Annotated in this window: 46 protein-coding genes and 1 riboswitch (2 of these 47 cut by a window edge); of the genes, 19 read left to right on the top strand and 27 right to left on the bottom strand. The window is 63.4% G+C overall.

Features of this window, described 5'->3' with window-relative positions; all coding sequences use genetic code 11:
* The 3 genes from H7688_RS18200 to H7688_RS18210 form a co-directional block, all read right to left on the bottom strand.
* On the bottom strand, positions 1–35 hold the start of the coding sequence (locus tag H7688_RS18200) for a type II toxin-antitoxin system RelE/ParE family toxin (RefSeq protein ID WP_183362638.1). Its footprint begins 274 nt before the window's first position; only the first 35 of its 309 coding nucleotides appear in the window; its start codon is at positions 33–35; its stop codon lies beyond the left edge, outside the window.
* Entirely contained in the window at positions 32–250 is a 219-nt protein-coding gene (locus H7688_RS18205) for an addiction module protein (RefSeq protein WP_183362639.1), read from the bottom strand. The genes H7688_RS18200 and H7688_RS18205 overlap by 4 nt, the downstream gene beginning before the upstream one ends.
* A gap of 221 nt (positions 251–471) precedes the next feature.
* Positions 472–903: a hypothetical protein gene (locus tag H7688_RS18210; protein ID WP_246329877.1), complete on the bottom strand. Its 432-nt coding sequence runs from the start codon at positions 901–903 to the stop codon at positions 472–474.
* Between the two features lie 335 nt (positions 904–1238).
* Between H7688_RS18210 and H7688_RS18215 the strand changes: the two genes are divergently transcribed.
* From H7688_RS18215 to H7688_RS18235, 5 genes are all read left to right on the top strand, one after another.
* Positions 1239–1682 (top strand): SRPBCC family protein, encoded by a 444-nt coding sequence (locus tag H7688_RS18215; RefSeq protein WP_183362640.1) that lies wholly within the window; start codon positions 1239–1241, stop codon positions 1680–1682.
* A 231-nt stretch (positions 1683–1913) separates the two neighbouring features.
* Positions 1914–4892: a spermine/spermidine synthase domain-containing protein gene (locus tag H7688_RS18220; RefSeq protein WP_183362641.1), complete on the top strand. Its 2979-nt coding sequence runs from the start codon at positions 1914–1916 to the stop codon at positions 4890–4892.
* Positions 4893–4974: 82 nt separating this feature from the next.
* Positions 4975–6168, top strand: a complete 1194-nt coding sequence (locus tag H7688_RS18225) for an MFS transporter (RefSeq protein WP_183362642.1) — start codon at positions 4975–4977, stop codon at positions 6166–6168.
* Positions 6169–6482: 314 nt separating this feature from the next.
* Positions 6483–9062, top strand: a complete 2580-nt coding sequence (locus tag H7688_RS18230) for a hybrid sensor histidine kinase/response regulator (RefSeq protein WP_183362643.1) — start codon at positions 6483–6485, stop codon at positions 9060–9062.
* Positions 9063–9219: 157 nt separating this feature from the next.
* Positions 9220–9858, top strand: coding sequence for an NADPH-dependent F420 reductase (locus H7688_RS18235; protein WP_183362644.1), 639 nt, complete (start codon positions 9220–9222; stop codon positions 9856–9858).
* Positions 9859–9967: 109 nt separating this feature from the next.
* On the opposite strand, the gene H7688_RS18240 is transcribed toward H7688_RS18235, so the two are convergent.
* Complete coding sequence (locus tag H7688_RS18240) at positions 9968–10444, bottom strand: FKBP-type peptidyl-prolyl cis-trans isomerase (RefSeq protein WP_183362645.1); 477 nt, start codon at positions 10442–10444, stop codon at positions 9968–9970.
* 404 nt (positions 10445–10848) lie between these two features.
* Here H7688_RS18240 and H7688_RS18245 point away from each other — a divergent pair, with 404 nt between their 5' ends.
* The 3 genes from H7688_RS18245 to H7688_RS18255 all read left to right on the top strand — a co-directional run bounded on the left by H7688_RS18245 (position 10849) and on the right by H7688_RS18255 (position 13483).
* A complete protein-coding gene (locus tag H7688_RS18245) occupies positions 10849–11274 on the top strand; it encodes a hypothetical protein (protein ID WP_183362646.1) in 426 nt (141 codons plus the stop codon).
* Positions 11275–11641: 367 nt separating this feature from the next.
* Positions 11642–13063 (top strand): ATP-binding protein, encoded by a 1422-nt coding sequence (locus H7688_RS18250; protein ID WP_183362647.1) that lies wholly within the window; start codon positions 11642–11644, stop codon positions 13061–13063.
* Positions 13064–13144: 81 nt separating this feature from the next.
* Complete coding sequence (locus tag H7688_RS18255; RefSeq protein WP_183362648.1) at positions 13145–13483, top strand: HIT domain-containing protein; 339 nt, start codon at positions 13145–13147, stop codon at positions 13481–13483.
* A gap of 176 nt (positions 13484–13659) precedes the next feature.
* On the opposite strand, the gene H7688_RS18260 is transcribed toward H7688_RS18255, so the two are convergent.
* From H7688_RS18260 to H7688_RS18290, 7 genes are all read right to left on the bottom strand, one after another.
* Positions 13660–14184, bottom strand: a complete 525-nt coding sequence (locus tag H7688_RS18260; RefSeq protein WP_183362649.1) for a DUF4082 domain-containing protein — start codon at positions 14182–14184, stop codon at positions 13660–13662.
* Between the two features lie 253 nt (positions 14185–14437).
* A complete protein-coding gene (locus tag H7688_RS18265; RefSeq protein WP_183362650.1) occupies positions 14438–17218 on the bottom strand; it encodes a GPMC system transcriptional regulator in 2781 nt (926 codons plus the stop codon).
* A 360-nt stretch (positions 17219–17578) separates the two neighbouring features.
* Positions 17579–18388, bottom strand: coding sequence for a hypothetical protein (locus H7688_RS18270; protein WP_183362651.1), 810 nt, complete (start codon positions 18386–18388; stop codon positions 17579–17581).
* Between the two features lie 71 nt (positions 18389–18459).
* A complete protein-coding gene (locus tag H7688_RS18275; protein ID WP_183362652.1) occupies positions 18460–19950 on the bottom strand; it encodes a hypothetical protein in 1491 nt (496 codons plus the stop codon).
* 37 nt (positions 19951–19987) lie between these two features.
* Positions 19988–24829 carry an Ig-like domain repeat protein gene (locus tag H7688_RS18280; protein WP_183362653.1) on the bottom strand — a complete coding sequence of 1614 codons (4842 nt, stop codon included), beginning with the start codon at positions 24827–24829 and terminating at the stop codon, positions 19988–19990.
* A 483-nt stretch (positions 24830–25312) separates the two neighbouring features.
* Positions 25313–27154 (bottom strand): TIGR04442 family protein, encoded by a 1842-nt coding sequence (locus H7688_RS18285; protein WP_183362654.1) that lies wholly within the window; start codon positions 27152–27154, stop codon positions 25313–25315.
* A 58-nt stretch (positions 27155–27212) separates the two neighbouring features.
* Complete coding sequence (locus H7688_RS18290; RefSeq protein WP_183362655.1) at positions 27213–27971, bottom strand: GPMC system MBL fold metallohydrolase; 759 nt, start codon at positions 27969–27971, stop codon at positions 27213–27215.
* Positions 27972–28193: 222 nt separating this feature from the next.
* Here H7688_RS18290 and H7688_RS18295 point away from each other — a divergent pair, with 222 nt between their 5' ends.
* Positions 28194–29228 (top strand): GPMC system family 4 glycosyltransferase, encoded by a 1035-nt coding sequence (locus tag H7688_RS18295; RefSeq protein ID WP_183362656.1) that lies wholly within the window; start codon positions 28194–28196, stop codon positions 29226–29228.
* Between the two features lie 395 nt (positions 29229–29623).
* Positions 29624–30091, top strand: coding sequence for a CHRD domain-containing protein (locus H7688_RS18300; protein ID WP_183362657.1), 468 nt, complete (start codon positions 29624–29626; stop codon positions 30089–30091).
* 343 nt (positions 30092–30434) lie between these two features.
* Here H7688_RS18300 and H7688_RS18305 read toward each other — a convergent pair whose 3' ends face one another.
* From H7688_RS18305 to recC, 5 genes are all read right to left on the bottom strand, one after another.
* Positions 30435–31769 carry a DNA recombination protein RmuC gene (locus tag H7688_RS18305; RefSeq protein ID WP_183362658.1) on the bottom strand — a complete coding sequence of 445 codons (1335 nt, stop codon included), beginning with the start codon at positions 31767–31769 and terminating at the stop codon, positions 30435–30437.
* Entirely contained in the window at positions 31766–32542 is a 777-nt protein-coding gene (locus tag H7688_RS18310; protein WP_246329878.1) for an alpha/beta fold hydrolase, read from the bottom strand. Before H7688_RS18310 ends, H7688_RS18305 begins: the two co-directional genes overlap by 4 nt.
* A gap of 244 nt (positions 32543–32786) precedes the next feature.
* Positions 32787–34640, bottom strand: coding sequence for an exodeoxyribonuclease V subunit alpha (gene recD / locus H7688_RS18315; RefSeq protein WP_183362660.1), 1854 nt, complete (start codon positions 34638–34640; stop codon positions 32787–32789).
* A gap of 390 nt (positions 34641–35030) precedes the next feature.
* A complete protein-coding gene (recB, locus tag H7688_RS18320; protein WP_183362661.1) occupies positions 35031–38309 on the bottom strand; it encodes an exodeoxyribonuclease V subunit beta in 3279 nt (1092 codons plus the stop codon).
* Positions 38306–41533, bottom strand: a complete 3228-nt coding sequence (recC, locus tag H7688_RS18325) for an exodeoxyribonuclease V subunit gamma (protein ID WP_183362662.1) — start codon at positions 41531–41533, stop codon at positions 38306–38308. Before recC ends, recB begins: the two co-directional genes overlap by 4 nt.
* Before the next feature lie 250 nt (positions 41534–41783).
* On the opposite strand from recC, the gene H7688_RS18330 reads away from it, so the two are divergent.
* The 3 genes from H7688_RS18330 (at position 41784) to H7688_RS18340 (ending at position 45295) form a co-directional block, all read left to right on the top strand.
* The gene (locus H7688_RS18330) at positions 41784–42824 is read left to right on the top strand and encodes a polysaccharide deacetylase family protein (RefSeq protein ID WP_246329879.1); all 1041 of its coding nucleotides are present in this window, start codon (positions 41784–41786) and stop codon (positions 42822–42824) included.
* Positions 42825–42861: 37 nt separating this feature from the next.
* Positions 42862–43902, top strand: a complete 1041-nt coding sequence (locus H7688_RS18335) for an endonuclease/exonuclease/phosphatase family protein (RefSeq protein ID WP_183362663.1) — start codon at positions 42862–42864, stop codon at positions 43900–43902.
* Positions 43903–44074: 172 nt separating this feature from the next.
* The gene (locus H7688_RS18340; RefSeq protein ID WP_183362664.1) at positions 44075–45295 is read left to right on the top strand and encodes an acetate kinase; all 1221 of its coding nucleotides are present in this window, start codon (positions 44075–44077) and stop codon (positions 45293–45295) included.
* A gap of 163 nt (positions 45296–45458) precedes the next feature.
* Here H7688_RS18340 and metX read toward each other — a convergent pair whose 3' ends face one another.
* The 4 genes from metX to H7688_RS18360 form a co-directional block, all read right to left on the bottom strand.
* Positions 45459–46562, bottom strand: a complete 1104-nt coding sequence (metX, locus tag H7688_RS18345; RefSeq protein ID WP_183362665.1) for a homoserine O-acetyltransferase MetX — start codon at positions 46560–46562, stop codon at positions 45459–45461.
* Between the two features lie 98 nt (positions 46563–46660).
* A riboswitch (SAM riboswitch) is annotated at positions 46661–46761 on the bottom strand.
* 76 nt (positions 46762–46837) lie between these two features.
* Complete coding sequence (locus H7688_RS18350) at positions 46838–47008, bottom strand: hypothetical protein (protein WP_183362666.1); 171 nt, start codon at positions 47006–47008, stop codon at positions 46838–46840.
* On the bottom strand, positions 47005–47868 hold the full coding sequence (locus tag H7688_RS18355; RefSeq protein WP_183362667.1) for an NAD(P)-dependent oxidoreductase: 864 nt from the start codon (positions 47866–47868) through the stop codon (positions 47005–47007). The genes H7688_RS18350 and H7688_RS18355 overlap by 4 nt, the downstream gene beginning before the upstream one ends.
* A gap of 85 nt (positions 47869–47953) precedes the next feature.
* A complete protein-coding gene (locus H7688_RS18360; RefSeq protein WP_246329880.1) occupies positions 47954–48844 on the bottom strand; it encodes a TIGR02757 family protein in 891 nt (296 codons plus the stop codon).
* A 62-nt stretch (positions 48845–48906) separates the two neighbouring features.
* On the opposite strand from H7688_RS18360, the gene H7688_RS18365 reads away from it, so the two are divergent.
* Positions 48907–49278 carry a pyridoxamine 5'-phosphate oxidase family protein gene (locus H7688_RS18365; RefSeq protein WP_183362668.1) on the top strand — a complete coding sequence of 124 codons (372 nt, stop codon included), beginning with the start codon at positions 48907–48909 and terminating at the stop codon, positions 49276–49278.
* On the opposite strand, the gene dtd is transcribed toward H7688_RS18365, so the two are convergent.
* The 5 genes from dtd to dapF form a co-directional block, all read right to left on the bottom strand.
* Complete coding sequence (gene dtd, locus H7688_RS18370; protein ID WP_183362669.1) at positions 49271–49726, bottom strand: D-aminoacyl-tRNA deacylase; 456 nt, start codon at positions 49724–49726, stop codon at positions 49271–49273. The genes H7688_RS18365 and dtd overlap by 8 nt on opposite strands.
* The gene (locus H7688_RS18375; protein WP_183362670.1) at positions 49723–50241 is read right to left on the bottom strand and encodes an O-acetyl-ADP-ribose deacetylase; all 519 of its coding nucleotides are present in this window, start codon (positions 50239–50241) and stop codon (positions 49723–49725) included. The genes dtd and H7688_RS18375 overlap by 4 nt, the downstream gene beginning before the upstream one ends.
* Positions 50242–50272: 31 nt before the next feature.
* The gene (locus tag H7688_RS18380; protein ID WP_183362671.1) at positions 50273–51124 is read right to left on the bottom strand and encodes a deoxyribonuclease IV; all 852 of its coding nucleotides are present in this window, start codon (positions 51122–51124) and stop codon (positions 50273–50275) included.
* Positions 51112–51555: an HIT family protein gene (locus H7688_RS18385; RefSeq protein ID WP_183362672.1), complete on the bottom strand. Its 444-nt coding sequence runs from the start codon at positions 51553–51555 to the stop codon at positions 51112–51114. The genes H7688_RS18380 and H7688_RS18385 overlap by 13 nt, the downstream gene beginning before the upstream one ends.
* Before the next feature lie 105 nt (positions 51556–51660).
* A complete protein-coding gene (dapF, locus tag H7688_RS18390) occupies positions 51661–52497 on the bottom strand; it encodes a diaminopimelate epimerase (protein ID WP_183362673.1) in 837 nt (278 codons plus the stop codon).
* 133 nt (positions 52498–52630) lie between these two features.
* On the opposite strand from dapF, the gene H7688_RS18395 reads away from it, so the two are divergent.
* The 3 genes from H7688_RS18395 (at position 52631) to larE (ending at position 54445) form a co-directional block, all read left to right on the top strand.
* Positions 52631–52840 (top strand): hypothetical protein, encoded by a 210-nt coding sequence (locus tag H7688_RS18395; protein ID WP_183362674.1) that lies wholly within the window; start codon positions 52631–52633, stop codon positions 52838–52840.
* Between the two features lie 107 nt (positions 52841–52947).
* Positions 52948–53406 carry an RrF2 family transcriptional regulator gene (locus tag H7688_RS18400; RefSeq protein WP_183362675.1) on the top strand — a complete coding sequence of 153 codons (459 nt, stop codon included), beginning with the start codon at positions 52948–52950 and terminating at the stop codon, positions 53404–53406.
* A gap of 232 nt (positions 53407–53638) precedes the next feature.
* A complete protein-coding gene (larE, locus tag H7688_RS18405; protein WP_183362676.1) occupies positions 53639–54445 on the top strand; it encodes an ATP-dependent sacrificial sulfur transferase LarE in 807 nt (268 codons plus the stop codon).
* 2 nt (positions 54446–54447) lie between these two features.
* Here larE and H7688_RS18410 read toward each other — a convergent pair whose 3' ends face one another.
* Both H7688_RS18410 and H7688_RS18415 read right to left on the bottom strand, forming a co-directional pair.
* Positions 54448–54885 (bottom strand): Hsp20/alpha crystallin family protein, encoded by a 438-nt coding sequence (locus H7688_RS18410; protein ID WP_183362677.1) that lies wholly within the window; start codon positions 54883–54885, stop codon positions 54448–54450.
* A 96-nt stretch (positions 54886–54981) separates the two neighbouring features.
* Entirely contained in the window at positions 54982–55155 is a 174-nt protein-coding gene (locus H7688_RS18415; protein ID WP_183362678.1) for a hypothetical protein, read from the bottom strand.
* 185 nt (positions 55156–55340) lie between these two features.
* Here H7688_RS18415 and H7688_RS18420 point away from each other — a divergent pair, with 185 nt between their 5' ends.
* A complete protein-coding gene (locus tag H7688_RS18420) occupies positions 55341–55514 on the top strand; it encodes a DUF4177 domain-containing protein (RefSeq protein WP_183362679.1) in 174 nt (57 codons plus the stop codon).
* Positions 55515–57671, top strand: the 5' portion of a protein-coding gene (polA, locus tag H7688_RS18425; protein WP_183362680.1) for a DNA polymerase I. 522 nt of this gene lie beyond the right edge of the window; 2157 of the gene's 2679 nt are visible here — the first part of the coding sequence; it begins with the start codon at positions 55515–55517; its stop codon lies off the right edge, out of view.

A 57671-nucleotide genomic window follows, 5' to 3' on the forward strand; every position in this document is an offset into this window, starting at 1 on the left:
TCAGCCTCGATCCAGATCACGAGCTCGCGCGTCATTTCCGATTAAGGATGGTGTCGCGCACGTCCTTCCAACTGCGGCCGCTGGAAGGATCCAGTTGGAGGGAGTCGAGCCGTCTGTCCAGCTCCTGCTTTTGCGCATCGGAAAGCTGGAGAGTGCCCGGCTCGTCGGCCATGCTTTCCCAGATGACTTCCAAAAGGTGCAATCGGTCCTCGATGCTCAGGTTTAAAATGTCTTCCTTGGCGATTCCCATAACATTGCCTCCCGACTCCAAGATATGGTAGCAAAAGCCGGCCCGCTTTCCAACCTCGATCAGGAATCAGGTCAGGATGAGAATAAATGTTGCGCTGAGATCTGCAGCGGTGGTCAAGTGCAGCGGTCTAGGGGGAGGAGATGGGGAGGCTCCCGAAGGAGCCTCCTTTCTTGCCGGTGGGGAGAGACTGGCGTCCGGTGCGAACCGGGACGGGGAGGAAGTCAGCTGCCGCTTTGGCCTTCGCCGTCTGCTGCGTGAGCCGCGTGCGCGGCGGCTGCGGCGGATTTGATCCGGGGATGGCCCCTGCGCTCCTTGGCGAGGTCGAAGCCGGAGACGATGAGGATGTTGGGGTCGTACACTGCGGCAAGTTCCAGGATGGCCGCAATCTCGTCGAGGAAAATGACGAGCTGCGCCTGGAGGGCGTCGCGCTGCGCTATGTCGACTTTACTCCCCAACTGCGCCTGGTGGTAGAAGGTGTCGTGCCTTGCCGAGGTGGCGAGGTAGTTCGTGATCAGGCCCGGGTTGCTGGCCCAGACCCTTTCGGCGATCTTGCTCTTGTCCCCAAGGTTGGCAGCAATCCGCTGGTTGGAGCGATGGAAGTTGGACGGCGCCATGATTCGGTAGTTCCGTAGTACCCTCTGGCCATACGACACGCTGCACCTCCTTTCCTTCCGAGCTCGAAAGGGTGAACCTGGGTTCACTGGTAAAATTAAGGCAAGTTAATTCTTGCGTTTCCTTGAGAATACCGGGGAACGCGGGCAATGCAAGTACCTGGCGCGGTTTTTCCCGTTAGTAGTACCGGTGGGCTCTAGGTCCCGAATCGGGTGACCAAGGTGCTCGGAACGAGCGGGCGAAGTCGCGAGCTCGCATCTCCGTTCTACTACAGGCCTCTTCTTTCATTGCCTATCACGGCACTTGCCAATGCTGATATAATGAGTTGTGGAGCACCTCTGGTATCGCTATGTTACCTAGAACAGGAGGGAAAATCATGTCCACGAATACCGTGAAATTGCACCGGGTGTTGCGGGCCAAGCCCGAGAAGGTGTACCGGGCCTTTCTGGATGCCGATGCCATGGCCAAATGGCTTCCGCCGCACGGGTTCACCGGGAAGGTGCATCACCTGGACGCCCGGGTCGGTGGCAGCTATCGTATGTCGTTCACCAACTTCAGCAGCGGACAGGGCCACACCTTCGGCGGCAGCTACCTTGAACTGGTCCCCAACGAACTTATTCGACACACCGACCGCTTCGACGACCCCAACCTTCCGGGGGAGATGGTGGTGACCATTACCTTCCGCAAGGTCTCCTGCGGCACCGAGCTGAACATCGTCCAGGAGGGGATACCCGAGGCGATCCCGCTGGAAGGGTGCTACCTCGGCTGGCAGGAGTCGCTCACGCTCCTGGCACAACTGGTCGAGGCGGACATCCCCTAGCAGGCACGAGGAGGAGAAGCCTAAGGGGCTGGCCTACAAGTGTGAGAGGCCTTCTCCCTGAAGAAAGCCTGCCACTACCCCGGCAGCTTTTTTGTACCCGAGTTCGCCCGAGCCGGGCCTGGCCCTCGGTTTCCCTTGACTTCTTTAGTTGTAAATACCTCATAAATCCAGTAAGCTCCCGCCAATTCAGTAACATTCCGCAACGTAGATTGTAGGTGATCCGGAGGTTGGATGTCGTCCACTAACAGGAATCTGTACTTCTCCCTTTTTGTCCTCTCTGGGTTCTCCGGTTTAATCTACGAGTCGATCTGGACGCATTACCTGAAACTATTTCTTGGCCACGCCGCCTATGCGCAGACACTCGTCCTGGCTATTTTCATGGGAGGGATGACCATAGGTTCCTGGCTTTGCAGCAAGTACTCGGTACGCTGGAAGAACCTCTTGGCCGCCTATGCAGTTGCCGAATGCCTCATCGGTGTGTGCGCCCTGATCTTTCATGTTGCCTTCACCAGGACCATCGAGTTCTCCTATACCAATATCCTCCCGACTCTCGGCAACCCTCTGACGATCAGCATGTACAAGTGGGGCATCTCGGCCCTGATGATTTTGCCCCAATCAATACTGCTCGGGATGACCTTCCCGCTGATGAGTTCAGGATTGCTTCGGCTCTACCCAACCAGCCCGGGGAAGTCTTTGGGGATGCTGTACTTCTCTAACAGCATCGGGGCTGCGTTCGGTGTCCTGGCCAGTGGTTTCCTCCTGATCCGTCTCACGGGGCTCCCCGGGACTGTCGGTATCGCGGGGGTTTTCAACCTCGCCATCGGCTTGAGCGTGTGGAGCCTCAACAGAAACGCGAGTCTGCCCCAGCCTGAGGTGCTCGACCAGGAGATCGACAGCCACCCCTCGGCACCCCCTCTTCGGTACCGGGTCTTTCTGGCCGTTTCCCTGTTGACCGGTACCGCCTCTTTCATTTACGAGATCGGCTGGATCCGGATGCTTTCCCTGGTTCTGGGAACGTCGACCCACGCCTTCGAACTGATGTTGAGCGCCTTCATCGTAGGGCTCGCCTTGGGGGGGCTGTGGATCCAGCGCCGGATCGACCGCATTGCGAACCCGGTGCGTTACCTCGCCCTGGTGCAGCTCGTCATGGGGATGCTCGCCCTGTCGACCCTTTGGTTCTACGGCGGTACCTTCAAAATTGTGCAGTGGGTGGTGCAAACCCTGCCCAAAACCGACACCGGCTACATGCTCTACAATCTTTCCAACATCGGCATCGCCATGGCTATCATGCTGCCTACCACCTTCTGCGCCGGCATGACCCTGCCTCTGATCACCTATGCCTGCCTTACGGAAAAGGCGGGAGAAAAGAGCATCGGCGCGGTCTACGCCGCCAATACCCTGGGGGCTATCGTGGGGGTATTCGCGGCTGTTCACCTGGGAATGCCGCTTCTGGGCCTGAAAGGGCTCATGGTCTCCGGTGCCAGCATCGATCTCTTCCTGGGCGTGGCGCTGGTGCTGTTTGTGACTCGAGAAACCAGGAGTTTCAAGCCGCTTTATGCCGCAGCGGCGCTGGGGGCAACCGGCATCCTGGCGACCCTCCTTTTCGTAAAGATGGATCTCTACAAGATGGGGTCAGGGGTGTACCGGCTTGGTAACCTGGATACGCCGGACAGGTACCGGGTGCTCTTCCACAAGGATGGCAAGACCGCCACTGTAAGCAGTTTCATGAGTGCCGACGGCATGCTCTCCATTCGCACGAACGGAAAGCCGGATGCCGCCGTGAGGATGATTCCCGGGCAGGCGCCGGTCAGCGACGAATACACCATGGTCCTGCTCGGTGCCCTGCCGATGACCTTTCACCCGAACGCCAAAACCGCGGCAGCCATCGGTCTCGGCTCGGGGATGACCTCACATACGTTGCTTTGCAACCCGGCCCTGGAGCATGTCGATACCATCGAAATTGAAAGGGCGATGATAGAGGGAGCCAGTTACTTCAGGCCGAGGGTTGAACTGGTTTTTTCCGACCCGCGCAGCCAGATCCACAATGACGACGCGAAGACCTTCTTCTCCAAATTCAACAAGAGTTACGACCTGGTGGTATCCGAGCCCTCCAACCCTTGGGTGAGCGGAGTGGCCGGACTGTTTTCCGAGGAGTTTTACCGCCTGGTCTCCCAGCACCTCAATGAGCAGGGTGTATTCGTGCAGTGGGTCCAGTTGTACGAGATCAATACCGACCTGGTCGCCTCCATTCTCAAAGCGGCTTCTGCAGTTTTCTCCGATTATGCCGTGTATGCAGCCAATGACATCGACATGATGATCATCGCGAGAAAGAGTGGCTCCCTGCCCGAACCGGACTATTCTGTCCTGCAGACGCCGCGTCTGGCGGCCGACTTGCAACGGCTCAACGTGCGCAGCATGCAGGATCTGGAAATAAGAAAAGTCGGTACCAAGAAGTTTCTCGACAAGTTCCTTAGGTCCTACCCCATTCGGGCCAATTCCGACTACTATCCGGTGCTCGACCAGAGTGCGGCGCGCACCCGGTTCCTGGGGGCCAGTGCGGAGGCTATCACCAGTTTCTCGAACTTCCCGGTGCCGGCGCTGGAGATGCTCCACGGACAAAGGGCGGCGAGGAGCCGTACCGAAATTGCTCCCGTACCGAACTTCGAGAAATCGCGGCAGGCGTTCATAGCCACCGCGTTACGGGACTACCTCGTCTCCGGCAATTTGGTCGCGTCACTACCTGAGGATCTGCGCGGCAAGGTGCAGGCTTTGAAGGCAGGCTGTACAGGCAATGCGATTCTGGCTGAGGATGAACGGCTCGGCATAACCTTCAATCTTGGTATAGCCATGAGCCCCTACTTGACCCCTGCAGAGCTGGAGCCCCTCTGGCTGGCAACGATGTCGGGAAAGTGTGCCTCCCAGACGACACCAATGGCGAATCAGTGGCTCGGGGTGTTGCAGGCAGTCGGCAACCGCAATGCGGGCGAGATGCTTGCCGGCGCCCGTGCGCTGCTCGCGGGCAGCGGAGGTCTCACACCTGCCGCCCGGCATTTTCTCCTCGTCACCGCCATGCTCGGGGCAGAGGCGCGCGGGGAGCACGTCGAAGCCAACCGGCTCTGGCTTCAGTACGGACAGCAGGTTGGTGCTAATCTGGAAGATGACCTGCTGCTGAGGCTTCTCGTGGCGGAGAGTTCGGCAAGGCAACCCTGACAGGGATAGAGGGGCTGCTGGGGAAGAGCTGGACGATTTCGCCCTTGACGGAAGGGGCGTAAAGCGTGACGCTGGTAACATCATGGACACACCTACCCTGAAGCGTATCCCCCGGGGCATCTGGGCCCTTGGCCTGGTCAGCATGTTCATGGACATCTCCTCGGAGATGATCCACAGCCTGCTCCCCCTGTTCCTGGTCGGCCCCTTGGGCGCCAGCACGTTCCTGGTCGGCGTGCTCGAAGGTCTGGCCGAATCCACCGCCCTCGTGGTCAAGGTTTTCTCCGGCACCCTCAGCGATTACCTTGAGAAGCGCAAGATCCTGGCCGTCTTCGGCTATGCGCTGAGCGCGCTGACCAAGCCGCTCTTTGCCGTCGCCCCGAGCGTGGGCCTGGTTTTCACCGCCCGCATGCTGGACCGGGTGGGAAAAGGGGTGCGGGGCGCTCCTCGCGATGCACTGGTGGCCGATCTCGCTCCACCCGAGATTCGCGGTGCCGCCTTTGGGCTGCGCCAGGCCCTCGACACGGTCGGAGCACTCCTGGGGCCGCTCTTGGCGGTCGGCCTGATGCTCCTTTGGGCAGACAACTTCCGCGCCGTGTTCTGGGTCGCGCTCATTCCGGGGTTGCTCGCCGTTTTGCTGCTGCTCTTCGGCGTGGAAGAATCGCCGCAGAAGGAAGGCGCCCGCCGCACGAACCCCATTCGAAGAGAAAACCTGGCCCGCCTGACCGGTGCCTACTGGTGGGTGGTCGGCATCGGTGCCGTCTTCACCCTGGCGCGTTTCAGCGAGGCATTCCTGGTGCTGCGCGCCAAAGAGGGAGGGGTTCCGATTGCCTTCGTCCCTTTGGTCATGGTCGGCATGAACCTGGTCTACTCGGGGGCCGCCTATCCCTTCGGCAAACTCTCCGACCGCATCAGCCACCTGACGCTGCTGTCGCTCGGCTTGCTGGTCCTGATCGCAGCCGATCTCGTCTTGGCGGCAGGCGGCCACTGGAGTTCTATCGCGGTGGGGGTCTCGTTGTGGGGGCTTCACATGGGGATGACCCAGGGGTTGCTGGCTGCCATGGTTGCCCACGCCGCCCCTGAAGACCTGCGCGGCACGGCCTTCGGCTTTTTCAACCTGGTGAGCGGAATCGCCATGTTGATTGCCAGTGCCGTCGCTGGAATGCTCTGGGACCGCTTCGGTGCACCTTTCACCTTCTACGCCGGGGCGGGCTTCGCTGCGCTGACCCTTACTGCTCTGCTCCTCAAGAAGTCACTGGGAACACGAGTGGGGGGATAACACCCAGCTACAGTTCGAAAGAAACCAGGGGAGCGCCCTTTCGGTTAATAACGATGAAGAGGGCCAGTCATGATGACTGGCCCTCTTCATTTTGCGGGAGGTTCCTTGGCCGCCAACCTTCCTGTCGATGACAGGTGCCCCTCGGGGGATTAGCGATAGACAAAGAAGAAACACTGTGTCAGATTAAACCGCACCTGCGCTGTGGCCGCACTCCCACTGGGGTCTGCCGCCAGCGGACTACACTTTCGCTTCAGGCGTGCCGATAGGTATCGGTAACGGTTCAAAACCTACGGTCTGCGGCAAGAGGAACGCCAATGGGTGGCTTTTCCCTGACAACGGCAATGGTGATCGCCTGCCTGATGTCCCTGATGATCTTCGGGTTTCTGGTCGCGCTTTCGCGCGGTCAGCGTTCGGGACAGTTCTCGACCTCGTACCGCCTTTTGGGGATCGCCTACCTCTTTAACGGGCTCAGACTGATCTGCCAACTCCTCTCAGTGGCGTCCCTGCCCGGGCTTACCATCGCGGGGGATTTCTGCTACCTGGCATTTATCACCACGTTCTGGTTCGGGATGCGCTTATACGTGCGCCCCGAGCCCGCTAACCGGCGCCTCGTCCTGGTCCCGGCCCTCCTCTTCGCCTGGATCCTCTTCTCGCGTCTCACCGGCGTCCCCATCCCCTGGCTGTTCGTCCCGCAACACGCGGTGGGAACGGGCATCTTCCTGCTCTCCGGCTACCATGTCTGGCGCCTGCACCGGGAGAGGACCAACTACGATCTGCTGGTGCTCGCCCTCATGATGTGGACCCAGGGGATCAGCACGGCAACCTACCCCTTCACCCGGCACACCTGGTACGCCCCCTACGGCTTCGCGCTCTTCGCGCTGTTGGCCTCTGCCATCGGCATGGGGCTCATGGTCGCGGCGCTGCGCGAGGAACAGCGGGAGCTCGAGACGGAGATAGCCGCGCGCAGGGAGGCCGAGAAGACCCGCGAGGAGTCCCTGGCCTTCATCGAAACCCTGCTCGCCGAGTCACCGACCGGCATCGTCGTCTTCGAAGGCACCACCGGGGAGTGCGTGCACGCCAACTCAAGAATTGCCGAAATGATCGGAGGCCCGGTCGAATCGGTCCGCGGACAGAACTTCAGGTCGATCGAGTCGTGGCAGCGAGGGGCGGTAACGGCCGTCGCGGAACAGACCCTCAGGGACGGAATCACCCGGTCCGCGGAGCTCAACCAGGAAACCAGCTTCGGGAAAAGCGTCTTCCTGGAGTGCTACCTCTCCCGCTTCACGGTCGACGGGATTTCCTACCTCCTGGTGGTGGCCTCCGACATATCGGAGCGTAAGCGTTCGGAGGCGCTGCTGCGCGAGAGCGAGGACCGGCTCCGCAGCATCCTGAAGACCGCCATCGACGGCTTCTGGATACTGGACCCGCAGGGGAGGGTCCTCGAAGTGAACGACTCTTACTGCCGCATGAGCGGCTACGCCAAGGAGGAACTGCTGGGAGAGCAGATCGGCCTGGTGGAGGATGTCGAACTCGCCGAGGAGACGACGGCACATATCCGGCGCCTGAAGGACCTGGGGAAGGAACGCTTCGAGACGCGGCACCGTCGCAAGGACGGGAGCAGCTTCGAGGTCGAGGTCAGCGTCCAGTACCTCCCCTCCGGGATGTTCGTGGCTTTCATCCGGGACCTTTCCCAGCGCAAGACCGACGAGGCGGAACGCCGCCGCCTGGAGGAGCAACTGCAACAGTCCCTCAAGATGGAGTCGGTGGGGCGCCTGGCGGGGGGAGTGGCGCACGACTTCAACAACATGCTCTCGGTGATCATCGGGCACGCCAACCTGGCGCTGATGCGGCTCGAGAAGGGGGACGGCCAAAAACTTCGCTCGGACCTCGATCAGATCGGCAAGGCAGCGGAACGCTCGGCAGGGCTCACCCGTCAGCTTCTCGCCTTTGCCCGCAAGCAGACCATCGCACCAAAATCGCTCGACATGAACCTGGCGGTCAAGGGGATGCTCGGGATGCTGCGGCGTATCATCGGCGAAAATATCGAGCTTAGCTGGAACCCCGCTGCGGGGCTCTGGCCGGTGAAGATGGATCCCAGCCAGCTGGACCAGGTGCTCGCCAACCTCTGTGTGAACGCGCGGGATGCCATACGTGACGTCGGCAGGATCGTGATAGAAGTGGCGAACCGCAGCTTCGACGGCAACTACCGGGCGACGCACCTCGAGGTACTGGGGACCGACTACGTCCTCCTGACCGTGCGCGACGACGGTTGCGGCATGGACCCGGAGACGCTCCCGCACATCTTCGAACCGTTCTTCACCACCAAGGCCCTGGGGGAGGGGACCGGGCTCGGCCTGGCCACCGTGTACGGGATCGTGAAGCAAAACGACGGCTTTATCGACGTGGCGAGCGAGCCGGGAGTGGGGACCACCTTCAGTATCTACCTCCCGCGGCACCTGGAGGCCGGAGAGTCCCTGGCGCTTCCGGAGCGGGAGCGGGTTGCCGAGGGGGGAGACGAGACCATCCTCCTCGTGGAGGACGAGCCGGCCATCCTGGACATGGCTACCCAGATCCTGGCCGGTCAGGGGTACCGTGTCCTGACGGCGCAGGCACCGGGCGAGGCGATCGCACTCATGCTGGAGCACCGGGGGGTGGTCGACCTGCTGGTGACCGACGTGGTGATGCCGGAGATGAACGGGCGCGACCTTGCCCAGAGCCTGAAGAAATTGAACCCCGAGCTGCGCTGTCTCTTCATTTCCGGGTACACGGCCGACATCATCGCGCCGCACGGGCTGCTGGAGCCCGGTGTCTGCTTCCTGGAAAAGCCGTTCAACCTGGGCGACCTGGCCGCGAAGGTCCGCGAGGTCCTCGACGGCGTCGTTATCTCAAGTTGATGTGGTGTTCGAAGGGGGCACAGCTCAACCATCGACTCTAGACTGGCAGCTTGGTTTCCGCTTCCCGATCACGGCTTCCTTTTCTCGTCGTAGGAGTTGTATTACGATAAGGGGAGACGCAGCTACCGTAACCGGAGCAGTCGTGGAGGAGAAGCAGATGAAGGTAACGAGAATCGGCATCGTCGGATCTGGTCATATCGGAGGCAATCTCGGCATCTTGCTCGGCAAGGCGGGGTACGAGATCTTCTTCAGCTCGAGACACCCGGAGGCGCTGCAGGGCCTGGTCCAGGAGGCCGGACCTGCCGCTCGTGTGGGGACGGCGGAGGAGGCCATCGCCTTTGGCGACGTGGTGATCCTCTCCATTCCGCTCAAGAGCTACCGGGAATTGGACAGGGAGGTAAAACAGGCCCTGAAAGGGAAGGTCGTCATCGACACCTCGAACCCTTACCCGGAGCGGGACGGGGTGATGGCAGTCGAAGCGCGGCAGGATGCCGGCGGCATGGGGACCGTGGTCTCGCGCCTACTGCCGGAAGCGCGGATCGTGAGGGCGTTCAACTCGGTCTACTTCGAGGATCTTAAAAAGGGGATCAACCAGAAGGGCGAGCGTATCGGCATACCGATCGCGGGGGACGACGGGGAAGCCGTGGACGTCGCCGTGGAACTGGCCCGGAGAGCGGGGCTCGATCCTGTCGTGGTGGGAGGGCTCAGGCAGTCGAAACTCTTCGACGTCGGCACCTCCGTCTACGCCACCAGTGCCTCGGCGCGTGAGATAAAAGAGCGCCTCGGGATCGAGTGAGAACGGAAACAGCCAGCGAGAGAAACAAAGCGAGGGCCGGTCAGCAATGACCGGCCCTCGCGCATTTCAGGTGCCTGCTTTCGTTGTCAATAGTCCATCGACAAGTGCCTCAGTGCGTGTGTCTCTCCCTCACCTGGGCGAGTTCCTCCCCGGTGGCGTCCCGGACGGCGACGACGGTGCACTCGAAGACCAGCGCCATTCCCGCCAGGGGATGATTGGCGTCGAGGACCGCCTTGCCGTCGGCGATGTCCGTTACCGTCGCATAGGCGGGCGGTGCGTCGCTGTCGTCGGGCACCGTTCCTTCCAGCTGCATGCCGACCTCCAGGGGCTGCGGGAGCTGCTCAACGGGAACCATGTCGACCAGTTCAGGGTCGTATTCGCCGAAGGCATCCGCGGGCTGCAGCTTTACCGTCACCGAGCAACCGACGCTCTGCCCCTCGAGGGCCGCCTCCACCGGAGCGAAGATGCCGCCGTAGCCGCCATGCAGGTACTGAAGTTGCTCGTCGTCCGCCTTGAGCAGGTTGCCGTCGCTGTCGGCGACGGTGTAGCTGAGAGTGACGACTTTATCGTTGGTGATTGTGCTCATGGTCCGTCCTTGAAAGAGTGATAGGCGGCCGGTCGTTACTTCTCTCCGGCGCGCAAGAAGGGACATCATAGCATAAAAAGGCGCAAACACTAGGAGTCAGGTTTTTACCTGCCACCGGCGTCTCCCGGAGATACCGTAGGGGTGCGCCCTCTCTGCAGATCTGTGAGTACTGCTTCTCGTAGTCTGACGTATCGGTCAGGCATTTTTAATTTACTTTCTAAATGATATCTCCTATAGTCCCACTGTCTCTGCCACTGGAAGGTAATCTCATAGTTAGATTTGATACGTTTACTAGCTGTGACGAAGGACTCTAGCTACACGATGCTGAAGATCCTGATGTTCGATTACTAGCACAACCGTCGAGAAGATGCTGCTGAATACTATTTTAATGGAGGGATGTATCTATGAAACGTGTGTTGTATCTTCTTGTCGCTTGCGCACTAGCCTTACAGGGCTGCTCGATCTACAAGGCAGCCACTGCGCCGGCACCGATTGCCCTGGAAAACGTGAAAAACGGTTCCAGCAGGATCGCCATCGTGGGAACTCTCGGGGTTCCGAAAATGACGGAGACCAAAGACAACGCCAAGACCGATGTTTATGAGTTCGTGAACGGCAGTCACGAAGGGACCAAGGCGAGGATCGTCATCTACATTGCGGGCGATCTCTTCACGATCGGCCTGACTGAGCTGGTGTTCTGGCCGATGGAGCTTGGCCTCGGACAGGGCACCCCCGGGCGTGCGGTCGTGACCTATGGCATGGACGATATCGCGAAGTCGGTCCTGCTTACCAAGGCGGACGGCTCGCCCTGGGAAGCCACGCAGACCCCTTAAGCGACCTCGGTTCCCTTTCGGCAAGCGAGCAACCTCACCTGCACTTCAGCCGTGGCGTGCGCGGATCCCGGTCAACCGTTCGTTATCGGGAGAGGCGCCACCACGGCTTTTCGGTCACAGTTTTCTCCTGCTGGTAGCGCCACCTCTGCGTGAATCAAGCCGGGCGTCTTGGGACTGATTTCCGCTCCCTTCCTTTGTAGCAGCAAGGGCTACTGGAACAACCGAAAGTCTGCTACGTATCAATGCCGGCTTCTGATGGATCACAGAGACATTACCCTGGAACCTTGGTATCCTAAGAGCGGAACGGACCCTCTCAGCTCCAATAGAGGTGTCGTCTGAACAGTAGGAGATCGGTTCCGGGGGTGGGATGGGTGCAGCGGAGATCAAACTGAAGGGGGGATGGAAGCTTCTTGTCGCCGTGGGGACAGTTGCGCTTGCCGCCCTGGTGCAGGCCCAATGGCTGGATGTCGTCGGCCACCGCTTCCCGTTCCTGCTGTTCTTTCCGGCCGTAACCGTGACCGCGCTGTATGCCGGTACCTCGGCAGGGCTTCTCGCGATCGTCCTTTCTGCGTTTTTCGCCTCCTACCGCCTGGCCCCCTATGGCCACCTCTTCTTGATCCAGGATGCCTCGGACCGGCTCGGCCTGCTCATTTTCGTCGTCAGTGGCGTAGCCATCTGTCTTGTCGTGAAAGCCCTCCATCGCCTGCAGGCACGCGCCTCCGAAGCCGAACTCCAGGCGAAGATTGCCGAGGCACGCAGGGCGGATGCCGCGCGCTTGCTGGAAAGCGAGGCACGCTACCGGATCCTGTTCGAGAACAACATGGACGCGGTCTTTCTAACGATACCGGACGGCAGGGTCATAGCGGCAAATCCGGCGGCTTGCACCATGTTCGGCTGGACCGAAGAAGAGCTCTGCCGCATCGGACGGGCGGGGGTCATGGATCTGAAGGATCCCCGCCTGCCGGAGGCGCTGGCGCAGCGGGCTCTGCAGGGGAGGTACCAGTGCGAGCTGACCTGCGTGCGTCGCGACGGCACGAAGTTCGACGCGGAGGTGGGCTCCGTCATCCTCAACGAAGAGAACCAGTCGTTCGTGATCATCCGCGACATCACGCAGCGAAAACTGGCCGAGCAGACCCAGAGAAAGTATGCCCAGCGCCTCATCATGCAGGAGGAGGACCTGCGCAAATCCATTGCCATGGATCTGCATGACCAGGTTGGCCAGCTGCTGGTGGCTCTCGGGTTCAATCTGCGTCACCTGGGGCAGCGGGTGCCTGAGGGGGCTGCTGCCGATGTCCCGCAGATCCTGGAAGATTCCAGGCTGCTGCTCAAGGACGTCAACACGAGCATCCGTGACCTGATGGCTGAACTACGCCCGCATCAGCTGGATACCCTTGGCCTGGTGGAGGCTATCCGTTCCTATGGAATGCACTACCAGAGGAGGACCGGGATAAAGGTGGAGATCATCGCGGTTGAGGACTTCCCGCGCTTGAGCAGCAGCGTCGAGACCGCCCTGTTCCGGATCGTCCAGGAGGCGCTCAACAATATCTCCAAGTACTCCGGTGCCTCGAAGGTCGCGGTGGTGCTGCACGATGCCGGCGCGATACGCCTCACCATCAGCGACGACGGCAAGGGTTTCGAACCGCAGCAGGAGGTGCCCCATCCCACAGGCTCGGGATGGGGGCTCACCATCATGCGCGAGCGTACCGAACTGCTGGGAGGCCAGTTCTCCCTGGAAACCGCTCCAGGAAAGGGGACGACCATCCGGGTGACCATCAGAGACAGGGATTAGCTATCGGAAGCTACTTATCGTACGACTCACTTACGCTGCGGCGCCCTAGCGCTGGTACCACAAAAAGGAGAACCCCTACCGATGTCCTCGTGTGATTTCTACTGTGACAAGATCCTGACCCGGACCATCGAGGTGCCGGTCTGTTACGAGAACGACCAGGTTTTTGCCTTCCACCACACCAATCCTATCTGGGAACACCACATCGTCCTGTTGCCCAAAAAGCATCTCGAATCGCTGATCTCCCTGGAGGAAGCCGACAACGAACTGCTGCTCGAACTGATGCGCGCGGCAAAGACCATCGCGGGTGACCTGATGGCCCGCTTCGGTGCGGCCCGGGTCTACACGAACCTGGGCGAGTACCAGTCCTCGAAACACCTGCACTGGCACATCGGGGCGGGGAAACAACTGCGACCGTACTGAGCCAGGGACTGGACTTGGGTATCGCCCTGATCACATGAGATTCAAGTCGTATTTCACACGCGTCCTTCTGGGTAGCATTGCAAAAAACGCCGTAACCCTCATTGCTCGGGGGTTACGGCGTTTCCGTTTGCTAATAGCTATACCATACGATCCTGCGGGGCCACTCTGGCACTAACTCATGATTTGCGAAGCTTTCTGCCAAAGAAGCCAACGTCAAATGCAATATTTGGCATGCTTAACGCCGACCCTTCGGTATACCACGCCGATTCCACGGTGAAGGGAGCATTGACGGAGGCAAAACTAGCGAAAGGATCGGAGTCCGCATAGAAAGCGGCCAGCATGTAGTCCGTATCACTCAACAATGTATAAGGAGTAGCAAGATCCACCCACCGGTAACCGTTCGCATCTTTGGGGCTCACCGTCCCTGCTGGCACGGTAGCGCTTGCTAGCAGATTGCCATTCATGTCAAAGAGACCGATCGGGCGACCGCTTGTTAGCCCGTTCCCGTAATAATCGGCCACGCCAAGCCCGGTAACCATAAACGCCTGGCTGGAACGGAACTCGTAACCTACGGTCCCCCCCCCACCTGGGAAGTACCAGCCCCCTGCACTAGGAGTCCCGGCCAAGGTACTTGCATCTGCCAGTCCTGCCATCCCCGCTAACCAGAAAACCAAAGCAGCGAAAATCCTCAAGGCTTTCATTTCCCACCTCCGTGAAAGAGATTCCTGCACCCAGGTAACCGTCAGCAGAATTGCACGCCAGAGTGGGTCGTTGAGTCATTTCAACAACATCCAAAATCGAACCTGTTGTGCCGACTGCTTCACGTGTAAAAACGCCGATATGGTTGGAAAGAAATGTAAGGGTTTCCGACATGGTTTCGGTGAGCTGATGATTCAAGATCTCGAAAAACGCGGCGCAAGGCAGACGGAGTCGGCAGGGGAGCGGGGCTCCTCCTCAGATCCGCACGGTTTTGTAGAGGAAGTTCTTGAACCGGAAAAAGCGCTTGCGCTCTTCCTCGTCCTCGAGGTCGGCGCCGACGGCCTTCAGATGCCGCGCGATCTCGGGCATGGTCTTCCCTGCCTGGACGCGGCTCTTCTCGATGACCTGGCAGACCACGTCGCGCGAGATCCTGCTCTGCGAGAACGGCTCGTAGACCGCCTCCCAGAAGTCCTGACCTGCGGCTATCGCACTGAGGATACCGGCTGCCACTTCGTCGACCAGCCGCTCGGCCGCCGGCACCACCTGGTCGCGGGAGCCGTCCTTGATCGCCCGTCTGATATCCGCGCCGGTCACCACCTTGCCGCTTCTGAAGAAGAGCGCCCGCAACAGGATACTGCGCAACTCGCGGATGTTCCCCTGGTAGTTGTGCCCGACCAGGGCGTCCTTGGCGTCCTTGGAAAGAGACGGCGACTCGTCGCGCCCCTCTTCGCGGCCGCGGTAGGTGCGGTAGAGCTTGCCGAGGAAGTGGGTGGCCAAGTCGGGAATATCCTCGCGCCGCTCGTTCAAGGAGGGCACCACCACGGAGAGCTCGGTCAGGCGGTGGTAGAGGTCCTCGCGGAAGTTCCCGAGGCTGATCTCGCGGCGCAGGTCCTTGTTGGTGGCGGCGACCAAAAGGACGCGGCTGATCCTCTCGCGGTTCTCGCCCAGGCGCACGAAACCGCCGTTATCCAGAAAACGCAGGAGCTGCACCTGGGTCTTCGGGTCGGCATCGCCGATCTCGTCCAGGAAGACCACCCCACCTCCTGCCTCCTCGATGATCCCCTTGCGGTCGCTGTAGGCGCCGGTAAAGGCCCCTTTGATGTGCCCGAAGAGTTCGGAGTAGGTGAGTTCGCCGCTGTAGGCCGCGATGTTGGTCTTCTTGACCGGGAGCTCGCCGTCCGGGTTCACCTCTTTGCGGTAGAGCTCGTTCAGCTTGTTGTAGAGGTTGTTGAAGAAGAACTCCTTGCCGGCGCCGGTGGGACCGAGGACCAGGATGGAGGGGAGCCCGATGGTCGCCTCCTGCAGGATGTTGCGGCTCCAAAGCGCGATCCGGTTGGAGAGCGGCACCGAGACCGTGTTGATGAACTCGACGATCTCCTGGGCCTTGCGGCTGTTGCCGATGATGTTTCCCAGCCGATAGGAGGAGACCTTGGGGTCCTTGTAGGCGATGTCGCTTTGCAGCTTGGTCACCTCGTTCTGCAACCGCTCGATGCGCTGGATGTCCGAGATGTGCCGCGAGGTGAGCCTGTCGATGATCTGCAGGATCCGCTTGTGCTCCTCGGTGAAGTACCCCTCCTGCAAGGAGTTTAAGCAGATGACGGCGATCACCTGGTCGTCGGAGACGACCGGGACCGCCATCTCGCTCTTGATGAGCTCGCTCATGGAGCGGTGGAACCCCTGGTGCTGGCCGGCGTCGGAGACCTGGCCGATGATCTGCGGCTTCTTGGACCAGGCGACGTACCCGGTAAGGCTGCGTTCCTCCACGGGGAGTTCGGGGCCGCCGATCTTGAAGGGGGGGATCTTTTTCTTGATCCACTCCTTGTTCTTGGCGCCGACGATGTTCCCTTCCTCGTCCTCGACGACCAGCCACTTCTCCCCTTCGCGCTCCTCCACGATGGCGATGGAACCGGTGTCGGCGCCGATCAGCTCGGTCGCCTTGGAGAGCACCTTGGTGAGGAACTGGTGCAGCCCCTCGTTTCGCTCCTGCAGGAGATCCGAGATCTCGGAGAGTACCTTGATCTCGAGGTGCTCGCCGCCGACCTCGTTGATGACCCGCTCCACCATCTCGGCGTGGGTCTGCAAAAGGCCGCGCTCGAACTCGGTGAAACTGCCCCGCTGCCGGGTGAAGTAGTTGATGAGGCAGATGATACGGTGCGTGTTCGGCTCGTAGCGCGGCACCATGTACAGGGAGCGCAGCGCCATCTCTTCGGTGAGCGCGCGGCGCTGAATGGTCTCGTCGCAGAGATCCGGCACGTAGAGCGGTTTTAAGAGCTGCTCGTCGACGATGATGCCGTTTTCGTTCACGTAGCGCGAGACGAGCGAGGTCCCCTGCTTGAGCCCGATGCTGCCAACGCTGTCGTAGGTGCTTTTCAGCTCCGGATCCTCGGCGTGGCTTGCCAGCACCTCCATCCCTGCGCGGTTGGGGACCAGCACCGAAGCGAGGGTGAGCCCGTCGACCAGGCGCACCGCGGAGCGCACCATGAAGCCGGCTGCCTCGCGCCGTTTGTAGAGTTCGACCCGGCGCGCCAGAAGGAGCTGCTGGTGGTACTTTCTCGCCTGGTCGAGCCGATCGCCGGACTTGGCGAGGAAGTGGGAAAGGATGGCGATCTGCTCCCCGGTCACCTCCATGCCGTCCAGGCAGGCGACGCCGATCGATTTCCCTTCGCTCGCTATGGGGAGGATGGTGCTGGCCTCGATCTGGAAACGGGTGGAGAAATCGCGGTCCTGGGGGAGGCCGGTCTCGGTGGGGCGGGCCAGGCGGGCGACTTTTTGGTTCACGAAGGTGAGGGAGACCGCGGCTTCCGAAGAGATGATGGGGAAGGTCTCTTCGCGGATGGCGTCGGCGAAGTCGCCGCAGGCGTAGGCGCAGGAGAGGGCACCGCGGGTCAGGTCCTCCAGGTAGATGCGCACCCGCTCGACGGAGGAGATGAGTCGCACCCCTTCGCTTACCATGTGGAGCGTCTCGTCCAGGTTTTCCTTGCCGAAGGAGGCGATCTTGTCGCTGATTCGGGTCAGCTGCTCGTTGATGGCTGCCATGTCGTCCTCTGAGTAAAAAATTTACACAGTGGGTACTTTAGGGAAAAACTACGGCAAAGTCAAAGTCAAAGGAAGCGTCGAGGGAGGGGGCTGTAATTGGGACGTGGCTCCGCACCCGGGCTGCGGCCTGCAGGCGTGGATGGGGGGCGCGTTGGTGCGCTCCCTGGAAAAGGCTCGGGCGGATCTTCTCGGACAATCCCTGAAGGTGGGGCCGGGGGAAGCAGGGACTGTGCTACCGGCGTATTTTTGGGGGAAAAGGTGAAAAGGGCACTCCGGCGGCTATGGTGGGGCGGTGACCGGTCTGCCGCTGGGCACACCCCGGCACCGCCCCTGCCGGGACGGTACCGGGTGAACTGCCGGTCAGTCGAAGTAGTAGTAGAGCGCGAGCCCGCCACGGAAACCGGCGACGGACTGTTGACGGAACTCGCCGATGCTGCGGCGCGACTGCTGCAGAAAGGCCCCGGAAGGGAGCAGGTAGAGGTTCTTCCTCAGCTGGAGGTAGGCACCCAGTTCGGCAGCATAATCCTCGGCCGGCGTGCGCAGGTCGGCCGAGGTGGCGAACTCGGCCGACAGCTTGCCGTCCAGGGTGAGGACGTGGTTCAGCTCCTTTTCGACACCAAGGACCACCTCGTGGCTGTCTGCCTCTCCCTTGGTCCGGAGGCGGGCATGGTAGTCGAAGTAGGGGATCGTCCCGGACCCCAGGCGGTAACTGGCGGAAAGCGAGGGGCTGAAGACGGTGCTGCGCTCCCCCGCACCGTCCCGGGGCGCACTGTCGAAGGCGACCGCAAACCCGGCGACCACGGCTAGCGGTGCCTGCTCCGGGAGCGGGTACCGGTACTGGAGCCCGGCGCTCAGGTCACCCATGCCGCTGCGCCGTTCCACCCCGTCTGGCGTGAGGCTGCGCTCCTTGAAAACCTGGCGCAGGGAGAGGTCGAGCTGCAGGCCGTGTCCCAGCCCGAAGCCCAGCGAGCTCACCTGGGTGTCGTCGGCCTTGCTGTAGGAACCGACGTTCTTGATGGTCGGGCGCAGAAAACTGAACTGATAGCCGGTCTTAAGTTCGGCCTGGCCGGTGTCGAGCAGGTCGGTGACCAGGAGCTTGTGTGCGGCGTTGGCCGGCTGCGCTGCAGCCAGCAACAACGCGAGTGCTACTAAGATGCTGCCTTGTTTCACGGGGCTATCCTCCTTGGCGCCTGCCGCGGGAACCTTGGGTAAAGACTCCGGCAGGCGCCGCTAAACGGCGGTCAGTTGACGGTGACGGTTACCTGGGCCGGGAGTTCCGTCCCGGCGCTACTGAGGATCTTGACCCCCGTGACTGCGAAGGAACCGGCGTCAGGAGCGGAGCCCGCCGTAGCCCGGGAACAGGTGAAGGTCAGGAACGACCCTGAGCTGAAACCGGTGCCCGAGGCGATACCGAAGACGAAGGAACCCGAGCCCGGGTTGGTCTCCAACAGCGAGCCGACTGCGGCCCCGGTCAGGGTGGTGGACCCCGGATTCAGGGTGAACCCGGTGGGAAGGGAGACCGTCCCCTGAACGCCACCCAGAAGCGCAAGTCCGTTGGGAACGCTCAGGGTGACGGTGAAGCTCTGGGACGTGCTGCTGTTGAAGCTCGACAGTGTCGTCACCGCGAGGGAGAGCCCGGCGGAGAGGAGGTTGCGGTTGGCATCCAGCACCTTGACCTGCGACAGGGTGAAATCCGCGGCCGTCGGCACTGGCTGCGCGGAAGGGACGCTGCAGGTGAAGGTCAGGATGTTGCCGGAGGCAAAGCCGGTGGAGGAGAGGAGTCCGACGGTGAGGGCGCCGGCACTGGGGTTGCTGGCCAGGATGGTGCCGACCGCACCGCCGGTCAGGGCGGGGCTCCCCTGGTTCAGGGTGACGCCGGCGGGCATGGTGACGGTCCCCTGCACCCCTCCCAACTGGGCACTTCCCGGCACGCTCACGGTCACCAGCACGGTGCGGGTACCGACGTTGGCCAGGGGAGAGTTGCTGGCGTCGGTGACGCCGGTTTCGTTGTGAACGTTGCCGGTGAAGTCTGACAAGGCCCCCTTGAGCGCGTCGGCGGTGCCGCTGTTCATGGAACTCGTGGCCACGTCGATGTTGCTGGCGAGGTCGGCGAGGGTGCTCGCCAGGGACTGGCTGCCGTTATCGCGCAGCTGCGAGATGACGGCCAGGGCCAGGGTATAGGTGGCCTGGTCGGCCGAGGCGCTGTTCAGGTCCGCGGCACGGGCCGCCACCGGCTGGGTGTTGATGATATCCACCTTGAAGAGGTCGGAGACCACGTCGTTGGCAGCCTGGATGGCTTGGGGGGTATAGGCCCCCCCGGTCTTCTGCACCGCGATCTCGGTGAGTGCGGTGACCGGGAGGTTCATGTCGCCCTGGGCCTTGGGGAGCGCGGCGCGTATCGGGGCGTCCGCCGGCACCTGCAGCACGCTGCCGGTCGCCTCGTCCAGGTAGTCGCCGCTCGCCTCGGCGACCACCGGGCCGACGTAGTTCCCGAGATTCGCCGAATAGGTGCCGAAGGCGGGGTTGATGGCGGCCTGTTTGAGGAGCGCGCCGCGCTTGCCGTTCACCAGGGCGTAGAGGTTCACGGTGCCGCTGGTGAATATCCCCTTGGAGGCGATGCCGCTGATGCGGGTGGGCTGTTGCTGGGCGGCGCCGTCGTGGTAGTCGCTGCATCCGGCAGCCGACAGGCCGAAGGCCAGCAGGAGGAAGCCGATGAGTGTGCGCAGGTTCATGGTCTGGGTCCTTTTCGCGAAGCTTGCCGGGGCAAGGCTAGAAGTTGAGCGATCCGACTGCCTTTTTCAGGATGGCCAGGGCGTCCTCGATGTCGATCACGCCGTCGGGCTGGGGGACGTTGCCCACAAGCGGCCCCACGTCGCCTACCGCCAGGTCGTCGGCGTCGGCCGTCGCGAAGCCGACGGCGATCTGCAGCGCCTTGAGGGCGTCCGCTATGTCCACCCTGCCGTCGCGGGTCAGGTCGCCGAGCATCTTCGGACGCAAAACGTTGCGCTGCACGGTGCTCACGTTGCCGGCCTGGTCGGTGGCGCGCACCGTGATGGCGTAGCTCTTGGCGCTGGGGAGGCTCAGCTGCTGGGTGAAGCTCCCGCCGGTCACCTGGGGGGTGTAGTTCTGCCCGTCCAGGGTGACGACGACCTGCGGCTGGCCGAGATCGTCGCTCACCGTGCCGACGATGGTGACGCTGGTGGCATTCACGGTGGCATCGGCTGCCGGGGAGGTGACCGCCAGCGCTGGGGTGGTGGTGTCGGAGACCACGGTGCGCTTCACGGTGGAGCTGTTGCCGGCCAGGTCGGTCGCGGTCAGGAACACGGTGTTGGTGCCGTCGGCCAGGTTGAGCGAGATCTCGAAGGCGCTGCCGGTCATGGCCGCCTGTTGGGGGGCCCCCCCGTTCACGGTCGCCGAGACCGTACCGATGTTGTCCATCTGGCCGGTGCAGGTAAGGGTGCGGCTGGAGACCACGCTGTTGTCGGCCGGGGTGTCGACGCCGATTGCCGGGGCGGTGGTGTCAAGGGTTATGCTTCGGCTGTCGGTGGTCTCGAGCCCCGCGTTGTCGACGGCGGTGATCACGAAGGTGTTGCGCCCTTCGACCATCGTCCTGGCCACCGAGAAGCCGCCGCCGGTCACCTGGACCGGCTGGCCGTTCAGTACCAGCGACGCGATGCCGTTGAGGCTCGTGACGGTTCCGGTGAGGTTGATGGTGGCAAGCTGGGTCACCGTGCCGTCTTCCAGCGTGGAAACCGTGAGGGCCGGTGCGCTGGAGGTGTAGCCGACCACGAGCGGCTGGTTGACGCTCGCCGCGGCGCCGTAGGTCGCGTTGCCTGGCTGCGAGGCGGTGATGGTGGCGGTTCCCACCCCGACGATGGTGACGGTGGAGCCACTCACCGTGGCGACCGCCGGGTTGGAGCTCGCGTAGCTGACGGGGAGGCCGCTGTCGGCACTGGCGCTCAGGTTGAACGGCGCGTCGGTCAGGATCTTCAGGGCAAGCGGCGCAAAGGCGATGCTCTGCCCGATCTTGTCGACCTCGAGGAGCACCGTTGCCGTTGCCGAGGTGTAGTTGCCGGTGTCGGTCGGGGTGAAGGTCACACTCAGGGCCTGGGTCTGGCTCACCAGGGCGCCCGTACCCGGGGTGTAGGCGAAACTCCCGGGAAGGCTGGCTGTCGCATTCAGCTGCCGCGTGTCAAGCGAGGTGCCCGAGGGGACCGGATAGGGGGGAAGCCAGCTTAGGGCCGGCGTGGCCCTGGTGATGGTGAGGTTCGCGCCGGTGAAGGAGATCTGGTAGTTGTTGCCGGCCGCGAGGGTCCCCTGGCCGATGGCGTAGGGGCCGCCCGCCACGCTCTCGCCGGCGGCGCGGGTGAGCGCGCCGCTGATGACGCCAGCGCTGTCGCCGTTCGCCAGCCCGCTGAAGATGTAGCTCAAGGTCGGGTCGGCGGCGCCGTAGACCTTGGTCTGGGAGTTCGCGATAACGGTGAGGGTGGCTTTGTTGACGGTCACGGTGCGCTGCACCGGTGCCGCCGCGTTGTAGCCCGCATCGGCGGCCTGGTCTGCCTGGATCACGATGCTGCCGGCGGAGCCTGCACTCAGGAGCTTTCCGTTGCTCCCGCTCAGGGTGCCACTGCCGGTCCCCCCCACGATGCTGAAGATGACCGGGCTGGTGGAGGCGCCAGCAGTGACGAAGCCGGAGAGATCGAGCGCCTGGGCGCCGTAGCTTGTCGCCGGGGGCTGGGAGAAGCTGAGGCTCTGGCTCCCCTTGTTGACCGCGAAGCTCTGGGAGACCTGGGGGGCCGGGCCGTAGCTGCCGTTGCCGGCCTGATCCGCGCGGATGGTGCAGGTCCCGGTGGCGGAGAAGGATAGCTGGCCGTCGGCGGTAACCGCGCAGATGCCGGCGGTCGCCGAGCTGAAGCTCGGGGTGAGCCCGGAGGAGGTGCTGGCGTTCAGGGTCGGGGTGCTGCCGAAGCTCTGGGCGCCGGGGTTTGCAAAGGTGATGGTCTGGGCCGCTTTCGGGGTCACGCTGTTGGAGGGGGCCGAGGCGGAACCGGTGCCGGCCGTGTTGGTGGCGCTGACCGTGAAGCTGTAGCTGGTGCCGTTAGTGAGGCCGGTTACCGTAAGCGGGCTGGAGGCGCCGGTTGCCGTGGCGCCGCCGGGGCTCGCGGTCACCGTGTAGCCGGTGATGCTGGTGCCGCCGGTCGAGGCCGGCGCCGTGAAGCTGACGCTCGCCTGGGCCTCGCCTGCCGTCGCGCTGCCGATGGTCGGGGCACCCGGGACGACCGCGTTGACCGCGAAGGAGCGGGTCACGGTTGACGCCGCGAGGTAGCTGCCGTTGCCGGCCTGGTCGGCGGCGATGCTGCAGGTGCCGGCGGCGAGGAAGCTGAGCGCCCCCCCCGCGGTTACCGTGCAGACTCCGGTGGTCGAGGAGGAAAAGCTCACGGTGAGCCCGGAGCTCGCAACGGCGCTCAGGGTCGGGGTGGTGCCGAAGTTCTGGGCGCCGGGGTTTGTGAAGGTGATGCTCTGCACTGCTTTGGGCGTCACGCTGTTGGAGGGGGCCGAGGCGGAGCCGGTGCCGGCCGTGTTGCTGGCGCTGACCGTGAAGCTGTAGCTGGTGCCGTTAGTGAGTCCGGTTACCGTGATCGGGCTGGAGGCGCCGGTTGCCGTGGCGCCGCCGGGGCTCGCGGTCACCGTGTAGCCGGTGATGGGGCTGCCGCCGTTTGAGCCCGGTGCCGCGAAGCTGACGCTCGCCTGGGCGTCGCCTGCCGTCGCGCTGCCGATGGTCGGGGCGCCGGGGACCGTGTAGATGGTCTGAGTAAGGGGAGCCGAGGTGGAGCCGTTGAAGCTGGCGTCGCCGCCGTACTGGGCGGTCAGGGTGTGACTCCCCACCGAGAGAGCCGAGCTCGAGTAACTCGCGCTGCCGCTGCCGTTGAGCGCCGCGGTCCCTAGCTGGGTGGCCCCGTCCAGGAAGGTGACGCTGCCGGTCGGGGTGCCCGAGCCGGTGACCGTCGCGGTCAGGGTCACCGAGGTCCCCTGGCTGACGGGTGAGCCGCTGGTCGCGAGGGACGTGCTGCTGGTCTTCTTACTGACCGTGAGGGTCGCCGAGTTGGAGGTCGCCGCAGGGTTCACGCTCCCGGTGATCACCACCCGGTAGGCGTAGCCGTTCATGGCGAGGGTGGCGCCGGCGATGCCGAGGGTCGAGGTGGTGCTGCCGCTGTAGACGCTGCCGTCGCTCAGGTTGCTGAAGCCGGAGCCGGTATCGACCTGCCACTGGTAGGTGATGCTCGATCCGGTGGCGGTGGCCGAGAAACTGGCGGTGCCGCCCAAGGTCACGCTCGCGTTGGCCGGCTGTGCGGAGATCGAGGGGGCTACCGCGCTGTCGACGAAGCTGTGCAGCCAGAGGTCGCCGGTGCGACCGTTGGGAAAGAGAACCCCCTTCGCATGGCCGACGGCAAGCGGGGCCCCGAAGTACGAGGTGTCGTCGTAGCTGTCGCAGTAGCTCCCCCAGTCGGGGTCTGGCCAGCAGCGGTCCGAGTAGCTGTTGTCCAGCTTGGTCGCCGCCTCCAGAAGCGTGCCGCTGTTTGAGTAGCGGGCGCCGGTGGTGTAGTAGTAGTCGTAGCCGCTTACGGTGTTCACCAGGCTGTCGAAGATCATGAAGCCGCCGTCGCCCAGGGACTTGAAGCTCGGCCAGACCCCGGTGAAGCTACCCGCACTGCTCGTCGTGCCGTCAGACTGCACCTTCTTCAGCTGGTAGCTCGCGCCGCTGTTCCCGGAAAAGGCGACCATGAAGTTGCCGTCGCTGAGCCCCATGACGTTCGTATAGGGGGAGTTGCTGTAGGTACCCAGGGCGAAGTGCTGTACGCCACCCACGGTGATCTGGGTGCCGTTGTCGCTGTAGAGGACGCCGTAGAGGTTGGCGTTGTTGTAGCAGTGCTCGGTAATGAGGAACTGCCCGGCCTGGTTGGAGGCGATGTTGGAGGAATAGGCCGAGGAGTTGTTGCAGTTGCCTTGGCCGGTCCCCGTCTTCTGGATGGAGGTCTGCCCGGTGACGGGGGTGCCGTTGGGCTGCAGGATGCGCAGGGAATAGCTGTCCCCCGCGGTCTGGAAGGTGAAGGCGAGGTTGCCGTTGGAAAGCTCGGCCATGTCGGTGTAGCAGTTGTACGCGTTGGTCGAGGTGTTGATCGCGGTAAACGGGGTCGTGATGACCCCCGTGGCGCTCAGGCGCAGGAACATGTACGGGTTGTTGGTGTTGTTGTCGCACCCGTTGGAGGTCCCTTCCACGGTGACGATCAGTTCGCCGTTGGCGACCGGGTAGATGGCCATGGTGGACTTGTTGTTGGCGCGCGCCCCGAGGGCTGCCGCCAGGGAGGTGTTGTACACCAGGGTGCCGTCCGAGGTGACCACCTTGACCGAGGGGGAGTTGGTGTTGGCGTTGACCAGCATCGCGATGGTGCCGTTGCTGAGCCCCGCGACCTGGTTGGCCCCGCTTCCCCGCTGGCCGGTCAGCTTCGGCGAGCTGACGGGGTCGATGTAGTTTGCCAGGGCCGGGACTGCTGAAGCCAAAGCAAACAGGCATATCGACAAGAGGCCGATAATGAGCCTTCGTACTTCCATGTGTGCCTCCTTGAACGACACGTCAATTCTGGTTTCTGGATGTGAGACGGTAGATGGAATGTGCGAGCATCATTGGGCATGGTGGAAAGGGGACATTGGCATCTAACAGGGCGCTCGCAATGTAAGAGTTATCGGAAGGAGAGGCGTGCTCTTTAACGAAAAAGGGTACTTTAAATAAGTTTCGGAAGGATGCAGGCGGGTGTGTTCCAGATGGCCCAAAGAGGCTTAAGGGATCTTTTGAGTGGCAACAGGGGCAAGCCCGAGAACCATGCTCTGGTCCCTTGGTGCGGCGTAGGCCGAACCGGGGCAGCGACTTGGGTACTTTGGATGGCGTCTGTGGTCGACTTTGGAAGGGGGACGAGCGGGATAACCAAAGGTACTCGAGCTGAAAGAGGGGCGGGTTTCGGTGCCGGAACGCTCTCCCCGGAGGTGCTGTCGGCGAGAGGGATGCTGGTTGCCCGGGATACGAGGGTTAAAGTTGTTTTAATTGAGTCCCTTGCGGATCTGGTACAGCTCCTCCAGGTCGAGGTCGTTCAGCTCGAAGAACTCGCGCTCGAGCTCCTCGACGTAGAAACGGTCCAGACCGGAATTCTCCAGGAAGTCCTCCCTGAGCGAACAGTTCTTCTCGGCGACGATCTGGGGCAAAAGGTTGTGGATGTAGATGGCCTCTTTCTTGATGGCCAGGATGGTCTCGTGGAACAGGTGCTCGGGGATCTCTCCCTCGACGAGTTTCTTGTGGTTCAACTCCTCGGTGAGTTCCTTCTTGAGCGCCTCCTGGTCTGCCTTGGTGGTGTACTTCGAGTAGAAGTTGCGGATCCGCTCTTTTACGTGCTCTAACAGGATCAGGTAGAGCCGCTCGTCTTTGTCGATCTGCTGCAGCTTCTCCAAAAGCGCCGTGATGGTGAGCCGGTTCTCCTCGATGAGCTTCAAACCTTCGGCCAGGTGTGTCACCTTCTTGCGGCCGTAGTTCCCCAGGTACTTATCCTCGAAGATGCCCGAGAGAAAGAGCTTGGTGAAGAGCCCCGGGGCGAGCAGGTCGAAGGCGCTCTTGTTCCCCAAGAGGCTCCTGATCATCTCCTCGGAAATCCTCACGTTCTCCATGAAGGCCAGCTGGTTGATGGCCGACGAGGTGGCGTCGTAACGGTCGAAGTAGGTGATGATGTACGAGTACCCCTCGAGGATGGAGATGTCGGCACCGTCGCGGATCTTCTCGTCGCAGACCTTGCTCGCGTCCAGCAGCATCTCCTCGAAGGCGTGGTCGCGATTCTCGGCGGCCTGCTTCTTGGCGAAGAGGAGCTTCAGCATGTCCTCGGTGTCGATGGCGCTCTCGATGTGGCGCTCGGAGAGGAACATCCCCTCCAGGATCTGCCGGGTCTCGGAGATATAGTTCGACTCCTCCAGATCGACCAGCTTCTTGTCCTTTTTGAGCATCTCGTCCAGCGTATAGAAGAGCGCGCCGGGGATCTTGTTCCTGACCGAGAGGGTCTTCAAACGGGTCAGACGGGCGTTTTCCAGCTTGTTGATCTCGCCCTTTCGGTTGCAGGCGATCAGGATGTTCTTGTACTCGTCGACGATGCGCCGGTTGTCCGGATGCTTGTACATGACATCGATCCGGATGCGCTCCTGCTGGTAGCGGTCGATACCGTAGCGCTCGGCCAGTTGGGAGAGCTTCTGGAACTCGGAATCGGTGATCTTCTTGTTGCTGAAGTAGAGGTCGCGGAAGGTCTCGGAGTACTGGCGGTGCCGGGTGTTGATCAGCTTGAAGAGGAAAAGGTGGGCGCTCGGCTCGTCGATGAGGCTCAAGATCTCTTCGATGATCAGGTTGTCGTGTTCGAACCCGACCGCGTGGGAGCGCTTCAGCGCCTTTCCCAGCACCTTGACGATGCGCTCCTGCTGCTCGTGCAAAGGTCCGGTGAAGTCGGCGCCGGTCAGGGCGAAGAAGTAGTTGAACACGGCGTTGCCGTCGAAGAAGATCTTGTCGAAACTGTGGTAGCCGTCGGTGCGGTCGGAAAACTTGAGGGTGCCGCTTTTCTGGTCGTAGTGGGTTCCGTAGACCACCAGACGGTTCGATACCTCTTCCTTGGCGAGGTCGGCAATCGGCTGGTCCACGCCGAACATGTACTCGCAGAAGGAACCGCCGTTGCCGCGGTGGCTGATGCCGTCGCGGCCGATGATGAACTCGTTGCCGGGGGAGAAGAAGCGGATTTCCGAATCGGCCTGGTCGGAGTTGTAGAAGTAGCGGTTGTACGCTTCGCTGCCCGCGGTTATCGCATAGAATTCAATCTGATCATTGGCATAGCCGTGCAGTCGAATGTCTCTGAACATCAGTTCCGTCCGTTTCGTGCGGCTGGGATGGTGGTGCGAGCGACGCGGCGCTCAAACTTCATGGCAGCTCCAGAACCATGCCATCGTAGGCGAACTCGACCCCCGGCGGCAGACGCTCGCCGTCGGCGTGCCGCACCTCGTGGGTGAGGTGGGTCAGCACCGTGCGGCGCGGATGCAGCTCCTCGACCACCTTCAGTGCGCCCTCTATGTTGAAGTGGTTGGGGTGCGGGGAGTAGCGCAGACCGTCGATGATCAAGAGGTCGAGATCCTGCAACAAGGCACGTGAGCTTTCCGGGATCGCACTGCAGTCGGTGAGGTAGGCCGCAGCGCCGAACCGGTAGCCGGTGGCCAGAAAGGCGCCGTGCTCGATGGGAATCGGCACGATCCGGCAGCCGAACAGCTCGAAGGGGGCCTCTACGTTGTGGGGTTCCATGAGCTGCGAATACCCCTCGCTGGAGAGTCCGTCGAAGATGTAGGAGAAACTCCGGGTTACCTGCTCCATGGTCTCGGGACTGCCATAGCAGGGGATGATGCGGCGATGGATGAAGTGGAAACCGCGCAGGTCGTCGATGCCGTGGATGTGGTCGGCGTGGGTGTGGGTGAGGAGTACCGCGTCGATGTGGGGTACCCCCTCGCGCAGCATCTGCTTGCGAAGGTCGGTCGAGGTGTCTACCAGGATGCGTCCGCCGCCGCACTCTACCATGATGGAAGCGCGGGTTCTCTTGTCGTGCCGGTCGGTGGAATCGCAGACCTGACAGTGGCAGCCGACCATGGGAATGCCGGTCGAAGTGCCAGAGCCGAGGATGGTAATTTTCATGTGTCAGACCTCGTAATGGCGCGTAACGTAGCATGATTGTGCTAGCGAGGCAAGGGGTTTGTCCCTTGCCTGGCGCGGCATTTGCGGCTATGATGAAGTCATTCCACGAAGTTGGAGCCGTGCCATTACCCCCGGTACTCTTGCCTGCTCCGGAGGTGTCGGACCGGGATCAGCGGCGTCCGGCTCATGAAGGGCGGCTAGGCTCCCCCCAAAGGATTGTAAATGCGTGTCTGCCTCATTGCACCCAACTATTTTCCCGCCGAGAACGGCAATGCGGTGACCGTTCGGCGCATCGAGCGCCACCTGAGGTTGCTGGGCTGCGAGGTCCGGGTCTTCCAGGTGGACAAGATGGCGGGCGAAGAGCTTCTGGCCGGCGTGAAGGAATTCGCACCGGACCTTTTGCACGCCTTCCACGGCTACCACGGCGGCCGGATGGCACACGCCATCGCCGAACAGTTGCAACTCCCCTACCTGATCACCCTGACCGGCACGGACGTCTACCAGGCACTCGACGACCACCGCAGCTTCGACACCCACGCCGCCTTGAAGGGGGCGGTACGGCTGGTGGCTTTCCACGCCTACGTGAAGCGGCGCCTGGGCGAACACCTCCCGAGCATGGAGGAGCGCACGGTGGTGATCCCGCAGGGTGTGGAACTGCCGAATCTGCCGGCGCCGCCGGTCCCGGCGCAGAAGGAGGGGTGCACCTTCCTGCTCCCGGCGGGGCTGCGTCCGGTCAAGAACGTGCTTTTCCCGTTGCAGCCGCTGGCGGCTTTGCACGCGGTCTATCCGGGGGTCAAGCTCCTTTTGGTCGGGCCGGTGATCGACGCGGGGTACGCCGCCGAGGTGATGGACGCCCTCGAGCAGTACCCGTTTGCGCGTTACCTGGGGACCGTGGGGCACGACGCGATGGGGAACCTGTACCGCAGCGCCGACGTGGTGCTGAACAGCTCGCTTATCGAGGGAGGGATGTCCAACGCGGTGCTGGAGGCGCTCTCGCACGCCAAGCCGCTTTTGGTGACCGATATCGAGGGGAACCGCTCCATCATCAAGGAGTGCCACACCGGGATGCTCTACCGCGACGCGGGTGAGTTTTACCGCAAGGCCGAGCACCTGGTGACCGATACCGAGTTGCGCGAGCGGTTGGGACAGAACGGCCGCAGCCTGGTGCGTGACAAGTACCCGCCGGAACGGGAGGCGGGGGCGTACCTGGAACTGTACCGGGAGATCCTCGAGTCGATCAAACAGCACAAAGCCTGACCACAGAGGACGCAGAGGCACACAGAGGAGACCCGGGGAAAACTGCCCGGGTCTCTTTTTTTTGCCACGGAGACACGGAGGGCACGGAGAAAACTCCAAGCGAAAAGCCGGAAGGCGGATTGGACGGATTAGCGCAAGGTTTTGACGGATAAACCTTTAAATCTAGGGGGAGAGACAATAACAACTGCGGAGGTTTGATCCGGGTAATCCGCATGAGCCTTCGACAAGACGACGGCTCACAAACAGATCCGTATCATCCACGTTGGAAGGGTTTGCTTTCTTTGCGACTCGGGCAGTCGCCATTACAGTTCGTTGACGTCAAAATCTGCTTTCTGTTAGCATGAATTAATGCCATTGTGGCAGCAGGCCAACAGAGAAGTCAGAGGAGGCACGCAATGAGATACCTTAAACTGCTGTTGTTCGTGGTTCTGGCGGTGGTCTTCGCGGCGACGACGGGGCTCGCCAAGGAAACTCACTTCAAAGCTAAGCTGACCCCCAAGGAGGAGACTCAAAAGCCGAAATCGAAGGCTTCGGGCAAAGCAGACTTCAAACTCACCAAGGACGGCAAGACGCTCTACTACAAGCTCGAGGTGAAGAACATCGTGGATGCCACGGCGGCGCACATCCACCTGGCCAAGAAGGGTGAAAACGGCCCGCCCATCGCAGGACTTTTCAGCGCAGAGAAGAAGGGGAAATTCAGCGGGATGCTGGCAGAAGGTGCCATCTCGGACAAGGACCTGATCGGCCCGCTGCAGGGTAAAACCGTGGAAGATCTGCTCCACGTCTTCGAGGCGGAACAGGCCTACGTGAACGTGCACACCGAGGCGAATCCAGACGGTGAAATCCGCGGACAGATAAAGTAGTTCGCTCAAGGCCAGTCAAAGCCTGACCACAGAGGACACAGAGGCACACAGAGGAAACCCGGGACGGCAACGTTTCCGGTTTTTTGTGACCTCTATTCGCCGCAAAAAAGCACAGAAGACACAAAAGAACCCCACCAACTGTCCGGCCATCTTCCTGAGCAAACAGGGGAACCGGTTTTGGTGGGGTTCGTTTTTGTGAATTTTGTGCCTTTTATGGTTAAACGGATCTTGAGCGTGTTTTCCGCAGGTTCTGCTTTTATGCCTTTCCCCGTTTTTTCCTCTGTGTACCTCTGTGTGCCTCTGTGGTGAGAGCCTTTATGTTTTGTGCCTGCATGGTGACCGGTCAGGCCGACGGGGGGCCATCCTCGAGCCTGGTCCAGACGTCTTCGCTCTCCTCGGGGAGTTCCTTCAGCTCTTTTCCCAAGAGTTCCAAGCTCTCGGTGGCCGGCAGCTCCTCGATACCCTGCATCCTCTTCTGGATGCGGCGGGTTCGAGTGGCAGCGGTGTCGATACTGGAGGAGGCCTCGTCGAGCTTTTTACGGGTCTTGTCGAGGAGGGTCCCGAAGCTGGAGAACTCAGTCTTGATGGCTCCCAACAAGCGCCAGACCTCGCTGGTGCGCTTCTCGATGGTAAGGGTCCTGAAACCGAGGCTCAAGGAGGAGAGCAGGGCGGCTATGGTGGTGGGACCGGCGACGATCACCTTGTAGTCGCGCAGGATGCTGTCGAAGAGCCCCGGCCGGCTCAACACGGTGGCGTAGCTCGCCTCGTTGACCAGGAACATCACGGCGAAGTCGGTGGTGCTGGGGGGGGCGAGGTACTTGTCGCAGATGAGCTTCGCCATATTGACCACGGTCCGGTCGAACTGCTTGTTGGCCTCCACGAGCGCGGTCTGGTTTCCCTGTTCCTGGGCCTCGACGATGCGCAGGTAGTCCTCCTGGGGAAACTTGGCGTCGATCGGAAGCCACAGCGGCTGGTCGTCGCGTCCCGGCAGGCGCACGGCGAACTCGACGCGGGCGTCGCTGCCGAGTTTGGTGGCGACGTTCACCGCGTACTGGTCGGGGGTGAGGATCTGCTCCAGGAGGTTGTGCAACTGCACCTCGCCCAGCGTGCCGCGGGTTTTTACGTTGGAGAGCACCTTTTTCAGGTCGCCGACTCCCGCCGCCAGGTTCTGCATCTCGCCCAACCCCTTGTGCACCTGTTCGAGTTGCCCGCTTACCTGCTGGAACGACTCGCCGAGCCGCTTTTCCAGGGTCTCGTGCAGCTTCTCGTCCACCGTGGCCCGCATCTGGTCCAGCTTCCTGCCGTTGTCTTCCTGGAGCCACTTGAGCCTCACCTCGACGGTCTCGCGCAGCTTCTCCAGGCGCTGTTCGTTGCCGGCGGTGAGGGTCCCCATCTGCTGGGCAAAACCGTCCAGCTGCCCCTTTTGCAGGGTGGCGATCTCCACCATCCGCTTTTGTACCGCCTCCCCGAACCTCCCGAGGTTAGCGGCCAGTTCCTCGCGGTTCCGGCTCAGCTCGGCCTGGAACATCCGCTCCAGTCTCTCCAGCCCCTTTTCCAGCTGATCGAAACGTGCCGTGCCGGTCTGCCGCTCCTTGAGCGCGCGCCAGCAGAAGAGGGCGACCGTGAGGATCGCCAGCAGGAGGGTGATGGTGACCAACTGGAACAGCTCGGGGCTCATAGGGTTTCCCGGATCCGGTTCAGGAAGTCGAGGAGTTTCGCGTTGAAGAGCTCGGGCTTTTCCATGTTCACCATGTGGCCGCCACCGGGGATGATCTGGCTTTCACAGTTGGGCAGGCCGGCCCGGAAGACGTCCACGGCGCGCGGCGAGCCGGCGCGGTCCTCCTGGCCAAAGAGCACCAGGGAAGGGTGCTGGAAACCGGAAAGGAGCGGGGTGTAGTCCTTGCGGTCGCGCATGGCGATAAGCCCGCCGGCCAGCGCACCGGGGGCGGTGGAGCGCATCCAGGCGGTTACCTGGGCGATCAGGGCGGGCTGGGTCTGCGAGGTCTCGGGGGCGAAGAGCAGTTCCGCGAAGATCTTGATGATCGGGTTGGCGCCCAGGCGCTCGGCCTGTGCTGCCATGGTGGTGCGGCGGGCGCGTCCCTCCTCGTCGTCGGCTGCGCTCTTGGTGGTGATGAAACAGGCGGCGCTGACGCGTTCCGGGTAGCGCTCCAGGAGGTCGCAGAGGATGTAACCTCCCATCGACATCCCGCCGATCACGGCGTGCCGGATGTCCAGCGCGTCGAGCAGTCCGACGATGGCGTCGGCAAAACTGTCCATGCTGTAGCCGGTGGCGGGCGCTTCGCTCGTGCCGAAGCCGGGAAGGTCCGGCGCGATGACCCGGTAGCCGGCCTGAGCCAGCGGTTGTATCTGCGTCTGCCACATCTGGCGGTTTAGAGGGAAGCCGTGCAACAACAAGACGACGGGACCGCTCCCCTCATCGTAGTAGGCCATAGTTGTTCCATTTACCTGCGCTCTATGCTCCATTGGATCTCCAAGTGGTGTTGTTGTATCGGTCTGTCAAAGGCGGGAGTGCGGCGGATGGCTGGGTGCATCAGCAGAGGGTGCTGAAAGTGCCTTCAGCCTGAGGCAATCCCTGGCGTGGTCGCCGATTGTCTGCGAAGCGCATCTCATTGTCAATTGTCAACTTTCCCTTGTCAACGCCGACGACCCGCCGTTCATTGTCAATCGTCCATTGTCAACCGTCAATTGGTTCCCTGCCCCAAAGCTTCTCCCTGAGTCCTGATCTTCTGACGATCTGGCGCTCGACCGCGGTGCAGAAGAGGTCGTCCGAGGCCAGGATCTCCACACTCTTTTTGGCTCGGGTGATGGCGGTGTAGACCAGTTCTCGGGTGAGCAGCGGGGCGTCGCGGTCGGGCATCAGCAAAAGCACCCGGTCGAACTCGGACCCCTGGCTTTTGTGCACCGTCATGGCGAAGGCGCACTCGTGTTCGGGAAGCCGCAACGGAAGGACCTTGCGCATGCCGCTGCCACTGGGGAAGTAGGCGCGCAACTCGCCGCCGTTTTCCGGGTCGGGAAGTAAAAGGCCGATGTCGCCGTTGAAAAGTCCCAGGTTGTAGTCGTTGCGGGTGATCATTACCGGCTCGCCTGGGTACCAGCGCCCGCCCGGCTTGACGAGTCCCGCCCTGGCCAGGCGCTCCTCGACAATCCGGTTCACGGCCTCGACCCCGAAGGGACCGCTGCGCATGGCGCACAGGATGCGGAACTCTCCGAACCTGGCAAAGGCGGCCTCGGGTGAGGTCTCGGCGAGATAGTCCCCGTACCCTTCCAGGATCCGGCTCGCCAGCGCCTCGCCAAGCTCTCCCGGGGCCGGTGCGTCCGCCAGCAAAAGGTCGCTGCACCCTGCGTCGCGCATCGCCTCGAGGGCGGCCGGACCATTGCCCACGTTCACCAGGGCACTCACCTTGCCGATGCCGCTATTCTCGGAGAAGCGGTAGCTCTTGCGAAGCAGCACGACGGCATCGCCCAACTCAGACCTTCCCGCAACCTCTCCATATGACTGCATCCCCTTTGCTGGGGTGATGGCGCCGGTCAGGTCAGGCTCCTCGTCCAATTGATCCCTGGAAAGCTCCGCGGCAAGTTGCACGAACGCCTTCGAGAACCCGTTGACCGCGCCGGTGTTGCAGATGTCGCCCAGCACGGAGCCTGCCTCGACGGAGGCCAACTGGTCGCGGTCGCCTAAAAGGATCAGCCGGGTGTCCTGGCGTAGGGCGTCCACCAGCTTGGCCATGAGCGGCAGCGAGACCATGGAGGCCTCGTCGACGATGATCACGTCGAAGGGAAGCGGGTTGTCGCGGTGGTGCCGGAAACTGGCGGAGCCTTTCAGGTAGCCGAGCAGACGGTGGATGGTGGAGACATCCTCGGGGATGAGGGCGCGCAGTTCGGCGGCGCAGTCGATCCCCTTGACGATCGATTCCTTGAGGCGCGCGGCGGCCTTACCGGTGGGGGCGACCAGGGCGATCCGGCAGTCGCGGCCGCCCATCTGCTCCAGAAGAAGCGCCAGCACCTTCACCACGGTGGAGGTCTTGCCGGTCCCCGGCCCTCCGGAGATGACGCAGAAGCGCCTGGTCAGGGCGGCCAAGGCAGCTACGCGCTGCCAGTCGGTCGCGCCGGCGGCGCTGGTGGGGAAGAGGCGGGCAAGGCTTGCGGCGAGAACCTCGCGGTCGAATTCGACGGCGGCGCCGCGGGCCAGGATCGCCGCCGCGAGCTGGTCCTCGTAGCGCCAGTAGCGGTGCAGGTAGAGGCGGTTCGCCGGGTCGAGTACCAGCGGGGCGAACTCCCCTGGTTCGCCGACGACCGCGTGGGCGCGCAGGCTGGTAACCCAGGTCTCGAGGTCCGCAACGCCGTAACCCGCAGCACTGCCGTCGGCCAGGGCTGCGGCGAGGTCGAGGCAGACGTCGCCGGCTACCACCCCCCGGCTCAAGAGGGCAGCTGCGCACCAAAGCCGCTTATCCTCGCTGCCGGCCTGGCGGCAGATGAAGGAGGCGAACTGCTGGTCTATCTCGTTGAACTGGATCCCTTCGGGAATCATTAGGCTCTCGTCTCGGTTGCTGGTTTTGCCGTGGGCGGCTTGGCTAAATCCCCCCTGTCCCCCCTTCGCAAAGGGGGGGACGTTAGGGCGCCTGCGGTGCTTCGTGAAACAATTTTCCAGGCCGGGGCGCGGAGCGTCCCGGGCGGCGTTCCCACGCCGGAGCGCAGGAACGAAGGTGTAACCAGGCGTCTACTCGGGACCTCCCTCCCCCCTGGCGGGGGAGGGTCGGGGTGAGGGGGACGTCAGTCCCATCCGTTGCGGTGCAGCGGAGCGTCCGGCTTCCCCTACCCCCCTGCCCCCTCCCGCAAGGGGCGGGGGAGCAACCCCTGGGGACATCGATGTAAAATGTCCACGACTGGCTGCCTCACGTTCTCATCCCGGCCGGACTCGTCAGAACTCGAAGGAGGTCTGCACGGGCTTTACCGGTTGGGCGGGCTGCGCCTGGAACTCTGCCGGCCCGTGGTGCGCGCTTCCCAGGAGAGCCTCGGAGAGTTCCTCGATGAGGCGCTTGGGCGGGCGGTCGGCGAAAATGCCGTTGCCGCTGCCGTCCACCCCGCGCAGGAAGATGTAGAAGATGCCGCCGAAGTGCTCGTCGTAGTCGTAGCCCGGGACCCTCAGCCTCAGGTAGTTGTCGAGGGCCACGGTGTAGAGCAGGTACTGCAGCGCATAACAACTCTCCTCCATCTCGCGCCGCATCCCGGCCATGTTGTAGGCGCCCGGGTGGTTGCCGAGGTGGTTCGACTTCCAGTCCAGGATGTAGTAACGCCCCCCCTGCTCGATCACCAGGTCCATGAAGCCGCGTAGCATCCCCTCGAGGGGCGCAAAGGAGAGCCGGCTGAAGAGCCCGGCCAGGTCGACCGGGAAGCTGAGCCCGGTGCAGCGGGTGACTGCCTCGCGCAACCTCTCGGAGGTGACCCGCGCCAGCGGGAAGAAAAACTCCAACTCGCTCAGGCGCCGCTCGGCCCCGATGCTTTTCAGCGCGAAGCCGTCCTTGCCAAGCGGGGCGGAGAGCACGCTGCGCACCATGGAGCAGACCGCGCCGTGCCACTGGGCGTCGAAGTCGTGCTTGATGAGCTGCTCGCTCACCAGCTCCTCGAGCCCCTCCCGTTTCGTGAAATCGAGCACCTCGAAGATCTCGTGCAGGAAGATGCCGGCCTTGGCCCCCTTGGGAAAAGCGAAGATCCCGGTCGCCTCGCCGCCTGGCTCCAACTGCCCTTTGCTGCTCCCCTCGTCACGGTCCGGCAACTCCCCCGGGCCGTGGTGCTGGTGCTGGTGCGAGGCGAGCGAGGTGAAGCTCGCCACCCGCCACTCGCGCGCGATACTGCCGGCGAACTCCCTCACCTGAAACTGTGCGGCGATCTCAGGGGGCGCCTGGTAAGGGACCTGGTCCGGCTCAGGCATGGCGAGAATCTCGATCGCCCCTGCCGAGCGCTCGGCGAGCTGCTCTAGTTGGGCCAGGAGCGCCTGATCACTCAGGGTGACCTGGCCGCGGGACACCGGGGCCTCGGGGTGCAACAGGTAGCTGAGCGCGCTGTCGCCGGCGTCTTTGAAGGCGCCCCAGACGAGGTAGGTGCGGTGCTTGCCGCGGGTGAGCGCGACGTAAAGCAGGCGCAGGCTCTCGGCCAGGCTCTCGCGCCGGGCAAGCTCCTGGTGCTCGCTCAGCCGCTCGGAGCCGATGTCCAGCACCACGCTGCCGTCCTCGGTGTGGAACAAGGCGGCGGGATCTTTGCCGGAGTACTCGGCCCAGCAGAAGGGGAGAAAGACGATGGGGTACTCGAGACCCTTGCTCTTGTGGATGGTGACGATCTGCACCGCGGCCTCGTCGGTCTCCAGCCGGATCTCGTGCTCCTCGCGTTTGGGCTGCTCGGTGATGCGGCAGGAGAGCCAGGCGAGCACCCCTTCCATGCCGAGACGCCCCGAGATCTGGGCCTGGTGGATGGTTTCTACGAGGTGCAGCACGTTAGTGAGTCGACGCTCGCCAAGAGGGGCCGCCAGGAGCCGGGCGCGCACCTGGCGGCGCTCCAGGAAACGGAGCATCATGGCGAGGCAGCCGCTTTCGGCCCAGAGTTCGTGGTAGCCGCGGAACTCCTCGAGCACCTCCTCCCAGCCCCGCTCGTCCTCGCTCAGACGCGCGAGGTCGGAGCCGCTCACGCCGCTCAGGTCGGTGGCGAGCGCGCCGCGCAAGAGCGCTTCGTGGCCGGGTTCGGAGACTGCGGCCAGGACCGTCAGCAGTTCGCCGGCTTCCTCGGAGTCGAACAGGTTCCCCGCGGAGCAAAGGACGCTCGGGATGCCGCGCCGGGTCAGTGCCCGCTGCATGAGTTTTGCCTGGCGGTTGGCCCGCACCAGGACCGCGATGTCGCCGGGAACCACACGCCGCTCGCCGATCTTCAGGGTCCCCTCATCGCTTTGGCGCAAGAGCCGCGAGATCTCGGAGGCGACCGCCTCGGGAAGGAGTTCGCCTGCCTCCCCCTTGTTGATCGGCTTCCCCGGCTCGCGCCGCGGGGTGAACCAGAGCTTGAGGGGGGGCTCAAGGTCGCCGGCCACGGAGAGCAGGGAGAGCTGCCGGGGGGCTGCCTGCACCGGGCTGAAGGGGATCTCCTCGAAGAGGAAGGGGGCCTGGTGCGAGGCGAACAGGGTGTTCACGCCGCGGATCAGGCTCGGCTCGGAGCGCCAGTTCTCGATGAGGGTGTGGCGCTTCTCGGTCGCCTTGGCCGCCCCCATGTAGGCGAAGATGTCGGCGCCGCGGAAGCTGTAGATTGCCTGCTTCGGGTCGCCGATCAAGAAGAAGGGGGTGTCGGACTCGACCGGGAAGATGCTGTCGAAAATGGCGAACTGCACCGGGTCGGTGTCCTGGAACTCGTCGATGAGCGCCGCCTTGTAGCGCCCGCGGATCAGCCCGGGAAGGGGCGAGCCGGGACGGCAGACGGCGGCGTGCAGGTCGAGCAGGAGGTCGTCGAAGGAACGCACGTTTTTGAGACGCTTGCGGCCGGGGAGCTCGCTCGACAGGAAGTCGAAGAAGCCGCGCCGCAGGGCAAGGAGCCACTGCTGGGTGTCCCCGGCTGCCTGCGGGGGGGGCGGAATGACGCTCGCAAACGGGTCGGCGGCCAGGCGCCGCGCCAGGCTCAAGAGGGCGTCCGGCGAGAGACCGGCGTCGTGGGCGGCGGCGATGCGCTCCAGCGGCGCACCGTAGCAGTTGATGCGCCAGTAGTCCTGGGCGATCTCGGCGAGGAGGGCTGCCTGGTCGGTCAAGAGCTCGGTGTCGCACAACGAGCCGCTCTCGAAGGGGTTCTCCTGCAGGGTGCGCTGGCAGAAACCGTGGATGGTGAAGATGGCAGCCTCGTCGAAGCAGCGCAGGGCGTTGGCGAGCAGGCGGCGCGCTTGGGGGCGGTCCGCGCACCGCTCGAGGAGGCCGCCCAGGAGGGGATCGTCGGTCTCATTGGACTCGAAGGCGAGCTCGGCCTCTTTCAGGCGCTTGCGGATCCTCTCGCGCAGCTCTTTGGTCGCGGCCTCGGTGAAGGTGACCACCAGGATCTCGCCGACCGGCAGGCGCAGCTCCAGCACCAGGCGCAGGAAGACCCCGGCGATGGCGAAGGTCTTGCCAGTCCCCGCGCTCGCCTCGATCAGGTTGCGTCCGGCAAGCGGGGTGCCGATGAGGTCGAAGCGGTTCATGAGGCGCTCCCCCTCTTGGCCGGTGCCAGCTGCGCACCCAGGTAGGGGCCCCAGACCTGCAGGGCGAGTTCCATAAACTCGGCGTCGAGCGGGACCTGGTCCCCGAAAAAACGCCGGATGTGCCGGTCGCTCGCCTCGCCGGGAAAGAAGTCGCTGCCGTGCCACTTGCCGCGGGCGTCGGCCAGCGCCCGGGAGGCCTTCTTCGGGTCGCGGGACTTCTTGGCGTACTCAAGCGAGGTCTCCGGGAAAAAGTGCAGCGGCCGGGTCATCCCCTCTTGGTAAAGCGCGACCAGTCCGGCGAGGAGTTCAGTCGCCTCGGGGACGGGGGTGAGTTCGACCCTGGTGTCGGAGGCGAGGAAACAGGAGTGCTGCGGGTAGCCGTCGGCCCCCTGCGCGTTGAGCGCCAGGTGCTCGACCCACAGGCGCAGCTGGTCCTTGGGCTTTAACCTGGTGTAGCGGTAGATGACCAGCCGGTCGGAGCGCAGCGACCCCAGGCGACCGGTGAGCCGCACTTCACCCAGTTTCAGGTCGACGTCCAGCGGAGGGAGCGGGGTCTCCGCGGAGGCCTCGGCGACCGCGGCGGCAAACTCGACGGCGGGGCCGCTCAGGCTCTCGAAGAGCGCCTGGCCGCAGACGCCGGGTGGCAGGTCGCCCCGCCCGCAGGCGACCGCGAAGGGAAGTGCCGCCTCTTCCCCCTCCAAAAGTGCCGCGACGATCTCCTGCTCCAGCTGGTACTTCACCAGCGAGTTCAGGTTGAAGGGCTCCACCTCCTCCAGAGGTTCCATCCCCTCCTCGACCCGGATCCCCAGACGCCGGCGCAACAGCTCGCGGGCCGGGTTGCACAGGAAGTCGACGAGCCCCTTGATGGTGAGCTGCTCGCTCTCCGGCCAGGGGGTGAGTGGCTGCTCCAGAAAGGGGGGAAGGCTGCGCTGCGGGGCGCGCCGGACCAGGGCGCCGTGGAAGTTCTGCGCCGAGTAGCTGAAGAGCCCGGGGCTGCCGTCGAAGTAGCGCGGGCTGAAGGGCTGCAGCGGGTGGCGCTGGACGGCGCCGCAGGGGGTGCCGTCGGGGTGGCAGAAGGCGCGCGCCAGGTAGTCGGTAAGTTCACTCACCAGGACCGACGGGGGGAGCTCGCTGTTGTCCTTGATGCTCTGCCCGACGAAGCTTAGGTGCAGGTGGCTGCGCGCCGACAGGAGCGCCTCCAGGAACAGGTAGCGGTCTTCGTCGCGCGGCGAGCGGTCGCCGCGGCGCGGTGCCCCGGCGATCAGGTCGAAGCCGCGCGGCGGGTTGCGCCGCGGGAAGGCGCCGTCGTCCATCCCCAAAAGCGCCACGACCTTAAACGGGATGCTGCGCATCGGGAGCATGGCGCAGAAGGTGACCCCGCCGGTCAGGAAGCCAAAGCCGCGCTCGGCCTTTTCCAGGCGCCGGGAGAGCCAGTAGCGCACCACCTCGATGGAGAGCTCACCGGTAAAGGGACCGGCCTTCGCCTGCTCCCCGAGCTTCCCCACCAGTTCGGAGAGGGCCAGCAGTTCGCGCTCCCCGGTCTCGTCGACCTTCAGGAACTCGGACAAAAGCTCGCGCAGGGTCTCCACCCACTTCTCCGTGCCGCGCGGCCGGGCGAGGGCCCGGGTCATCCCGAAGAGCTTCTCGCAGAAGGTGATGAAACGCCCCAGTACCAGCGCCTCGGCCCCTTCCAGGTCGTCGAAGGGGAGGATCCCGTTGAAGAACCGGCGCCCCTCGCCGTCTAAGGCGTAGCCCAGAAGGAGCCGGTCCAGCCCGGCCTGCCAGGAGTTCTCGCCGAAGGGGGGGAGCCCCTGCTCGCCGCGCTGGGCGGCGTCGATGCCCCAGCGGATGTTGGCCGCGCGCAGCCACTCGCGCACGGTGTCGAGATCCTCGCCGGAGAGACCGAAACGGCGCGCCACCGGGGCCGCCTCCAGGATGTCCAGCACGGTCGAGACCCCGTAGCGCCCGCCGCAGAGCTTCAGGATGGCGAGCAGGGCCTGGGCCGCCTCCCCCTCGTTCATCAGGCTGCGGTCGGCGATGGAGTAGGGGATGCGCACCCGGTCGCTTTCGGGAGTGCCGAACACCGCGCCGATGTAGGGGGCGAAGCGCTCGATGTCCGGAGTCATCACCAGCACGTCGCGCGGCTCCAGGGCGGGATCGGATTCGAAGAGTGCCAGGAGGGTGTCGTAGAGCACCTCGACCTCGCGCAGCGGCGAGTGGCAGGAGTGCACCGCGAGGGAGAGGTCGCCTTGGGAGATCTCGCGCCTGCCGGCGCCCGGTTCCACCAGGTCGAGGATGTCGCGCTGCACCTGGTGCAACAGGGTCTCTTCCGGGATCTGCTCGAAGAGGTCGACGCGCTCGGGGTCGCCGCAGTCCTCGATGATCGCCTCGAAGAATTCGCGCCCCAGTTTCCCCCAGGAGGCGAGTAGCGGGTTGCCGGTCTCGTACCACTCACCCTCGGCGGCGCCGCGCTCTTCCAGGCGCGCCAGCTCGCGCTCGGAGACGATGTGTCCCCAGTACTCGCGGCAGGGGTTCAGAAGAAAGAGGTTCACCTCGGCGTGCCGGGCGACCCGGGCCAGCACCTCGAGGTGGAAGGGGGGGAGCGTCGGGATCCCGATGAGCGAGATGCGTGACAAGTGCGGCGAGGGGGCGGCGTTTCCCAGCTGGCGCAGCTTGGCCAGGAGCCGGGCCCGGTGCTGGTGTGGCTCGCCGGCCACCAGGGCGCGCCAGAGCTCTCCCTGCCACCCGCCGTCGACGCCCTCTTCCCAGGCGAGCACCAGCTCGGGGCGGTACACGCTGTAGCGGTCGAAGCTGTCGGCGATGCGCTCGGCGAGCTGCAGGCGCTTCAGGCCGCCGCGGTCGTCCGCCAGGTAGCTGCAGATCTCCTCGAACCCCGGCTCGGCGGCCTTGTGCTCCAAAAGCTCCAGAAGCTTCCAGGTCAGGACGTCGGGGGTAAAGGCGGGGGACTCGGCGGGGGACCCCGGGATGAGGTCCGCGAAGAGGGTCTCCACGATCTTGGTGGGGAAGGGGAACTCGCAGTTCGCCCAGACCCCGACCCGGCGCGCCAGTTCCATGGAAAGCCAGCGCTGCATCCCCTTGCTCTGCACCACGACGATCTCTTTGGTAAACGGCGTCGCCGGGGCCGGGCGCGGTTGGCGCACCACCCCCTCGAGCTGGTCCACCAAGAGCTCCATCCTGTTGCTGGTGTATATCTTCAGAGGCATCGGGATCCCTTGCTACGGGCGGGGTTTGCTGGCCGGCAGGCAGGATGCCTCCCGGATTAAAGAGCTAGAACGATAGCATATCGTCGCGTCCCTGTCTTGGGCAAAGTGTGCCCCCTGGCCGAGCGCGGAAGTGCGGTTGCAAAGGAGGCGGGATCCAGTATATTTTTGCATTGAATATTTCTAATTTTTAACAATCGCTTACAATTCAGCTGCGCCCGCCACATCGGGCCCGACGCATTTCGGAGCGACCATGAAACTCATCAGCGAAGAGGCCATTTCCCGCGCCTATTACAAGGTGAAGCCGCTGTTGTCACGCCGCATGCAGATCGCCATCCGGAGCCTGGTGGCCCGCCAGAAACGCAGACTCTACCGCGAGATCTGGCCGATCGACAAAGGCGCGGGGAGCGTCCCTGCGCAGTTCCTGGGGTGGCCCAACGGGAAGCGCTTCTCGGTGGTACTCACCCACGACGTCGACACGGCACGCGGGGTGACCCGGACCCGGCAGCTCATGGAACTTGAGCTGGAGATGGGCTTTCGCTCCTCGTTCAACTTCGTGGCCCGCGACTACCCTCTCCCTCCCGAACTGCGCAACCTCCTGGTGGAGCACGGTTTCGAGGTGGGGGTGCACGGCCTGGAGCACAACCGCAGCCTCTACGACTCGGCAACGGCCTTTGCCGAGCACGCCAAGGGGATCAACAGCTACCTGAAGGAGTGGGGGGCGGTAGGGTTCCGGTCCCCGTGCGTCTACCACAACTTCGAGTGGCTGCACGGGCTCAACATAAGCTACGACGCCTCCTCTTTCGACACCGATCCCTTCGAGCCGCAGTCCGACGGCGTGAGGAGCATCTTCCCGATCCTGCAGAAAGGCAAGTACCCGGCCAAGGGGTACGTTGAACTCCCGTACACGCTCCCCCAGGACTTCACCCTCTACATCCTGTTCGGCGAACGTAACATCGATATCTGGAAGAAGAAGCTCGAGTGGATCGCCGAGCGCGGCGGCATGGCCCTGGTGAACACCCACCCGGACTACATGTGCTTCGACGGTCGGCCCCGGTTCGACGAGTACCCGGTGGGGCTGTACCGTGACCTCTTGACGCACATCCAGGGGGAGTACCGCGGAGAGTACTGGCACCTCTTGCCGCACGAGATGGCCAGCTACTGGAACGTGATCTCGGGGGTGGCCGAGCTTTCTGCCGGAACCGATACCGTGATCCCCGCAGACGGCAACATCAACGTCGCCACGGCGGTCCCATCCTTGGGCGCCACATTGCTGGAGAAAGTGAAACTGTAAGGGGCCGCGCGCCCCTTTCCTCTGTGGAGAGACACTCTTGAAACTCCCCTGGCAGCTTGCTGCGACCTCCCTTTACCTCGTCGTTCTCGCCCTGATCACCCTCCTCAACTGGACCGGCGCCGACCGCTGGTGGTTCGGCGCCCTCAACCTCTACCTCCCCCAGGCCATGTGGGCGCTGCCCGGCCTGCTGCTCACCGTGCTGGCTTGGCGTGTGGAACGGCTCTGGGCGTTGCTGCCGCTCTGCTGCGTGCTCTGGGTGCTGGGGCCGCTCATGGGACTGCGCTGGTCGGCGCCGGCGGCCCAGGCCGCCCCGAACGCGGCTACTTTGCGGCTCATGACCTGGAACATCAAGTACGGCAGTTATCCGCTCGAGCCGCTTCTGGCGGAACTGGAGCGCAGCCGGCCCGACGTGGTCCTTTTCCAGGATGCCATCGGTGCACTCACCGGCCCTCTGGCGGGATACTTCCGGGACTGGCAGGTCTACTCCCACGGCCAGTTCGTCATCGCGAGCCGCTATCCCCTCTCGGACCTGGAGGTGCGCGAGCTGCCGCGGGCCGGAGAGGGGCAGGAGTACCTGCACTGCCGGCTGCACCTGGGGGGAAGCACGGTATCCCTGTACAACGTCCACTTCAAGACGCCGCGGCGCAGTCTGAACGAGTTTCGCACCGCCAGAAAGCGTCCCTGGTACCTCCCCCTGGCGATCGAAGCCTTGAGCCACAATGCCGAGACTCGGCAGCTGCAGGCAGCCGCGGTGGCCCGGGCCCTGAGCCGCGAGGCCGGGCCGGTTTTGGTGGCCGGCGACTTCAACGCTCCGGTTACCACGCGGGTGGTGGGGATGCTGGCCGAGCAGGGGCTGAAAGACGCCTTCGACGAGCGCGGTCGGGGCTACGGCTTCAGCTACGGCCAACTGCTCCTCAAGCACCGTCTCCCCTGGCTCAGGCTCTCCTTCATGCGTATCGACCACGTGATGTCGAGCCGCGGGTTCGTCACGCTGCGCTGCTGGACGGGGACCGGGATCGCCTCGGACCACCGGCCGGTACTGGCCGATCTGGCGCTGCAGCCTGCCCCTTCCCGGTAACCCACCGGGGTGACCCCCTTGCATTGTCGGAGCCGGCATGGTAGTTTGCCTCTTTTACCAGCTTCGGTAGTCCGGATCCCGCCCGTTCCCCCCCGCATTTACCTGCACCGGATATCTCAAGGGGTGGCTGACTGCCCGTTTGGCGCAGTCGCCCACGAATCGGAGTAGCAGCATGTTCATCCTTACCCTCAACTGCCGGAGATATTCCGTGCAGTACCAGCTTTTCGACTGGCGGCACCTGGTCTCCCTGGCGACCGGAAGCGTGGAACGCATCGTGGTCGGCGACTCCTTCATCACCCACGAGGTCCCGGGGCGGCTGCCCGAGCACCGTGAGCGGGATTGCCCGGACCACCTTAGCGCACTGAAGCTCGTCCTGGACACCCTGACCGACCCCAAGGTCGGCGTCCTTACCAGCGTCGCCAAGATCAAGGGGATCGGGCACCGCGTGGTGCACGGCGGTGAGAAGTTCACCCAGTCCGTGCTCATCGATCAAGAGGTGGTTGAGACCATCGAGGAGATGGCGAAGCTCGCCCCGCTGCACAACACGCCGAACTTGGCCGGGATCCGCGCCGCACAGGAGCTCTTGTCGGACGTCCCCCAGGTAGCCATCTTCGATACCGCCTTCCACCAGACCATGCCCGAAGAGGCCTACCTCTACCCGCTTCCCTACGAGTGGTACGAGAAACACGGCATCAGGCGCTACGGCTTTCACGGCCAGTCCCACCTCTACGCGGCGCGCCGGGGTGCGGCGCTCGCCGGGGTGGAGCAGGACCGGGCCAACCTGGTCACGATTCACACCGGTGACGGCGTCTCCCTGTGTGCCATCCGCAATGGCAAGTCGGTGGATACCAGCATGGGGCTCACCCCACTCGAGGGGGTCATGATGGGGACCCGCTGCGGCGATATCGATCCCGGCATCATCCCCTTCATGATGAACCAGGCCGGGGTCTCGGCACCCGAGATCGATCTCTTCATGAACCAGAAAAGCGGGGTTGCGGGGATCGTGGGGCGGCGGGTGAACCGGCGCATCGTGATGAACGAGGCCAACGATGGGGACGAGCGCTGCCGTCTGGCACTCGAGATGGAGTCCTACCGGCTGCGCAAGTACCTGGGTGCCTACATCGCGGTGACCGGCAAGCCGGACGCCATCGTGTTCACCTACGGTGACGGCTGGGCCGACTGGCCGGTGCGCGGCCTGGCGCTGGCCGGGATGGAGCAGTTCGGGATCAAGCTGGACACCGAGCGCGACCTCATGGCGCTCATGGGTGGGCAGGAGATGCTGGTCAGCGCGGACGACTCGCAGGTGAAGGTGTTTGTGCTCCCGACCGGCGAGGACATGGTGCTCAACGAGGACGTCGCGACGATCCTCGGCTGGAGGGATCTGCCGGCGTAAAGGGCTGGCTGCCGGCAACGCGGAGTTCCTCCCTCCCAAAGGGCGAGGGGATGTAGTTTGAAGACGGTCATGGAAAAGGGGCACCCCCGGTTGAGGGTGCCCCTTTTTTGCGTGGTGCTCCTGTGGTGGAGATGAGGTTTGTCCGGTCGCGCCGGTCTCCCTCCTAGAACTTCACCCTGGCGAAGAAGTCCTGCACCATCGGGGTGAAGGTCTCGTGCTCCAGGAGGAAGGCGTCGTGACCGTAGGCTGAGGTGATCAGGTGGTACTCCACCGGCTTGCCGAGCTTCTCGAGTGTCACGACCATCTCCTCGGTCTGGGCCGGAGGGTAGAGCCAGTCCGAGGTAAAGGCGAAAAACTGGATCGGGGCGCTGACCGGGGCGAAAGCCTCCTCCATCGATTCGCAGCCGCTGGCGACGTCGTAGAGGTCGAGGGCCTTGGCCAGGTACAGGAAGGAGTTGGCGTCGAAGCGGTCCACGAAGTTGTAGCCGTTGTAGGTGAGGTAGCGCTCCACCTCGAACTGGCCGAAGAAGTCGAACTGGCCGTCGCGGGCCGAGAAGCGTCGGTCGAACTTGGCCGTCATGGACTCGTCGGAGAGGAAGGTGATGTGCCCGATGCCGCGGGCCAGGGCGAGACCGTCCTTGGGGTTCTTGCGGTACTCCCCTTTTTTCCAGTTCGGGTCGTTGAAGATCGCCCAGCGGGCCACGGCGTTGAGCGAGATGGCCTGCGCCGAGGGGCGCGGCGTGCTGGCAAGCACCACGGCCGAGGCGACACGCTCGGGGAACTGGGTCGCCCACTCGAGCGCCTGCATCCCCCCCATGCTGCCCCCAAGGACGCAGAAGAGCCGCTCGATGCCGAGCCGGTCCATGAGCAGGGCCTGGGCGCGCACCATGTCGCGCACCGTGATGACCGGGAAGGAGAGGTTGTAGCGCTTGCCGGTCTTGGGGTTTGTCGAGGTGGGGCCGGTGGAGCCGAAACAGGAGCCGATCACGTTGGAGCAGATGACGAAGAAGCGATCGGTATCCAGAAGGCGCCCTGGGCCGACGATCTCGTCCCACCAGCCGGCGCGCTTTTCCTCCGGCGAGTAGCGGCCGGCCAGGTGGGCGCTGCCGGTCCAGGCGTGGGTTACCAGGATGGCGTTGGAACGCTCCTCGTTGAGCGTCCCGTAAGTCTCGTAGGCGATCTCGATCGGCCCGAGGATGCGGCCGCTTTCCAGGCGCAGTTCGGTATCAAAACGTACCAGCTGTTCGGTTACTAAGCCGTAGGACATATATCTCTCTTCGTCGCGGGTCGCGCCCTCTTAAAACAAAAAAGCCCCGTCTCACATGAGAGAAGGGGCTTTTGGGGTGTTAAACGTATCCAAGCACCTTCTCATCTTCGCCTTTCGGCAGGATTTAGCACCTGGCGTCCCACGGGGACCGGTTGCTGTGGCTTCAAAGGGCCTTTCCCTCCACCACTCTAGATAAGCAGGTCTTACTATTTAATTTTGAGGCAGAATAAGTCGAGCAGCCCCTCTTTGTCAACGGCAAAGTACTGTTCCAGCGGCTAGAGGTCCCTGCGGTACTTGACCAGCAGGTAGACGCAGACGATCCCGGCGGCTCCCATGAGGAGATCGCGCCACCAGGGGATCGGTTTCTCCAGAGTCGCGTAGATGACCGGGTCGAGCAGCGCGCTGGTGAGCAGCCCGACACCGCCACAGGTCAAAAGCCACTTCATGAGCTGATGGCCTGGAACACCGCGCTGAAATCCTCGTCGGAGAGTCCGAGGGCTCGGGCCTTTTTGAAGGACTCATTGGCGTTTGCGGCGGCGAAGAGCGGCTGTCCCAAGTCATCACCCAGCGCGATTGCGAGCCGCATATCCTTCTGCATGTGCTTCAAGGGGAAGGCGGGCGCGAAGTTCCCCTGGGCGATCTGGGCACCTTTCAGCTTGAACATCGGGTTCGCCAGGGCGCCGGAGTCGAGGACGTCGAGAAGCGAGCTGCTCCTGAGCCCCGCCTTGGTGGCGAGCGCCAGTCCTTCGCACAAGATGGTCATCATGCCGCCCATCACCATGTTGACGATGAGCTTCATGCGGGCGCCGTTGCCCAGTTCACCGAGGAAGAGGCATTTCTTCCCCATCTTCTCCAGGGCGGGGAGTGCCTCGTCGAAGAGTTCGCGCTCTCCGGCTGCCAGAATGATGAGCGTGCCGTCTTCTGCGGGCTTTTTGCTGCCGGAAACCGGCGCCTCGAGGAAGCGTCCCCCCTTGAAGGCGATTGCGGCGCCGATCTTCTGGGAGGTGGCCGCGTCGACGGTCGACATGTCCACGTAGCTGCGTCCGGCGCCGATCCCCTGCAGTGCGCCATCGGGCGCGAAGCAGACCGCCTCCGCGGCCGCCGGGTCGGCCAGCATGGCGAAGGTGATGGCACAGGAACCGGTAACCTCAGCCGGGGTGGCGGCGACCGTGGCGCCCAGCGCGGCGAGTTCGGCGCACTTTTCGGGTGAGCGGTTCCAGACGGTAACGGCGAAACCGGCCTTGAGCAGGTTTTTGGCCATGGGGGCTCCCATGATGCCCAGGCCTAAGAAGCCGAAGGTTTGCATTTGTTGTCCCTCCTCTTGTAGTGATGAACATCGGTCCGCTCGTCGGTTCGGACTGATCGATCTGAGTCAAGTGGTGCTAGCGCGGCTAGCTCTCGCCTTTCGGGCAAAGCTCGCTGATGGGGCACTTGAGGCAGGCGGTGAGGTCCTTGCCGTCGCACCCCTCGGAGATGCCGAGGTGGCACAGGGCAAAATCATACTTCACCGGGTCGGCCGGGTCCAGTTCCCGAAGCCGGGCGGTGATCTCGCGCGCCATGCGCCAGTCCGCCTGCTTGCGGCTGGTGAACCCCAGGAACCGGCAGATGCGCTGGATATGGGCGTCGACCGGAATAACCAGCTGCGCCGGGCTCAACCCCTGCCAAAGCCCCAGGTCGATGCCGTCGGCCGGGCGCACCATCCAGCGCAGGAACATGCAGAGCCTCTTGCAGGCGCTGCCGGAAGCGGGTGAGGGGAAGAAAAAGGGGAAGTAGGAATCGGCTGGTATGCCGTGGTCGCCGAACACCGGTGCATAGTCCAACCCCTTCAACGCCTCGGTCGCCCGGGAAAGCATTCCGGTCACGTCGGCCTCGGCGCTGTCCTGGAACTGCAGGAACCACCCCTCGACCGAGCCCGCCTCGCGCAGCATGGTCTGGCAGGCGAGCAGCAGCGCGCAGAGGTCGCGACCGTCGTTGAAGCGGTGCTTGAAACCGGAAAAGCGGCGCAACTCCCTCGTGGCCTGAAAGCCTTCCACGAAATGGCGCGGCTCGGGCCCCATGGCGGCGAAGATCCCCTCCAGACTGCGCAGGATGATCTTCACGTTGCCGTAGGCGAAGGCCGCCGCGACCAGTCCGACCACCTCCCGGTCCCGGGGATCCGGATAGCGGTGGCAGAAGGAGAGCGGGTCGTTGGCCAGGTGGGCCTGGGAACGACTGGCGTAGAGCCCATCGAGTATCGCTTTCAGCTCCACGGTCGGTTTCCTCTGGTTAAGCCAAGTGGACATTTGTCAAGCTCGCGATAGATTAACATAGGTAGTTTGAGCGCTGAAAGTAAAAAGGGGGCACCATGAAACTAGCTGAATTGTTTCCGGAAGGAGGACGTGGCATCATCGCGACCGCTAACACCCAGGGGGTGATAAACCAGGCGGTATTCGCCGTGCCGCACGTGATAAATGAAGAGACCCTGGCCTGGGGGTTCTCGGAGGGGCGCAGCCTCTTGAACCTGCGGGAGAACCCGCACGCGAGCTACCTGTACCTGGCGCCGACCCGCGGCTACAGCGGCTGGCGGCTATCCCTGACCATGAAGAAGGAGGAACAGGAGGGGGAGGTGCTGGAGAGCATTCGTGCGGGAGCCAGGAATGCGGCAGGACCGCAGGCGGGGGCCGCGCTACGGGCGGTGGTCTACTTCACGGTGGACGAGGTCCGTCCGCTTATGTGACCTTCTTGGCCGGTGACTCGAGTATGAAGGTCACCGGCCCGTCGTTCACCAGGGAAACCTCCATGTCGGCCTGGAAGATGCCGCTTTGCACCGGCACACCAAATTCCCACACCTTCCCCATGAAGTAGGTATAGAGGCGGTTCGCCTCCTCCGGATCGGCCGCCGTGTCGAAGGAGGGGCGCCGCCCCTTGCTGCAGTTGCCCGCCAGGGTGAACTGCGACACCGCCAGCATCTCCCCTTTGACATCCTTGAGCGCCAGGTTCATCTTCCCCGCCTCGTCGGCAAAGATCCTCAGGTTGACGATTTTCTCCGCCATCCAGTCGGCCTGTGCCAGGGTGTCGCCGATCTCGACGCCGAGGAGCACCAGGACGCCGGGGCCGATTTCCCCGGCAACCCGCCCCTCCACGCGCACCCGCGCTTCCGTTACCCGCTGGATCACCGCCTTCACGTCAGTACCTCCTGAGCCGCGTCCCGGTAGGCCCGTGTGGCCTCGTCCGAAAACGCGACGAAATAAACCTTATTAAGCTGGGGATTGTCGGCCAGGGCGCCCCGGGCTTCCTCCAGGGCGATGCGGCAGGCCTCGAGGAGCGGGTAGCGGTAGACCCCGGTGCTGATGGCGGGGAAAGCGATGCTGGAAAAACCGTGCTGCCGGGCGATATTGAAGCAGTTCCGGTAGCAGTTGCGCAAGAGCTCCGGCTCGCCCTGGTACCCGCCGTGCCAGACCGGGCCCACGGTGTGGATCACGTGCCGTGCCGGGAGCCGGTACCCCTTGGTGAGTTTGGCCTCGCCGGTGGGGCAGCCGTTCAAGGTGCGGCACTCTTCAAGAAGCTCGGGTCCCGCGGCCCGGTGGATGGCGCCGTCCACGCCGCCGCCACCCAAAAGGGAGCTGTTGGCTGCGTTAACGATGGCATCAACCGCAAGCCGGGTGATGTCCCCCGCTACGATCTCGATTCTTTCCCGCATGGATTCCCCCGTGGCGGCCGATCGATGCCGATCAGGTGCCGATCAGGCTGCGCAAGAGCTTCAGGTTGACCCGGTCCATCTCGTCGTCATCCCCCTTCGGGGTCTCCAGGAACTTCGGCACCGAGACGAAACGCTCGTCGTTCATAAGCAACCGGAAAGTCTCGAGCCCGAGCGCACCGGAACCGATGTGCTCGTGGCGGTCCACCTTGCAGCCGAGCCCCTTCTTGGAGTCGTTCAGGTGAAAGGCCTGCACGTTCTCAAGTCCCACCGCCTGGTCCAGTTCGTCGAAGCTGCGCAGGTAGCCGTCGCGCTCGGAGATGGGGTACCCCGCGGCGAAGGCATGGCAGGTGTCGATGCAGACGCCGAAGTGATCCTTGAAGGAGGTCCCTTCGATGATCGCCTTGAGATGTTCGAACCGGTAGCCGAGGTTGGTGCCCTGGCCCGCGGTGTTCTCCAGAAGGACCTTGCCGGTAAACTGGGGCACCTGGGGGAAGAGGTCGTCGAAGGCCTCGCAGATGCGCCGGATGCCGACCGCCTCGCCGTCCCCGTTGTGGGAACCGGGGTGCATGACGATCTTCCGGATCCCCAGGCGGGCGCAGCGCTCCATCTCCTCGCGGAAGGCGATGAGGCTCTTGTCGCGGGTCTCGCCGGGGGCGGCAGCCAGGTTGATCAGGTAGATGTCGTGGCTGACCACCTCGGTGATGCCGGTGGCAGCGAGCTTGTCCTGGAAGAGCTTGGCGTCGGCATCGGAGACCATCTTGCCGCGCCATTGGTTGGCGTTCTGGGTGAAGAGCTGGATCGCGTTGCAGGTAGCCGCGACCCCGCGCTCGGGGGCGTTGTAGATGCCGCCGGCGATCGATACGTGTGCGCCTAACAGGTCCACGGGAACTCCTTGTTCAGCTGGGCTTTGATCGCTGCGGCACGCTCCTGGTACTCCTGCGGGGTGAGCAGAAGCTCGGTGTGCGGCTCGCTCCAGTGCGGGCGGGGCCAGAGCGGATCGCTGGCAAAGCGCGGCACGATGTGCCAGTGCATATGAGGTGCCATGTTACCCAGCAATTCGTAGTTGATTTTATCCGGGGCAAAGAGGTTGTAAAGGACCTGCGCCACGGCCGTAACCTCCGCCATCACCTGGTTTCTGACCGCCTCGTCGAGGTGGAAGAGCTCGGTGACGTGGTCCTTGGCGTAGACGAAGCAGTAGCCTTTGAAGAACTGGTCACGGTTCAGGGAAACCTTGGTCTGGGTGAGTTCGATGACCCGCTGGTCGGGGTCGTCCTGCCACTTGGTGCAGATGGGGCAGTTGGGGACGGTGCTCACGGGGGCTCCTTGAAAAAACAAACCGGCTGCCCCGGAAGGGCCGGGGCAGCCGGTGTAGTGGAGAGTGCAGCGTGGAGACTATTCAGTCGGGATCGACGGCAACGACTAGATCGCGATCTCGCCGCTGAAGACTTCGACCGCGGGGCCGGTCATGTAGATGTTGCCGTCTTCGGCCCACTCCATCTCCAGGTCGCCGCCGGAGAGGTGGTTCAGGATCTTCTTGTCGGTGAGGCCGTTCAGGACGCAGGCGGCGGTTACCGCGCTGGAACCGGTGCCGCAGGCAAGGGTCTCGCCGGCGCCGCGCTCCCAGGTGCGCTGACGAACCTCGGTGCGCGAGATGATCTGCACGAACTCGACGTTGGTGCGACGCGGGAACAGCTCGTGGTTCTCGATGAGCGGACCGTACTTCTCCACCTGGAAGTTCTCGACGTCGTCCACGAAGATGACGCAGTGCGGGTTCCCCATGGAGGCGCAGGTGATGTTGAAGGTGGAGTGCAGGATGTTGAGCGGCACGTTGATCACCTTCTCTGCGGGGCTCCCCTGCATCGGAATCTCGGCGCGGGTCAGGCGCGGCGGTCCCATGTTGACGCGCACCTTGTCTACCTTGTTCTCGGCGTTGGCGAAGAGCTGCAGGGTGAGGATCCCGGCGCCGGTCTCGGCGGTGATCTCCTTCTTGGTCACGATGCCGTGGTCGTAGGCGTACTTGGCGACGCAGCGGATGCCGTTACCGCACATCTCGCTTTCCGAACCGTCCGAGTTGAACATGCGCATCCTGACGTCGGCCTGGTCGCTCGGCATGATGAGGATCAGGCCGTCCGAGCCGATGCCGAAGTTGCGGTTGGAAACCTTGACGGCCACCGCCGCCGGGTCGGCCACCTGCTCCTCGAAACAGTTCACGTACACGTAGTCGTTGCCAGCACCCTGCATCTTTGTGAATTTCATATGAAAAGCCCCCGATTGGTAGTATCTCTCTCTAATAACAAAATCCGCAGACGCCAACAAGAAAAAACCGGCGTCCTTGACCTTGCCACACCCTTTTCAGTAAGATCGGGAAAAAACGGCGAGCGGAGGGGAAATGGAAATCAAGAACAAGATCTGGATGAACGGCAGCCTGGAGTGGTACGCCTACCTGGGCAACGACGAGGTATTCCTGGGGGCGCGCGAGGTTCCCATGCCGCTCGAGGAGGGGGACACCTGGACCAACCAGTACGGCGACGTCTTCAAGGTGGTGGACGGTGAGATCGTGCGGCAGGGTAGGGTGGAGCCTCCCCAGCGTTATTGGTAAACCCTCAGAGAGTCATGTGGGATGAGCCGCACGGCCGTGTATATATTCTTGACATGATACCTGTGGTACTGTAGTCTCGCCTTAACTACCGAAGCGGGGGACTACCGATGAGACTCTCCACCAAGAGCCGTTACGGCCTTAGGGCACTTTTCGACATAGCGTACAACGCTGGAAGCCAGCCGGCACAGATCCAGGATATCTCGCGTCGCCAGGACATCTCGCCGCGCTACCTGGAGCAGATCTTTCAGGGGCTCAAGAAGCACGGCATCCTGAAGAGCAAGCGCGGCCCGCAGGGGGGGTACTGTCTGGCGAAGAGCCCGGAGGAGATCACCGTTCGTGCGGTGATCGAGGCGACCGAGGGGGACACCCTCCTGGTGGACTGCACCGGCCGCAAGAAGGGTGAGTGCACCTTCGACGGCAGCTGCGTGACCCAGACGGTCTGGGAGGAGTCCAACGCGAAGCTGAACGAGTTCTTCGAGTCGGTCACCCTGAAGACCCTCTGCGAGCGTGGCGAGTCGCTCGGCATCAAGCGCGAGCAGGACCACCGCTTCATGTACTTCATCTAGCAAAAGATTTCGGCACACCCGTGCCGGCACCTCGAGAAACTACCGGATCCCCATTGCCTAGCCGCCGTGGGGATCTGTTTTTTTCCGCAGCGCCACTTGACGGGACCGCCGCGAGCTGCCACCATCTTGCGGCCGCTTCCGGTGGCAGCGGAGCCCACGGGGAGAGGCACCTGGCGGAGCCAGTCCCCAGCCGCCGGAAGGTAAGCCACTAAAATTCAATCGGGAGGACCTGATGGAAACCCTGGATCAGAAATACCAAAATCTGCAGAACCTGCTGCGCGAGCTGGGCTCGGTGCTGGTCGCCTTTTCCGGCGGGGTCGATTCGACCTTCCTGCTCAAGGTCGCCCAGGATACGCTCGGTGCCGAGCGGGTGCTGGCACTTACCGCCACCTCGCCGACCTATCCCGAGTCGGAGCTCGAGGAGGCGAAGAACCTGGCGCTGCTGATCGGTGCCCGGCAGATCCTGGTGGAATCGAACGAGCTCGAGATCCCGGGTTTCAGCCACAACCCGAAAAACCGCTGCTACCACTGCAAACACGAGCTCTTCAGCCTGTGCCGCGCCAAGGCGGTCGAGGCGGGGCTTGCGGCCGTTCTCGATGGGAGCAACACCGACGACCTCGGCGATTTCCGCCCCGGACGCACCGCGGCCGGCGAGCTTGGGGTGCGCTCGCCCCTTTTGGAGTCGGGGCTCAGCAAGTCCGAGATCCGCGAGTTGAGTCGGCGCCTTGGGCTACCCACGGCAGAGAAGCAGGCCTACGCCTGCCTGGCGAGTCGGTTCCCCTACGGGACCGAGATCACCGAGGGGCGCCTGAACCAGGTGGAGCGTTGCGAGGAGTATCTGAAAAAAGAGGGGTTCACGGTGTACCGGGTGCGCTTTCACCAGGAGACCGCCCGGATCGAGCTCTCCGAACAGGAACTGCCGCGGCTCATCGATCCCGAGCTGCGCCGGCGCACCCTGGAGTTCTTCAAGGCGGCCGGCTTCACCTACGTGGCGCTCGACCTCCAGGGGTACCGCACCGGGAGCATGAACGAGTCGTAAGCCTAGAGTTCGACGGTGATGCCGGCGCTGTGACTCGACGTCTTGGGGATGGTGATGGTGAGGATGCCCAGGTTGCAGCTGATCGCGATCCCGTCGCGGTCCAGGTCGGGCGAGAGTGAGAAGGAGCGCTGGAACGGGCCGAAGTAGCGCTCGATACGGTGGAAGTTTTCGGTGAGGACCTCGGGGCGGTGGCGCCGCTCCCCCTTGATGGTGAGGGCGTTCTCCTCGACCCTGATCTCGAGGTCCTTCTGCTCCAGGTCGGGTACTTCGACCTTGATGGTGACCGTGGTGTCGTCCTCGTAGATGTCCGCCGGCGGGAGCCAGACCCCTTCGCGCAGTTCGTCGCCGACCTCGCGCGTCCAGGCCAGGTCCAAAAGCCGGTTCATCTTGTCCTGCATGGTGCGCAGCTCGTTCAGCGGGTTGTACTTGACGATCGCCATCGCTCACCTCCGGGGTTGCCTACTGTCTCAGAAATTAAAGGGGGAGGAGGTTGAATGTCAACCCCCTCCCCGATATTAACTGGGCGTCGCCGCCCCTTATATACGTTTTCCTTTTGGTACAGTGTGCTTGAGTTTCTTGGAGCCGTCGTAGAGATGTTGCTTGGTCAGTTCTCTCTGTGCTTTTAGATCTCTTCTTTCATAGTCGATTTCCAGGTTGAGTTCCGCTTCCTGCGCCAGTTTGTCAATTTTTACTTCTTCGCTCTGTACCATGCTGACTCCCCTTATAACCTGGTTGTTGACGTTGACGCGACTGTCTGCTGACCCTGCACACCCCCCTTTTTTGAGTTTCCCAAATCATAGCAGTTATGCCGGGTATTGCAACAACTTTCGCCTTGAAGGACGCGAGCTTATGGGCTACTATGGCTGCGGAAAAAACGCAATAATGAGGAGTACCTATGCTGCAGTACAAGGTCGTTGAACTAAGCGACGTCACAGATCTGACCATCGAGGAAACCTTGAACGATTTCACCGCCAAGGGGTGGAAGTTCGACACGCTGCAGTTCGCCATGCGCGACTCGAGCCGGCGTCCCGCAATGGCTTTCGTCATCTTTACCAAAGAGGTGGACTAGGTGACAACTGACCGCGAGAAGCTGTACCTCCTGGACGGCTCGTCCTATATCTACCGGGCCTACTTCGCCATCCGCCACCTGAGTTCCCCCACCGGTTTTCCCACCAACGCGCTCTACGGCTTTACCCAGATGCTTCTGAAGGTCATGAAGGATCACGCGCCGGCCCACGTGGCGGTGGTCTTCGACGCCGGGAAGCACACCTTCAGAAACGAGCTCTTCCCCGCCTACAAGGCGACCCGCTCGGCGATGCCCGACGACCTGGTGCCGCAGCTTGGGCCGATCAAGGAGATGGTGCGCGCCTTCAACATTCCGGCGCTGGAGCTTACCGGCTTCGAGGCGGACGACATCATCGGCACCATCGCGCGCCAGTGCGAGGCGAAGGGGCTCGACTGCGTGGTGGTGACCGGCGACAAGGACCTGATGCAGATCGTGAGCGAACACGTGACGCTCTTGGACACCATGAAGGACAAGGTCACCGGGATACCGGAGGTGCACGAGAAGTTCGGCGTCGCCCCGGAGCGGGTGGTGGACGTCCTGGCACTTTGGGGGGATGCCTCGGACAACATCCCCGGGGTGCCGGGGATCGGCGAGGTGACCGCCAAGAAGCTGATCCAGGAGTTCGGCTCGCTGGACGAACTGCTCGCCCGCGCGAACGAGGTGAAGGGGAAAAACAGCGAAAAACTGGCGGAGTTCGCCGACCAGGCGCGGCTTTGCCGCACGCTTGCCACCATCGATTGCCAGGTCCCCATCGAGTACACCATGGAGGACCTCTCGGTCTCGGCGCCGGACACCAAGAAGCTCGCCGAGATGTTCCGCGAGTTCGGCTTCACCACCCTCATGAAGGAACTCACCAGTTCGGCCACGCTCTCCTGCGAGGAGTACCACGTGGTCCTCGAGGAAGCGGAGTTGCGCACGCTCGCGGCCGAGCTGAAAAAGGCCGGCGCCTTCGCGATAGACCTGGAGACCACGAGTCTCAACCCGATGGAGGCGCGTATCGTCGGCTTCGCGGTGAGCCATAAGGCACACCAGGCCTGGTACATCCCGGTAGGGCACCGCTACCTGGGGGCACCCGAGCAGCTCAGCGAGGCGACGGTTATCGAGCACCTGGGGCCGCTTTTGACCGATGCCGGCATCCGCAAGATCGGCCAGAACCTCAAGTACGACTACCAGGTGCTGCGCCGCGCCGGCGTGAAGCTGGAGGGGATCTGGCTCGACACCATGCTGGCGGCCTACCTGGAGAACCCCGGGCGCAGCAGCCAGGGGCTGGACGCGCTGGCGCTCCAGTACCTGGACCACCGGATGATCTCCTACAACGAGGTGGCCGGCAACGGCAAGGAGCAGCTGAACTTCTCCGAGGTCGACCTGGACCGCGCCGGCCCCTACAGCTGCGAGGACGCCGACGCCACCTACCTGTTGCACGAGATCCTGCTTCCCAAGGTCGAGGAGCAGGGGATGTCCGAGCTCCTCTTCAAGACCGAGATGCCGCTTCTGGAGATCCTGGCCGAGATGGAGCTCACCGGAGTGAAGATCGACCTTGACCTCATGAGGGAGCTCTCCACCGGCTTCGGCAAGGAGCTGGTCGAGCTGGAGGCGCGCATCCACGAGCTGGCCGGCGGCCCCTTCAACATCAACTCCCCGAAGCAGCTGGGCGAGATGCTCTTCGAGCGGATGATGCTCCCGGTCGGCAAGAAGACCAAGGGGAAGACCGGCTGGTCCACCAACGTGGAGGAGCTGGAACGCCTGGCGGCGGAGCACGAAGTGGCGAAGCTTTTGCTCATGTACCGCTCGATCTCGAAGCTCAAGTCCACCTACACCGACGCGCTCCCAAGGCTCGTGGAACCGGAGACCGGCCGGATCCACACCTCCTATAACCAGGCGGTCACCAACACCGGGCGGCTCTCCTCGTCGGACCCCAACCTGCAGAACATCCCGATCCGCAGCGAGGCGGGACGCGACATCCGGCGCGCCTTCGTCGCCGAGGAGGGGTCGCTCCTGCTGGCCGCAGACTACTCGCAGATCGAGCTCAGGGTGCTCGCGCACCTCTCCGAGGACCGGGTCTTCTGCGAGGCGTTCGCCGCCGGCGAGGACATCCACCGGCGCACCGCGGCCGAGGTGTTCGGGATGTTCCCGGAGCTGGTGAGCGCCGAGCAGCGGCGC

The organism is Geomonas limicola (genome assembly GCF_014193675.1).
In the GTDB taxonomy this organism is placed as follows: Bacteria; Desulfobacterota; Desulfuromonadia; order Geobacterales; family Geobacteraceae; genus Geomonas; species Geomonas limicola.

Coding starts and splice junctions, on each gene's coding strand:
- H7688_RS18205 (WP_183362639.1), bottom strand. CDS start 250: ATGGGAATCGCCAAGGAAGACATTTTAAACCTGAGCATCGAGGACCGA.
- H7688_RS18215 (WP_183362640.1), top strand. CDS start 1,239: ATGTCCACGAATACCGTGAAATTGCACCGGGTGTTGCGGGCCAAGCCC.
- H7688_RS18220 (WP_183362641.1), top strand. CDS start 1,914: ATGTCGTCCACTAACAGGAATCTGTACTTCTCCCTTTTTGTCCTCTCT.
- H7688_RS18225 (WP_183362642.1), top strand. CDS start 4,975: ATGGACACACCTACCCTGAAGCGTATCCCCCGGGGCATCTGGGCCCTT.
- H7688_RS18230 (WP_183362643.1), top strand. CDS start 6,483: ATGGGTGGCTTTTCCCTGACAACGGCAATGGTGATCGCCTGCCTGATG.
- H7688_RS18235 (WP_183362644.1), top strand. CDS start 9,220: ATGAAGGTAACGAGAATCGGCATCGTCGGATCTGGTCATATCGGAGGC.
- H7688_RS18240 (WP_183362645.1), bottom strand. CDS start 10,444: ATGAGCACAATCACCAACGATAAAGTCGTCACTCTCAGCTACACCGTC.
- H7688_RS18245 (WP_183362646.1), top strand. CDS start 10,849: ATGAAACGTGTGTTGTATCTTCTTGTCGCTTGCGCACTAGCCTTACAG.
- H7688_RS18250 (WP_183362647.1), top strand. CDS start 11,642: ATGGGTGCAGCGGAGATCAAACTGAAGGGGGGATGGAAGCTTCTTGTC.
- H7688_RS18255 (WP_183362648.1), top strand. CDS start 13,145: ATGTCCTCGTGTGATTTCTACTGTGACAAGATCCTGACCCGGACCATC.
- H7688_RS18260 (WP_183362649.1), bottom strand. CDS start 14,184: ATGAAAGCCTTGAGGATTTTCGCTGCTTTGGTTTTCTGGTTAGCGGGG.
- H7688_RS18265 (WP_183362650.1), bottom strand. CDS start 17,218: ATGGCAGCCATCAACGAGCAGCTGACCCGAATCAGCGACAAGATCGCC.
- H7688_RS18275 (WP_183362652.1), bottom strand. CDS start 19,950: ATGAACCTGCGCACACTCATCGGCTTCCTCCTGCTGGCCTTCGGCCTG.
- H7688_RS18280 (WP_183362653.1), bottom strand. CDS start 24,829: ATGGAAGTACGAAGGCTCATTATCGGCCTCTTGTCGATATGCCTGTTT.
- H7688_RS18285 (WP_183362654.1), bottom strand. CDS start 27,154: ATGTTCAGAGACATTCGACTGCACGGCTATGCCAATGATCAGATTGAA.
- H7688_RS18290 (WP_183362655.1), bottom strand. CDS start 27,971: ATGAAAATTACCATCCTCGGCTCTGGCACTTCGACCGGCATTCCCATG.
- H7688_RS18295 (WP_183362656.1), top strand. CDS start 28,194: ATGCGTGTCTGCCTCATTGCACCCAACTATTTTCCCGCCGAGAACGGC.
- H7688_RS18300 (WP_183362657.1), top strand. CDS start 29,624: ATGAGATACCTTAAACTGCTGTTGTTCGTGGTTCTGGCGGTGGTCTTC.
- H7688_RS18305 (WP_183362658.1), bottom strand. CDS start 31,769: ATGAGCCCCGAGCTGTTCCAGTTGGTCACCATCACCCTCCTGCTGGCG.
- H7688_RS18310 (WP_246329878.1), bottom strand. CDS start 32,542: ATGGCCTACTACGATGAGGGGAGCGGTCCCGTCGTCTTGTTGTTGCAC.
- recD (WP_183362660.1), bottom strand. CDS start 34,640: ATGATTCCCGAAGGGATCCAGTTCAACGAGATAGACCAGCAGTTCGCC.
- recB (WP_183362661.1), bottom strand. CDS start 38,309: ATGAACCGCTTCGACCTCATCGGCACCCCGCTTGCCGGACGCAACCTG.
- recC (WP_183362662.1), bottom strand. CDS start 41,533: ATGCCTCTGAAGATATACACCAGCAACAGGATGGAGCTCTTGGTGGAC.
- H7688_RS18330 (WP_246329879.1), top strand. CDS start 41,784: ATGAAACTCATCAGCGAAGAGGCCATTTCCCGCGCCTATTACAAGGTG.
- H7688_RS18340 (WP_183362664.1), top strand. CDS start 44,075: ATGTTCATCCTTACCCTCAACTGCCGGAGATATTCCGTGCAGTACCAG.
- metX (WP_183362665.1), bottom strand. CDS start 46,562: ATGTCCTACGGCTTAGTAACCGAACAGCTGGTACGTTTTGATACCGAA.
- H7688_RS18350 (WP_183362666.1), bottom strand. CDS start 47,008: ATGAAGTGGCTTTTGACCTGTGGCGGTGTCGGGCTGCTCACCAGCGCG.
- H7688_RS18355 (WP_183362667.1), bottom strand. CDS start 47,868: ATGCAAACCTTCGGCTTCTTAGGCCTGGGCATCATGGGAGCCCCCATG.
- H7688_RS18360 (WP_246329880.1), bottom strand. CDS start 48,844: ATGTCCACTTGGCTTAACCAGAGGAAACCGACCGTGGAGCTGAAAGCG.
- H7688_RS18365 (WP_183362668.1), top strand. CDS start 48,907: ATGAAACTAGCTGAATTGTTTCCGGAAGGAGGACGTGGCATCATCGCG.
- H7688_RS18375 (WP_183362670.1), bottom strand. CDS start 50,241: ATGCGGGAAAGAATCGAGATCGTAGCGGGGGACATCACCCGGCTTGCG.
- dapF (WP_183362673.1), bottom strand. CDS start 52,497: ATGAAATTCACAAAGATGCAGGGTGCTGGCAACGACTACGTGTACGTG.
- H7688_RS18395 (WP_183362674.1), top strand. CDS start 52,631: ATGGAAATCAAGAACAAGATCTGGATGAACGGCAGCCTGGAGTGGTAC.
- H7688_RS18400 (WP_183362675.1), top strand. CDS start 52,948: ATGAGACTCTCCACCAAGAGCCGTTACGGCCTTAGGGCACTTTTCGAC.
- larE (WP_183362676.1), top strand. CDS start 53,639: ATGGAAACCCTGGATCAGAAATACCAAAATCTGCAGAACCTGCTGCGC.
- H7688_RS18410 (WP_183362677.1), bottom strand. CDS start 54,885: ATGGCGATCGTCAAGTACAACCCGCTGAACGAGCTGCGCACCATGCAG.
- H7688_RS18415 (WP_183362678.1), bottom strand. CDS start 55,155: ATGGTACAGAGCGAAGAAGTAAAAATTGACAAACTGGCGCAGGAAGCG.
- H7688_RS18420 (WP_183362679.1), top strand. CDS start 55,341: ATGCTGCAGTACAAGGTCGTTGAACTAAGCGACGTCACAGATCTGACC.